This window comes from Thermodesulfobacteriota bacterium, assembly GCA_035325995.1.
In the GTDB taxonomy this organism is placed as follows: Bacteria; Desulfobacterota_D; UBA1144; order Nemesobacterales; family UBA2774; genus JADLGH01.
In genome coordinates this window covers 230,687-288,357 of record DAOKYU010000004.1, presented here as the reverse complement: position 1 = coordinate 288,357, position 57,671 = coordinate 230,687, and the positions used below count along the sequence as shown (strand labels likewise).

The 57,671-nt window shown below is 55.3% G+C and carries 45 protein-coding genes (2 of these 45 running past the window's edge); 28 read left to right on the top strand and 17 right to left on the bottom strand.

Annotation, left to right across the window (positions count from 1 at the left end; all coding sequences use genetic code 11):
• Window positions 1-1,257, top strand: the 3' portion of a protein-coding gene (locus PKC29_07800; protein HML95320.1) for a tetratricopeptide repeat protein. 684 nt of this gene lie to the left of the window's left edge; the window shows 1,257 of its 1,941 coding nt (coding positions 685-1,941); the start codon falls outside the window, past its left edge; its stop codon occupies window positions 1,255-1,257.
• A gap of 5 nt (window positions 1,258-1,262) precedes the next feature.
• On the opposite strand, the gene PKC29_07795 is transcribed toward PKC29_07800, so the two are convergent.
• The 4 genes from PKC29_07795 to PKC29_07780 all read right to left on the bottom strand — a co-directional run bounded on the left by PKC29_07795 (window position 1,263) and on the right by PKC29_07780 (window position 6,798).
• Window positions 1,263-2,021, bottom strand: coding sequence for a fumarylacetoacetate hydrolase family protein (locus PKC29_07795; GenBank protein ID HML95319.1), 759 nt, complete (start codon window positions 2,019-2,021; stop codon window positions 1,263-1,265).
• A gap of 124 nt (window positions 2,022-2,145) precedes the next feature.
• Window positions 2,146-2,907, bottom strand: a complete 762-nt coding sequence (gene truA, locus PKC29_07790) for a tRNA pseudouridine(38-40) synthase TruA (protein HML95318.1) — start codon at window positions 2,905-2,907, stop codon at window positions 2,146-2,148.
• Entirely contained in the window at window positions 2,904-3,842 is a 939-nt protein-coding gene (locus PKC29_07785) for an ABC transporter permease (GenBank protein HML95317.1), read from the bottom strand. The genes truA and PKC29_07785 overlap by 4 nt, the downstream gene beginning before the upstream one ends.
• A gap of 4 nt (window positions 3,843-3,846) precedes the next feature.
• Complete coding sequence (locus PKC29_07780) at window positions 3,847-6,798, bottom strand: MXAN_5808 family serine peptidase (protein HML95316.1); 2,952 nt, start codon at window positions 6,796-6,798, stop codon at window positions 3,847-3,849.
• 825 nt (window positions 6,799-7,623) lie between these two features.
• On the opposite strand from PKC29_07780, the gene PKC29_07775 reads away from it, so the two are divergent.
• The 3 genes from PKC29_07775 (at window position 7,624) to thiI (ending at window position 11,993) form a co-directional block, all read left to right on the top strand.
• Window positions 7,624-8,583, top strand: a complete 960-nt coding sequence (locus tag PKC29_07775) for a hypothetical protein (protein ID HML95315.1) — start codon at window positions 7,624-7,626, stop codon at window positions 8,581-8,583.
• Window positions 8,584-8,650: 67 nt separating this feature from the next.
• Window positions 8,651-10,684: a hypothetical protein gene (locus tag PKC29_07770; GenBank protein HML95314.1), complete on the top strand. Its 2,034-nt coding sequence runs from the start codon at window positions 8,651-8,653 to the stop codon at window positions 10,682-10,684.
• 178 nt (window positions 10,685-10,862) lie between these two features.
• Window positions 10,863-11,993, top strand: a complete 1,131-nt coding sequence (thiI, locus tag PKC29_07765; GenBank protein ID HML95313.1) for a tRNA uracil 4-sulfurtransferase ThiI — start codon at window positions 10,863-10,865, stop codon at window positions 11,991-11,993.
• Between the two features lie 87 nt (window positions 11,994-12,080).
• Here the strand turns inward: thiI and PKC29_07760 are convergent, their stop codons facing one another.
• Window positions 12,081-12,617 (bottom strand): twin-arginine translocation signal domain-containing protein, encoded by a 537-nt coding sequence (locus PKC29_07760; GenBank protein ID HML95312.1) that lies wholly within the window; start codon window positions 12,615-12,617, stop codon window positions 12,081-12,083.
• A 20-nt stretch (window positions 12,618-12,637) separates the two neighbouring features.
• Window positions 12,638-13,453 carry a peptidylprolyl isomerase gene (locus tag PKC29_07755; protein ID HML95311.1) on the bottom strand — a complete coding sequence of 272 codons (816 nt, stop codon included), beginning with the start codon at window positions 13,451-13,453 and terminating at the stop codon, window positions 12,638-12,640.
• Between the two features lie 97 nt (window positions 13,454-13,550).
• Between PKC29_07755 and PKC29_07750 the strand changes: the two genes are divergently transcribed.
• From PKC29_07750 to PKC29_07725, 6 genes are all read left to right on the top strand, one after another.
• Window positions 13,551-15,200, top strand: coding sequence for a GMC family oxidoreductase (locus PKC29_07750; GenBank protein HML95310.1), 1,650 nt, complete (start codon window positions 13,551-13,553; stop codon window positions 15,198-15,200).
• Between the two features lie 130 nt (window positions 15,201-15,330).
• Window positions 15,331-16,788 (top strand): VCBS repeat-containing protein, encoded by a 1,458-nt coding sequence (locus tag PKC29_07745; GenBank protein ID HML95309.1) that lies wholly within the window; start codon window positions 15,331-15,333, stop codon window positions 16,786-16,788.
• Window positions 16,789-16,832: 44 nt separating this feature from the next.
• Window positions 16,833-17,534, top strand: a complete 702-nt coding sequence (locus PKC29_07740) for a glycosyltransferase family 2 protein (protein HML95308.1) — start codon at window positions 16,833-16,835, stop codon at window positions 17,532-17,534.
• Window positions 17,515-18,858 carry a glycosyltransferase 87 family protein gene (locus PKC29_07735; protein HML95307.1) on the top strand — a complete coding sequence of 448 codons (1,344 nt, stop codon included), beginning with the start codon at window positions 17,515-17,517 and terminating at the stop codon, window positions 18,856-18,858. Before PKC29_07740 ends, PKC29_07735 begins: the two co-directional genes overlap by 20 nt.
• 12 nt (window positions 18,859-18,870) lie before the next feature.
• Window positions 18,871-20,181 carry a phospholipid carrier-dependent glycosyltransferase gene (locus PKC29_07730; protein HML95306.1) on the top strand — a complete coding sequence of 437 codons (1,311 nt, stop codon included), beginning with the start codon at window positions 18,871-18,873 and terminating at the stop codon, window positions 20,179-20,181.
• Between the two features lie 82 nt (window positions 20,182-20,263).
• On the top strand, window positions 20,264-20,881 hold the full coding sequence (locus PKC29_07725; protein HML95305.1) for a GtrA family protein: 618 nt from the start codon (window positions 20,264-20,266) through the stop codon (window positions 20,879-20,881).
• Window positions 20,882-20,886: 5 nt separating this feature from the next.
• On the opposite strand, the gene PKC29_07720 is transcribed toward PKC29_07725, so the two are convergent.
• Both PKC29_07720 and PKC29_07715 read right to left on the bottom strand, forming a co-directional pair.
• The gene (locus tag PKC29_07720) at window positions 20,887-22,098 is read right to left on the bottom strand and encodes a hypothetical protein (GenBank protein HML95304.1); all 1,212 of its coding nucleotides are present in this window, start codon (window positions 22,096-22,098) and stop codon (window positions 20,887-20,889) included.
• A gap of 67 nt (window positions 22,099-22,165) precedes the next feature.
• Window positions 22,166-22,861, bottom strand: a complete 696-nt coding sequence (locus tag PKC29_07715) for a polyprenol monophosphomannose synthase (protein ID HML95303.1) — start codon at window positions 22,859-22,861, stop codon at window positions 22,166-22,168.
• A gap of 360 nt (window positions 22,862-23,221) precedes the next feature.
• On the opposite strand from PKC29_07715, the gene PKC29_07710 reads away from it, so the two are divergent.
• Window positions 23,222-24,733, top strand: coding sequence for a glycosyltransferase family 39 protein (locus PKC29_07710; protein ID HML95302.1), 1,512 nt, complete (start codon window positions 23,222-23,224; stop codon window positions 24,731-24,733).
• A 124-nt stretch (window positions 24,734-24,857) separates the two neighbouring features.
• On the opposite strand, the gene PKC29_07705 is transcribed toward PKC29_07710, so the two are convergent.
• Window positions 24,858-25,958, bottom strand: coding sequence for a mannosyltransferase family protein (locus PKC29_07705; GenBank protein HML95301.1), 1,101 nt, complete (start codon window positions 25,956-25,958; stop codon window positions 24,858-24,860).
• A gap of 101 nt (window positions 25,959-26,059) precedes the next feature.
• Between PKC29_07705 and PKC29_07700 the strand changes: the two genes are divergently transcribed.
• The 5 genes from PKC29_07700 (at window position 26,060) to PKC29_07680 (ending at window position 36,180) form a co-directional block, all read left to right on the top strand.
• Window positions 26,060-27,310, top strand: coding sequence for a hypothetical protein (locus PKC29_07700; GenBank protein ID HML95300.1), 1,251 nt, complete (start codon window positions 26,060-26,062; stop codon window positions 27,308-27,310).
• Between the two features lie 16 nt (window positions 27,311-27,326).
• Window positions 27,327-27,959 (top strand): type II CAAX endopeptidase family protein, encoded by a 633-nt coding sequence (locus PKC29_07695; protein ID HML95299.1) that lies wholly within the window; start codon window positions 27,327-27,329, stop codon window positions 27,957-27,959.
• Between the two features lie 132 nt (window positions 27,960-28,091).
• Window positions 28,092-29,822, top strand: a complete 1,731-nt coding sequence (locus PKC29_07690; GenBank protein ID HML95298.1) for an NAD+ synthase — start codon at window positions 28,092-28,094, stop codon at window positions 29,820-29,822.
• A 195-nt stretch (window positions 29,823-30,017) separates the two neighbouring features.
• Entirely contained in the window at window positions 30,018-34,619 is a 4,602-nt protein-coding gene (gene gltB / locus PKC29_07685; protein ID HML95297.1) for a glutamate synthase large subunit, read from the top strand.
• Window positions 34,620-34,695: 76 nt separating this feature from the next.
• Window positions 34,696-36,180, top strand: a complete 1,485-nt coding sequence (locus PKC29_07680) for a glutamate synthase subunit beta (GenBank protein HML95296.1) — start codon at window positions 34,696-34,698, stop codon at window positions 36,178-36,180.
• Window positions 36,181-36,334: 154 nt separating this feature from the next.
• On the opposite strand, the gene PKC29_07675 is transcribed toward PKC29_07680, so the two are convergent.
• Window positions 36,335-37,801 (bottom strand): aldehyde dehydrogenase family protein, encoded by a 1,467-nt coding sequence (locus tag PKC29_07675; protein HML95295.1) that lies wholly within the window; start codon window positions 37,799-37,801, stop codon window positions 36,335-36,337.
• Window positions 37,802-37,959: 158 nt separating this feature from the next.
• Window positions 37,960-38,532, bottom strand: a complete 573-nt coding sequence (locus PKC29_07670) for a response regulator (protein ID HML95294.1) — start codon at window positions 38,530-38,532, stop codon at window positions 37,960-37,962.
• A 318-nt stretch (window positions 38,533-38,850) separates the two neighbouring features.
• Between PKC29_07670 and bioB the strand changes: the two genes are divergently transcribed.
• The 3 genes from bioB to bioF all read left to right on the top strand — a co-directional run bounded on the left by bioB (window position 38,851) and on the right by bioF (window position 42,464).
• Complete coding sequence (gene bioB / locus PKC29_07665; GenBank protein HML95293.1) at window positions 38,851-39,831, top strand: biotin synthase BioB; 981 nt, start codon at window positions 38,851-38,853, stop codon at window positions 39,829-39,831.
• A 63-nt stretch (window positions 39,832-39,894) separates the two neighbouring features.
• A complete protein-coding gene (gene bioA, locus PKC29_07660) occupies window positions 39,895-41,271 on the top strand; it encodes an adenosylmethionine--8-amino-7-oxononanoate transaminase (protein ID HML95292.1) in 1,377 nt (458 codons plus the stop codon).
• Between the two features lie 8 nt (window positions 41,272-41,279).
• Window positions 41,280-42,464, top strand: coding sequence for an 8-amino-7-oxononanoate synthase (gene bioF / locus PKC29_07655; GenBank protein HML95291.1), 1,185 nt, complete (start codon window positions 41,280-41,282; stop codon window positions 42,462-42,464).
• A 17-nt stretch (window positions 42,465-42,481) separates the two neighbouring features.
• Here the strand turns inward: bioF and PKC29_07650 are convergent, their stop codons facing one another.
• Together PKC29_07650 and PKC29_07645 are read right to left on the bottom strand one after the other, a co-directional pair.
• The gene (locus PKC29_07650; GenBank protein ID HML95290.1) at window positions 42,482-43,462 is read right to left on the bottom strand and encodes an alpha/beta hydrolase; all 981 of its coding nucleotides are present in this window, start codon (window positions 43,460-43,462) and stop codon (window positions 42,482-42,484) included.
• Window positions 43,459-43,899, bottom strand: a complete 441-nt coding sequence (locus PKC29_07645) for a carboxymuconolactone decarboxylase family protein (protein HML95289.1) — start codon at window positions 43,897-43,899, stop codon at window positions 43,459-43,461. The genes PKC29_07650 and PKC29_07645 overlap by 4 nt, the downstream gene beginning before the upstream one ends.
• Before the next feature lie 292 nt (window positions 43,900-44,191).
• Between PKC29_07645 and lsrF the strand changes: the two genes are divergently transcribed.
• Both lsrF and PKC29_07635 read left to right on the top strand, forming a co-directional pair.
• Window positions 44,192-45,007, top strand: a complete 816-nt coding sequence (gene lsrF / locus PKC29_07640) for a 3-hydroxy-5-phosphonooxypentane-2,4-dione thiolase (protein HML95288.1) — start codon at window positions 44,192-44,194, stop codon at window positions 45,005-45,007.
• Between the two features lie 58 nt (window positions 45,008-45,065).
• On the top strand, window positions 45,066-46,091 hold the full coding sequence (locus PKC29_07635) for a zinc-dependent dehydrogenase (GenBank protein ID HML95287.1): 1,026 nt from the start codon (window positions 45,066-45,068) through the stop codon (window positions 46,089-46,091).
• Between the two features lie 4 nt (window positions 46,092-46,095).
• Here the strand turns inward: PKC29_07635 and PKC29_07630 are convergent, their stop codons facing one another.
• The gene (locus tag PKC29_07630; GenBank protein ID HML95286.1) at window positions 46,096-46,440 is read right to left on the bottom strand and encodes a phage holin family protein; all 345 of its coding nucleotides are present in this window, start codon (window positions 46,438-46,440) and stop codon (window positions 46,096-46,098) included.
• A 175-nt stretch (window positions 46,441-46,615) separates the two neighbouring features.
• On the opposite strand from PKC29_07630, the gene polA reads away from it, so the two are divergent.
• Window positions 46,616-49,330: a DNA polymerase I gene (gene polA, locus PKC29_07625; protein ID HML95285.1), complete on the top strand. Its 2,715-nt coding sequence runs from the start codon at window positions 46,616-46,618 to the stop codon at window positions 49,328-49,330.
• A gap of 37 nt (window positions 49,331-49,367) precedes the next feature.
• Here the strand turns inward: polA and PKC29_07620 are convergent, their stop codons facing one another.
• Window positions 49,368-50,189 (bottom strand): hypothetical protein, encoded by an 822-nt coding sequence (locus PKC29_07620; GenBank protein HML95284.1) that lies wholly within the window; start codon window positions 50,187-50,189, stop codon window positions 49,368-49,370.
• 363 nt (window positions 50,190-50,552) lie between these two features.
• Between PKC29_07620 and argC the strand changes: the two genes are divergently transcribed.
• The 3 genes from argC to PKC29_07605 are packed head-to-tail and all read left to right on the top strand — an operon-like array spanning window position 50,553 to window position 53,363.
• Window positions 50,553-51,596: an N-acetyl-gamma-glutamyl-phosphate reductase gene (gene argC / locus PKC29_07615; protein HML95283.1), complete on the top strand. Its 1,044-nt coding sequence runs from the start codon at window positions 50,553-50,555 to the stop codon at window positions 51,594-51,596.
• Between the two features lie 12 nt (window positions 51,597-51,608).
• Window positions 51,609-53,081 (top strand): AMP-binding protein, encoded by a 1,473-nt coding sequence (locus PKC29_07610; GenBank protein ID HML95282.1) that lies wholly within the window; start codon window positions 51,609-51,611, stop codon window positions 53,079-53,081.
• 18 nt (window positions 53,082-53,099) lie between these two features.
• The gene (locus tag PKC29_07605; protein HML95281.1) at window positions 53,100-53,363 is read left to right on the top strand and encodes an acyl carrier protein; all 264 of its coding nucleotides are present in this window, start codon (window positions 53,100-53,102) and stop codon (window positions 53,361-53,363) included.
• Between the two features lie 8 nt (window positions 53,364-53,371).
• On the opposite strand, the gene PKC29_07600 is transcribed toward PKC29_07605, so the two are convergent.
• Window positions 53,372-54,088 (bottom strand): hypothetical protein, encoded by a 717-nt coding sequence (locus PKC29_07600; protein ID HML95280.1) that lies wholly within the window; start codon window positions 54,086-54,088, stop codon window positions 53,372-53,374.
• Between the two features lie 209 nt (window positions 54,089-54,297).
• On the opposite strand from PKC29_07600, the gene PKC29_07595 reads away from it, so the two are divergent.
• Window positions 54,298-55,065, top strand: coding sequence for a hypothetical protein (locus tag PKC29_07595; protein HML95279.1), 768 nt, complete (start codon window positions 54,298-54,300; stop codon window positions 55,063-55,065).
• 150 nt (window positions 55,066-55,215) lie between these two features.
• Here PKC29_07595 and PKC29_07590 read toward each other — a convergent pair whose 3' ends face one another.
• On the bottom strand, window positions 55,216-56,748 hold the full coding sequence (locus PKC29_07590; protein ID HML95278.1) for an acyl-CoA synthetase: 1,533 nt from the start codon (window positions 56,746-56,748) through the stop codon (window positions 55,216-55,218).
• Window positions 56,749-56,873: 125 nt separating this feature from the next.
• Here PKC29_07590 and def point away from each other — a divergent pair, with 125 nt between their 5' ends.
• Window positions 56,874-57,434, top strand: a complete 561-nt coding sequence (gene def / locus PKC29_07585; GenBank protein ID HML95277.1) for a peptide deformylase — start codon at window positions 56,874-56,876, stop codon at window positions 57,432-57,434.
• Window positions 57,431-57,671, top strand: the beginning of a protein-coding gene (gene budA / locus PKC29_07580; protein ID HML95276.1) for an acetolactate decarboxylase. Its footprint extends 518 nt past the window's final position; 241 of the gene's 759 nt are visible here — the first part of the coding sequence; it begins with the start codon at window positions 57,431-57,433; the stop codon falls past the right edge of the window. The genes def and budA overlap by 4 nt, the downstream gene beginning before the upstream one ends.

Here is a 57,671-nt window from a genome sequence, read left to right as displayed (position 1 = left end):
CTTCTCGGCTTCGACCTGATCAGCCGAAGGTTTTTCAGCCGCGTAAACATAGCCAAGTACGCCATAATACTGCTTCTCGTATCCGTTTACGTCGTCGTGAGGTCGGGCTCCTTCCTCTCGGGTTCTGATCTTATGAAGCAAAGCATGATCAGGGGCCTCTCCGGCATGGAGATGGTAACCGAATTCCTCGTCGGGTTTCTCGGCTCGTATCTTTACTACGGGTGGAGATTCGTCTATCCCTACGAGCTCGATCACTTCATCGCCTCCATACCCGGCGGAAGCGCGTTTTACATAACCCTCTCCGTAATCTTCGTGCTCGCCGTAGTGGCGGCATTCATCGTCTCTATAAAAAAGAAGGAGGACTACACCGCTTTTTCCCTTCTTCTCCTCTTCGCGACGCTCGGCCCCGCGGTAATGATCGCGATATTCCCCACCGCCATAACACGCTTCGCCGAAAGGTTCATGTACATCCCCTCGGCCGGCTTCTGCATGCTCGCGGCCTACGTAATCGTCCTCGCCGGTTCGCGTTCCGGGATCAGGTGGCTCGGCTGGGCGCTCGCCGGCGCTCTCACGCTTTCTTATGCGATCGTAACCGTAAACGGACAGGCCGAGTGGCAGAACAACCTTACCTTCTGGAAAGCGGCCGTCGACAGAGCCCCCGACGCCCTCACCCCCAGGGTGAATTACGGGGAGGCCCTAAGGAACGTCGGCAGGACGGAGGAGGCGCTCGAACAATTCAGGCTCGCGAGACAGCGCACGAGCAAGGTCGAAGTAAGGGGAAGGACAATCTCCACCATACCGCTGGCCATGAGCTACATAAACCGCGGCAACTACGGCATGGCCGAAAAGGTACTTGAAGAGGCTCTAAGGGACGACCCCGGAGTGGCCGCCGATTACAATCACCTCATGGGCTACATATGCATACAGCGTAAGGATTTCGCCGCGGCAAAGGACTATCTCCGGGAGTCGCTGAAAATAAGATGGTGGAACGCCAACGTCCACTATCTGCTCGGGTCGATTTATTACACCGAAGCCGGGGAAAGTAAGTCCATCGAAGATTATAAAAAAGCCGAAACCGAGCTGAGGGCCGCTGTCAGGATAAACGGCAAGCTTGCCGAGGCGCGCGTGGCTCTCGCGAAAACACTCCTCGCGACGGGAAGGAAGGACGAAGCCGTCTCACAAGCGAAAGAAGCCCTCAAGACGGCGAGGATTCCCACGACGGTCGCCGAGGCCAAGGCGATAATCGGAAAGGAATAACCCCCTCAGCCGACGCTGTTCGTCAGCCGCCCTATCCCCTCTATCTCCACCTCCACCATGTCGCCTATCTTCATGGGGCTTATGCCCGACGGAGTCCCAGTGGATATTATGTCCCCGGGGAGGAGCGTCATCACGCGAGACACGAAGCTCACGAGCTCCGGCACGCCGAATATAAGCTCGGACGTCCTCGAGTGCTGCTTTCTCTCCCCGTTAATATAGGTCGAGATTTCGAGGTCCGACGGGTCTATCTCCGTCTCTATCACGGGCCCCGCCGGTGCGAACGTATCGAATCCCTTGGCCCTCGTGAACTGTATGTCCTTTGCCTGGAGGTCCCTCGCCGTAACGTCGTTAAGGCAGGTGTAGCCCAGTATGTACTCGCCGGCGTTTTCCGGGCTCACGTCCCTGGCCGCCTTCCTTATAATAAGGGCGAGCTCGCCCTCGTAATCGACGCGTGAAGACATGTGAGAGGGATATTTTATAATCCCCCCGTGTCCGATGATGGCGGTGGACGGCTTAATGAAGAGCCTCGGCTCCTCCGGGAGCTCCTTCCCCATTTCCGCGGCGTGGTCCCTGTAATTGAGCCCTACGCCTATTATCTTCGTCGGGGCGGAAGGCGGCAGGATATTTATCGCGTGCGGGTCGTGGGCCCGGGACGAAACACCGAATTCCCCGTAAACCTCCCCGTCTGTCTCGTACACCTCGCCTTTATCGTAAACCCCGTATCTCGCCCTGCCGTCGTTCGTGTCGAACCTTACAATCTTCATATCGGCGTTTCCTCTTTGGTGGTTTTGTGTCCCGTATTCCGCCCGTGAGTACGGAATTATACACGATTCGGCCTGAGCGTAAGCATGGGCCGGGCGGGGCGCTCGATGTATGGACGACAGGGGCCTAGTACAGAACCTCTTTCAGGTACAGCCCGCGTGCGGGGGCTGCGTGGACGTGCTTCGTTTTTTCGCCCCGGTCGAGTATGTCCGAAAAGTCCCCGGGCGTGATCTTTCCCTTTCCCACCTCCACCAGCGTCCCCACGATCAGCCTCACCATCCTCTTCAAAAACCCGTCGGCCTCGATCGTGAACGTTATAAAGTCCCCCTTCTTCACAGCCTCCGCCCGGAAGACTGTCCTGACCGTAGACCTCACCGTTATCCCCGCGTGTGCAAAGGCCCTGAAGTCGTGCTCCCCGACGAGCGCGAGCGCGGCCTCTTTCATGGCGTCGGGATCGAGCTCGGGATATACGTGCCACGCTCTCTCCCTCAGCATCGCCGACCTCTCCGGGCGGTTCAGTATCTCGTAGACGTACGTCTTTCTCTTCGCCGAGTGCTGTGCGTGAAAGGCGGGGTCCATCTCTTCCGCCCGGAGTATCGCTATGTCCGGGGGCAGGAGCGAATTGAGCCCCTTGTGAATCCGGGCGAGGCTGAGCGAGCTTTCCGTCCTGAAGCTCGCCGTCTGCCCGAGGGCGTGGACGCCGGAATCGGTCCTGCCCGATCCGTTCACGACGGTCCTCTGGCCGGTCATGGATTCGAGCGCCCGCTCTATCTCGGCCTGCACCGTCCTTCCCGACGGCTGGCGCTGCCACCCGACGTATTCCGTGCCGTCGTATTCTATGGTGAGTTTTATATTCCGCAACCCCTCGGTGAGCTTTATGTTCCTCAACCCCTCGCGCTCCCCTCGTCGAGCTTTATGCGCGGGTCGAGGCGCGCGTAGCAAATGTCTACGATAAGGTTCGCCAGGACGAGGACGATTGTATATACAATCGTTATTCCCATGACGAGCGGGTAATCCCTGTTCGATACGGCGAGGACGAAGAACCTCCCGATCCCGGGTATGGCGAAAATGTATTCGACTACGAAAGAGCCCGTCACGAGAAACGCCGTTATCGGCCCCAGCACGGTGACGACCGGGATGAGGGCGTTCCTTAATATATGCCTCGTAGTTATCGTGAAGCGTCCGAGCCCCTTCGCCCGCGCCGTCCTCACGTACAGCGACCTCGACGTGTCGAGCATGCTCGCCCTCATAAGCCGCGCGAGATAAGCGGCGGGCGCCGCTGCGAGCGTCAGCGCGGGAAGGACGAAGTTCTCGGGCTTTCCCCACAACGCGGGCGGGAGCCATCCGAGCTTTATCGAAAAGAAATATATCAGCACTGCGCCCACGACGAAGCTAGGCACCGACACCAGCGCCGTCGATACGGAAACGGAAGCGAAATCGAAAACCCCTCCCTGCTTCGACGCGGCCGCGATGCCAGCCGCGCTTCCGATGACTACGGCGAGGACGAGGCTTATAAGCCCGAGCTGCGCCGATACGGGAAGGGTCTCCCGTATGATCTCGTTTACGGATCTGTCTATGTATTTATAAGAAGGTCCGAAGTCCCCCCGGGCGAGGTCCTTCATGTATTCCAGGTACTGCACCGAGAGCGGCTTGTCGAGCCTGTACTTGGCCTCTATGTTCTCTTTTATCCGGGGCGGCAGCTTCTTCTCGGTGTCGAACGGCCCGCCGGGCAGCGTTCTTAACATAAAGAACGTAATCGTCGCTACGGCAAAGACGACAAAGATTCCTGTAAGGGTGCGGGCGAGTAAGAATTTGCCGGTCAACCCGCTACCCTTGCTGCGCCTCTTTCCTTACGACAAACGACTGCTTGGATAAAAGCCCCTTCGTATCCTTGGCTATAACCGTGATCAGGTTTACGTCTTCATCGAGATTGATCTCGACGGACACCGGAAGCTCCTTCTTCGCCGACGGAATGAGCGCTACCTTGTTGTCCCCTATGAAGACCGACACGAGCTCGACGCCGTCGTTGCTCGTCACCTTCCCGTCGAGCGTGATCGTGGACGCGGATGTCGTGGCGGGCGGAGGCGTGAAGCTCATTATGGGCGGCGCCTCGAACGTCTTCCTGAACTGCGGCGCCCCCTGCCCGGACGTCCCCGACTGCGATTCCGAAACTATGACCTTGTCCTTGTTCGCCCACCCGATGAAGTCGTTGTCGAGCTTTATCTTCACCCAGTTGCTGTTCTGTCCGAGCGCGCTGAACGTGGCTCCCTTCTCGGCCGTCGCCACTATCGGCGCGTCCTTGAAGCTTCCGCCGCGTATCGGTGCGCCCTCGCCGGGCACTGTGACGAAGAGCTCTTTCTGAACGAAACCCTCGCCCTCGCCGACTCCGGGTATTTTCGACTTGCTGATGAGTCCTTCCTTGAATACGTCGTCCACTATCTGGAGCTCCAGATCTATCGTGGGCTCCGTGCTGTTGACGGCGAACGTGAACGCCGCGTCCCTCACGTCTCCGGGCGGGAGGTTCTCTATTTCTGCCCGTCCCTTTTCGAGGAATATCTTGTCTCCCGAATTATTCTTCAGCGTAAGAACGGTCTTCTCGGATGTCCCCTGCCCGATGTTCTTCACCCTTACCAGAAGCACTATCTCCTCGCCGGCCTCGGGAACTCCGTTTCCGTTGCCGCTCGAGCCCAGCCGCCCGTCGTCGACTATCTCGTAATTATATGAATAGAGAGGCCTTTCGAGTCCCGTCGTCCTGGCGTCGAGCTTATAATCCGGAATGGGCGACTTGGCCGCATCCACGAATTCGAGGCTCACTATGTCGTCCCTCGTGAGCGTCCACTTCGGCACCTCGAACGTCGTGGTCCAGGACCTCTTCTCGCCGGGTTCCAGCTTTCCGAATATGAGCTCCTTGCCTTCGAAGACGGGGTTCTCCGACCTCGTGGTGGCCATGAGCCTGTACACCGGCTCCTGCCCCTTGTTCTCGACTTCCACCTTGAGCTCCAGCTTCTCCCCGGCCTTGACCTCGGGCCTCGCCGGGGTTACAACCGTCGATATGGAAGGCTTTTCGATCTTCCCGTTTCCGTTCGACCAGTCGACGCCGAGGGCGTGCCACTTATCCTCGATCTTGTATTCCTCGGACTTCGAGATCTTGTCGACGTCCGGCTTGATCTCCCCGAGCGATTCCGCTCTCGACTGCATCTTCGAATTTTCTATAATGTCCTTCGCGAGCGATACGTAAAAATCTTCGTCTAGGGCTTTACGCCTCTCATCCTTGGTCAGCGCCTCTTCGGGTATCGGCTCTGCGTCGTCCTCCGAGGGCTCTATCTTTTCGTCGAGATACGATATGTTGTAAACGGGCTTCTCGAATACCTCGTGTTTCTTCCTTGCATTTTTCTTCTGCGGCTGGTTCAGGCGGTTGTCGGAATCCGGATGGAAGACCGAAGATTCCCCCGTGAATATCGTCGGGTGGAGCATGATGTCCGGCGTGACGCCCACGTCCTGTATCGACTTGTCCCCCGGCGTCAGGTACTGCGCGATGGTCAGCTTGAGCGCCGAGCCGTCGTTAAGGTCGAATATCTGCTGCACCGAGCCCTTGCCGAACGTCCTCTCGCCTATGACTATAGCCCGCTCGTTGTTCTTGAGCGCTCCCGCCACGATCTCGGACGCGCTCGCGCTCCCGGCGTCGACTAGAACCACCACCTTCCCCGTAAACTCCTCGTCCTTGTTGTTCGCGTGATAGGGCTTTGACGAGCTCCCTATCTGAGTCGTCACTATGACGCCGTCCGTAAGGAAGAGGTCCGAGATCCTCTGCGCCTGGTCGAGCAGACCGCCCGGGTTCCCCCTGAGGTCGAGTATTATACCGCTCGGCATTTCGGGGCTCGTGTTAAGGCTGTGGAGTATGCTGTCGAGCGTGTTCTTCTGAAAGTCCCTGATCCTTATGTATTTGATTCCGTCTTCGAGGTCGAACGTTTCGACGCTTTCTATGACGATAGTGTCCCTTACTATCTTGTATTCCTTGGGCTCCGAAAGTCCTTCCCTCATCACGTGTATCGAAACCTCGGTCCCCTTTTGCCCCCTCAGCTTGCCCACCGCCTCTATGAGCGACATGTTTATCGTCGACTCGTTCTCTATCTGCACTATACTGTCGTTGGGCTTTATCCCTATCCTGTAGGCCGGGGTGCCCTCTATCGGTGATATGACCGTGAGGTTTCCGTCCCTGACGCCTATTACTATGCCGAGCCCGCCGAAGCTCCCTTCGGTCTCTATCATGAACTCCTTGTATATCTGGGGGGTGATTATCCCCGAATGCTGGTCGAGTGATGTCAGCATCTGGTCCAGCACGGCGTATTCGATATCGCTGACCTTGGGGTCGTTCCCTTTAAGGTGCGGTGTAATAAATTCGAAGACCTGCTCGAGCCTCGCCGTTACGAGGTCGAGGTCGTTCACCCCGCTCATGTCGAAGGTGGACTTTTCCCCCTCGACCTGAACCACGAACGTCCCCCCGTCCTCTCCCTGGGGGAAGTCGACGAGCACCTCGTCTACTATCTGCTCCAGCCTGTTCAGGCCCTCGACCAGCATGGCTTTGGGTTCGACGGCGGACTTGTCTACGTAATATCTCTTCACGTATTGCATTACGACGTTGGTTATGTTAAGGCTGTCGGCTTCGGCATTTCGATCGAGATTTAAAAGACTTGGAGATATAAAGAAAAGATATGCGGAAAAGACCAGCACCGCGGTGAGTATAAGAAGTTTACTTGCTTTTCTGGAAAGGCTTTTCAAAATTGGTTCTCCTTTCGGTTGTTATATCTTAGATATTATCACACCATATACTTGGGCAATCAAATTAATTAGGTTCGTCCCCCACGCCGCCCGGCCGCCCGAGTGGCCGAAATCGGCGTGCTCCGTTAATTCTAACAGATTATATGCCGGGCTGTATGGCGGATTATGTCGGGCTGTATGGTGGATTATGTCGGATTGTATGGCGGATTATACTGGTTTGTATGTCGGAACGGCCCGTTTTCGCGGGTATTCCAGTGGTCTCCGCGGCCCCATTCCGGACCTGTTTGTTCGCGGTTGCGTAGGCGGTCGCTTCCGGGGCCCTCTCGGGCCGCTTTCGGGCCCCCTGTCCGGTTTCACGGCCGGGACGAGCGTGCGGTGATTACAGGACCTCTGCTCGGGGCTTTCCGGTCCCCGTTTTCGGGCTCTCCGTACTCATTATTTATTAATGCCAAAAAGTCTTGACAGGGGTTATAATATGTGATGTAATTGCTGTAATTCAGAGGAGGAAGGAGTCTGATGCAGACCGTCCGGAAAGTTCGCCTTTGCCCCGGAGAAAAGGACTTGACAACAAACTCATTCTATGTTGTAATTCTGTGCAGTTGTGAAATGCTCGGGTATTTGTATATCGAAAGGATTGGAGGTTGCCTGTAGAGAGCAAACCCGGAGTCTATTTCCCATTTTCGCAGGAAATTCCAGAGGAGGATGTCTATGAATAGAGAAAACTTAATAAACAATACCAAAACAAGGAGGAAAGGTTCAATGCTACAGGATAGTTTATCCAAGTTTAAGTACTTTTTAGTGCTTGCATTACTTGCTGTTATACCTATGCAGGCATTCGCTGGCAGTCCGAACAATTTTTACGATCCGATTGACAACACGGACACCGGCGCTGACAGGCTGATCTACTACTACGATCAGCTCGGCAGGGAAACATTCGTCCAGGTTACCAACACCTCGGACGAGTTCCTTGATATTCACGTGCAGGTCTTCGAGGCCGACGATTTTTGCAACGAGGTTGACTTCAATGACGTCCTCACCCCCGGCGAGACCGTAGTTTACGACATGGCGGCCCTTCCGGGTAACCCCGACCTTACGGACAGCTACGGGTTCGTGTCCATCACTCTCGACACCACGGAATCTTTCGTTTCCGGCGCGCTCATCGGCTCGTTCAGGATAATAGACTCCGAGGGTTACGAGTACAGGACGAACGCTGCTTCTTCCGACTTCGTTCCGCAGGACTTGTTTGTTCCGGGTGAGTTCGAAAACGTTCTCAACTTCAACAACGTGAACGATCCTGCCTTCTCTGACGTAGTCGGCATCACCTATGTCGACCTTCTCGACGGCCGCAACGTATACGCTGCGCCTGGCGTTGGCACACAGTTTGGTGGGGCGGGCTCTAGTGGCCAGAACCTCATTTTCGACCACAGCGAGAATTTCAACTCCTGCAGCCCGGTCGTATTCGCTTGCGACCCTGACTCGATCAACCTTGGTATAGACAACTCTGTACCGAACACCCAGGGCTTTGCGAGGATCTGTAACACGAGCAAGCTCGAAGGCGATGCTCTTCCGGTTGATTCCGGCTGGCTCCTTCTTCCGTTTGTCGGCAACATCTGCATAGACCCGCTGGTTTCCGGTGGCGGCACCGACAGCCTCGAGGGTGAGTGCGGGTTCCCGACCTATTTCGTCGGCTTCCTTGGTCTCAACAACGGTGACGGAACCGGATCCATGGATTCCTGGCTCTCCGACCCGGATTTCATTGAGATAGCTCAAGAGGCTGGCAACTAAGGACGGATGATGGGTGACATCGATGAATAGCGAATGCATAACAAATTTAAAAAAGGAGGATAAATAAATGATAAGCAAGTTAAGGTTTTCTTTGATAGCTGTAATTATGCTTGTCCTCTTTGGCTTCGGGTTCCAGAACGAAGCTAAGGGGCAATTGGGCACTGATAATCAGTTCTGCCCATTCATTCCGAACACTACGGGCTGGCTTGATATAGGCATCTCCGGCTCCGAAAGGGACTTCTCCGCCGGTCTTATCGGTACGGTTGAAGGCTCGGCCGTAGGAGCGGTTGGCGGCATGGATTGGATGCATGTCGACTTTACCAACTTCGACCAGCCGTTCCCGACCAACATGTACGGCGCTCAGGCAGTAAGCTGGTGGACGCAGGCCGAGGGCAGGACGACTGTTCTCCAGGTCACCAACGCGTTCAACGAATTTGCTGTGGTTCACGTACGTATACTCGGCGCTGATTGTCAGGAGCTCACTAACTTCTGTGACTTCTACACCGGCGGCGACACTCACGCATATGATTTCAGCGACCTTATCACCAACGATGGCGTAGAACCCAACGATGGTGTTCTTCAGGGTAAAGAGGGTTTCGTCGTGGTAACAGCCGTTGACGAATGCCCCTCCTCCGACGTCGCTGTAGACTACAATGGCCTCGCGGCTACGACCTATGTCGTGGACTCCGACGGTTATGAATACGGCATGAACGCCTATCACAGGGCGGCAGTCTGCTTCGACTTGGACGAGCCTGCAACGGCTAACCTCATCGACAACGGCTCTTTCGAAACCGGTCCTGGCTCCGTTCCTGAATGGTTCCAGGTTCAGGGTGATTCCTCTGTAGTAGAGGCTTCGGATATATCACCGGCGGTTAATCCTCCGCTTTGCGACGATCCGGAAGACCCTGAGTGCGACGCTCCTAACGCCAACAGGTTTATGGCCTTCGTGGGATCCTCTGCGGCTACGGAAACGAGCTATTATGGGCAGTCGACTAACGTAGGTCTCGGTTCTATAACCTCATTAGTTGCTGCATCGTTTGGAACTCCAGAAGACTTGATCGATACTGGTGTTGTTGAAACTAATGTGTCTGTTCTGGAAAGCAACATCTTCACCCCGGGTGACCTCCAGAACGGTTCCACGAACGGTACAGTCAGCTACCAGCTTTCGCTCTTGACCGACGCTGACGAGTGTGACCAGTACGCGATGGTTTGTACGATCGACGTAACCAACTTCCCGACGAGCGCGGAATTCGAGGATTGCAACTGCTATAGCTTTACTGGTAATGGGACTGCTCCTGTTAGCCTCGAGAGCTGTCAGCAGTTGAGCAATCAGAATACGACCGGCGTAGACGCCCCGGGTCTCCCTGCGTATAACTTCGCGACGAGGTCCGGTTTTGTAACCGGCACGCTTTCTGCTCCTCAGGACGCTCTTCTTGGTCTCTCCTATGTTGTTCAGGTCATCACTGGAGAAAAGGAGGACTGCGTACAGGATGGAGGCACTGTAGGTGCTTTTGCCGACAACTTCAGAATCATTGAGGCGTTCGACCTTACCCTCGATTGCGACTTCATCCTCACTGGCGCCGAGAACTCGTTCCTCACCAGCTTCACTCCGACGGCCATGGCGGGTCAGTTCAACGTTCTTCCCGGCAACGAAGCCGGCGCAGGCGCTGACGTTGTTCTTATCAACTTCGCTGACCAGTACGAACCGTCATACAGGCCGGTTCCCGCTTTCGTAGCGGTAACGGCCGGTATCTGGGATGAATTCGAGGTATTCAACAGCTGCGGTGATACCCAAGCTTGCTACCTCAGGCTCGGTATTGACGAGAACGTGATCATCAGCGACGACTTCACGCCGAGTGGCCCGACGACGACTCCGACGACTGGTCCGACGACCGGCCCGACGACCCCGCCGACGCTAACCCCGCCGACGACGACCCCGCCGACGACCTCGCCGACGAATCGTCCGGGTGGTGGTGGCGGAAGCTGTGCGATAGCCGGCGCTCCGGTACAGCTTGGTACCGCGATGGCTAACGTACTTATACCGCTGGTTCCGGTAGCCTTTGCCTTCGGTGTAAGAAGACTTAGAAGAAAGAAGAAATAAGAATCGGTAAATAACCCGGTGGTGAGCCTTGGGCTCACCACCACTTATTCTTTCTTCAGTCTTAACACGATAACAATGAATAATAAAACTGCCGGAGAAGCTGATTGACAGCTTCTCCGGCTTTTTTTATACTATCAGCCTTACAAAGCACTAACCTTCTCAAACCTTGCATTCCGTTATGAAAGAGAAAACAGTAACGCTTATTCACTATGGAGAACTGTCTCTGAAGGGCAGAAACAGAAGCCTCTTCGAAATAAAGCTGCAGGAAAATATCCAGATAATGACGGGCGGAAAGGTCCTTAGGCAAAGGGGCCGATTCGTCATGGAAGGCGGAAACCCGGAGGCTCTTTCACGGGTATTCGGGATTTCGTGGTACGCATCTGCATGTGTTGTCGACAAGGACTACGAATCGATACTGAAAGCCGTACTTAAAAGGGTGGAGCAAGCAATCGAAGGCAAAGCGGATTTCGGCGTACACGCAAACAGGTCCGACAAGAGCTTTCCCATACCATCGATGGAGCTGGCTTCCAGGATTGGCGGTGAGGTGGCTGCCAGATTCGGTCTCCCCGTGAACCTCAAAAGCCCCTCGCTCAGGATCAATATCGAGATAGCGGACAGGGTCTACATATACTTCGACAGAATAGAAGGGCTCAGGGGCTTCCCTACCGGTGTTAGCGGCAAGGTGCTCTCCCTCTTGTCAGGCGGCATAGATTCGCCTGTCTCCTCGTTTCTCATGATGAAGCGCGGATGCAGGGTCGATTTTATCCATTTCCACGTTTTTAGTGACAATAATAAGGTTTTCGGGTCGAAAATGGAGGAGCTGGCGAGAACGCTCGATTCGTATCAGGGGGAATCGCGCCTTCACCTCGTTCCATACTACCCGTTCGAAATGGCGCTTCTCTGCGCGGGGGACGTAAAAGGCCACGAGTTGATACTCTTCAGGAGATTCATGGCGCGCGTGGCGTGCAGGGTCGCTGCGGCAGAGGGGTGCCAGGCTCTGGTTACAGGGGACAGCCTGGGGCAGGTCGCGTCGCAGACAATGGAAAACATCGTGCTATTCCGTGAAGCCGCTTCCCTGCCTGTATTTCAGCCGCTCATCGCGTTCGATAAACAGGAAATAGTCGATTACGCCAAGAAAATCGGCACCTACGGTGTTTCCATAGCCGATTACAAGGACTGCTGCTCTATTGTTTCGTCCGGGCCGCGCACCAGGGCGAATCGCCGGCGCGTCGAAGAGCTTGAGAGTGCCATGAATATTGAAAGTGTGCTGGATCAAACAATGGAGCTCATTACCATACATGAGCTCTGAGGCGCTGCAGGAACTATGTAGGGAAGTTTAATCTCCACTTATGGATGTGAAGGAATACGAAGAATAAAGAAGCGGGTATATAAAGATCTACTTTTTCTTGCTGCTTTTGGGTGGCTCGCTATAATCCATAAACCCTCTGGGCTGGGGTGGGCCGTCATAAGAGAGCTTCTTCCATACGGCCGGGTCTCCGTAGTAAAACTTTACCACTAATGTCCTGAATTGATTGAAAAATTGCCTGTTCCTGAAGCTGACGTGCTTCAGTACTTTCTCGATCTCTTCCTTGTTGTCGAGGTCGTAAAATGACTTCTGGAAGGCAGCCTTGCTTACCGATTCGAGGTTCCAAAAACCGGCGTCGAAGAAAGTGGCCGCGCCCTTGTCCCTCCTGAAGTAATTCATCAGTTTTTCCTTCATGCCTATACTGCCGGCTCCGGGTACAAGCTCTTCGGCCATCCTCTCCATGTTTTTTTGGGTCCTTTCGTTGAATATTACGTAACCCTTCTGTATCTCGATCCCCGTTTCGGGGGATTTCTGCTTTGCGAAGGCGCCGGGAACACCTGCCAGCACCTCGCCCCCGATTGCGCCTATCGCTACCGTTTTCAGGAATTTTCTGCGTGAATTTTCCATGAGATGTTACCGCCTGCTCTTTATCTTACGATTTCTATTTCCATATTGTTTTCCCGGGCGATTTCGCGGGACTTATTCTCTATCGAATTAGCTTCTTTTCTGGCTTCCAGATTATTCCTGATGGAGAACTTCAGGTTCGCAAGGGGGGTTTCCTTGACTTCGACTATTTTCAGTATGCTGAAAGTGCCGTCCGTCTTCTTTACGACTTCGGAAAGCGAGCCGACTTCCTTGTCGTCGAAGTACTGAACGAACTCACGTCTCGTGCCGAGATCGTTAAAGATAATCTTGGGATCTTTCCCGGCGAGGCTGCTTGCTATGTCCCTGAGCTCCTCCCCCTCTCCCGCGAGCTTCAATATCTCGGGGCCGAGGTTCTGGTCTGAAAAGTTGATTTCCACAATATGATACGCTGAATACCTGTCTTTGTTCTTGTTGTAATACTCTTCTATATCTGCATCTGTTATTTCCTTTACGGGAGGGAGGTTCTCCATGATATCCATTCTCACGTCCCTGACGACGAGACTGGTCTTGAAGTCGTCCACTTTCTGCTCGTACTTTTTGTCTACGCCGCGCCTGAGCCCTTCCTGGTAGAGTATCTCGTTCGTTATCGCCATGTCTACGGTCCCGCCCCTGAGCTCGTCCTCGTATACGGGTACGCCGTTCACATACGCTACCACCTTGGAATCCCTCTTCGGCTTATACCTTTCGACCTTGGCTGTTTGGGAGTCCTGCTGTACTGTTTCACCCGCATTCCCGGCTTTTCCGTTGTCCGATCCGGATTGATTGCACCCCAGTAATAAAACGGCTGTGATCAGGATTAACGGTGCGCTTTTTTTCATCAAAATCTCCTTTGAACACCCATAAAGTAAAACCTATGGTATAACTTACAAATTGACTTTGTGCAATAGTTTATTTATATTATGAGCCTCTCGTATAATGCCTGCAAAAAAGCAAAAATATGACTGTATCGTTATAGGTTCCGGCCCCGGCGGGGCGCCGTTTGCGTGGCAATTGGCTGCAAACGGAATGGACGTTCTCATGCTCGAAGCCGGCCCCAGGTACGATCCGTACACTGCCTACGCGCTCGACGAGACCGACTGGGAAACAAAGGGCTTTCCGGAAATAAAGCGTATCCGCAACACGTTCGGGAAGCAGCAGCCGCTCGACCTCAAGTACGAGAACCTGAGGTCCTGGAACAAGGCCGTCGGCAAACTGAACCGAACCAAGGAAAGGAAATACCTGAAATACCAGCACGTGGCCGGCATCGGTGGAACGACCCTTCACTTTCAGGGCGAGGCCCACAGGCTCAACGAAAACGCTTTCCGTATGAAGAGCCGTTACGACGTGGCCGTCGACTGGCCCATAGGATATGACGACCTCGAGCCGTACTACTCCAGGGCCGAGACGGTGCTCGGCGTCGCCGGGCCGGAAAAGGTCCCCTACAGGCCGAGAAAAAAACCTTTCCCTTTAAAACCTCACAAGCTCAGCTATGCAAGCCGGATAATCGAAAAGGGGTGCAAAAAGCACGGTCTCGGGCTCACGCCCAACTCCGTTGCCATACTCTCCGAGGCCTACCGCGACGCACCGCCCTGCAATTATTGTAACGGCTGCGTGTGGGGGTGTCCCAGGAAGGACAAGGGCAGCGTCGACGTCACATTCATGCCGCTCGTTCAGGAAACGGGTAAGTGCGAGATACTTGAAAACGTCTTCGTCACGAGAATAGAGGTCGAAAAGAAGAACGGCTCCCGCAAGGCCAGGGGAGTTGTCTATCACGACAAGGGCGGCAAGGAGCACTTCGTAAGCGGTGATTACATTGCCGTTGCCTGCGGAGCCGTCGAAACACCGAGGCTTTTGATTAATTCCGAAATCAACAACAACGATCTCGTAGGGAAGAATTTCATGGAAACGACTTTCTACGAGGCCGTGGCATTTCATCCCGAAAGGCTCGACTCTTACCGCGGCATCCCGATGGACAGCATCATCTGGGAATGGAATACCCCCGATCCGAAAAGAGGTTTCCCGGGCGGTCTCAGGATGTTCCCGACAGCCGGGAGCGCTCTCGGGCCGATAAGCTACGCTCTAAGGTATAGCCCGGGGTGGGGGGAAAGCTTCGTAAAGGATGTCGAGAAGTGGTTCGGCCATGCGGTTGCCGTGGGCGGAATAGCCGAATTCTTGCCAAACGATGACACTTTTGTCTCTGTAAACCCCGATGTAAAAGACGAATACGGGGCACCGGTTGCCGTGATACAGTCTTTTCTTGGGGAACCCGAGCTTAAGTGTATCGAATTCATGGCGTCGAAGTCTAAAGAAATTCTCGATGCAAGCGGCGCCGGCGAAGTCGTCGAGGAAGTATCGTCCTATGACTTTTTCTCCGCTACACACGTTTACGGAACGTGCAGGATGGGTAAGAACAGGGAAAACTCTGTTGTAGATCCTTCAGGGAGGTTCCACGGCATCCCGAACCTTCTCGTAACGGACGCGAGCGTTTTTCCGACATCCGGCGGCGGCGAGGCTCCGTCGCTTACAATCGAGGCGCTAAGCCTGAGAGCCGCCGATTTGCTATTGAAAGAACTTAAAAAAGGTTGACCCTCTTTTGAGTCTATTGTCATACAAAACACTTCCGGTACTACTCTTTATTTCTATACTCCTTGCCGGTGCCGATGCCCGGTCCGAAGATCGAGTCCCGCGGTTCACCGACGTCAAAAGCAAGGCGGGGGTGAAAACTCCCCAGGCGCTTGGGCAGACGTCGGCATGGGGTGATTATAATAACGACGGATGGCTCGATCTGTTGATTTCTGATATATCGAGGCGCACTCCGGGACGGGGCTCGCGCGCACGTTCATACGGCTCGCGCACAGGATATCAGAAAAAGGCCCCGGAACAAGAGGCTGCGGAGAGCAAGCCCCCACAGCTCTTTTTCCTGTATTCGAGCCGGGGCGGCAAAACCTTCGCCGAGGTATCCGGGTCCGCCGGTCTTCCCGATATCGGGATAAACTCGTCTGCGTGGGCGGATTATAACAACGACGGCTACCTGGACCTCGTCCTCACTTCCATCGAAGCCGGCGCGCCCCCTCTGCTCTATAAAAACTCCGCCGGGTTTAAATTCGAAGACGTTTCCGGCGCCGCGGGGCTTACTGAAGAAGGTTCCGTCTCCATGAACGTTACATGGGCGGATTATGACCGCGACGGCTTCCTGGACCTGTTTCAGGCGGGGAGGGGGAAGTCGTTTCTCTACCGCAACAACGGCGACGGCACCTTCAGGAACGCGACCGAAAAGCTGCCCCTCGGTGAAAGAACCTCTGCCTATAGCGCCGTCTGGTTCGACGCCAATGGTGACGGTTATCCCGACCTTTTTTTAGGAAACACCGGTCTTAACGACTTCTATCTCAATAACGGCGACGGCACCTTCAAAAACGCCACCCTAGCCTCGGGGCTTGCCGGGGAAGAAGGCTGGAGGTCCGCGGCGGCGTGCGCCGGGGACTACAACGGCGACGGCTACATCGATCTCTACGTCGCAAATCTCGGCCGGGATGCCAGAAACGCACTTTATAAAAACAATGGCGACGGCACGTTTACGGACGTCACCGAAGAAACGGGGACAGGCGATGTGGGCGATGGAAGGACGTGCGCCTGGGTCGATTTCGATGCCGACGGCAGGCTCGATATATTCACCTCGAACCATACCTATCCGAACAAGTTCTACAAGAACCTTGGCGACGGGAAGTTCACGGATGTCGCGAAGGAAGCGGGTCTCGACCTTCCCAAGGACATTTTCTCCGCCACGTGGGGGGATTATGACCGCGACGGTTTCATCGACGTCTTTCTTAACGGCCATATCGGCACGGCTCTTATGGGAAACGGCGGGAACGGCAACAACTCCATCACTCTTAAGCTCGAAGGGAACGGCAAGACGACGAACACCTCGGCCATAGGCGCCCGCGTCGAGGTAAAGACGCCCGCTGCCGGCCTTCAGGTAAGGGAAGTCTCGGGCGGGAAGGGGTGCTGCGAGCAGGATATGCTCCCCGTATATTTTGGCCTCGGGGGTGAGAAAGCGGTGGATATTGTGGTAAAATGGCCAGGAGGCGAGACATGCAGGTTCGAGAAAACACCGGTCGACAAAAGTAAGCAGTTTATAATCCGCGAGGCAGGCTGCAAGCTCATTCCTTCCGGATAGCTATCCGAGAAGTATAAAGCTCACGCGTTAATTGAAACAAATAAATGGCTAATATATCCCTATCCGTAGTACTTCCGGCACACAACGAAGAAGAAAATATCGCGAATACGGTTTCGGGCTGCCTCTCTTACCTCAGCTCAAATTTCTCCGAATACGAAGTCATAGTGGTCAACGACGGCTCGCGTGACCGTACGCGCGGGATAGTCGAGGAGCTTTCCTCGAAGAACCCGGCCGTCGTGCTCGTAAACCACGAAGTCAACAAAGGCTACGGCTCCGCTCTCAGAAGCGGCTTCGACAAGGCCTCCCTCGATTACGTCTTCTTCATGGACAGCGACGGCCAGTTCGATATAAAGGACCTCGACAGGCTTATTCCCCTCACTGGCGGGAACAATGTCGTCATAGGCTACAGGGAAAACAGGGCGGACTCCTTCATACGCTCGCTCAATGCCTGGATGTACGGCCTCTACATCCGGCTCGTCTTCGGCCTCTCCGTGAAGGATATGGACTGCGCATTCAAGATATTCCCGACGGAAGCGTATCGTAAAGTAAGGCCCATCAAGGCGGGCGGTGCGCTCTTCAGCGCCGAGTTCCTGATAAAGCTAAAGAGGGTAGGGTACGTCTTCAGAGAGGTTCCCGTGAGACACTTTCCACGCAAGTTCGGCACCCAATCGGGCGCAAACCTAAAGGTTATACTCCGGATGTTCAGGGAATCATGGAAGCTAAGAAATGAGCTCAGGAACAGCTGACAGAGCGGGCTTCCTGAAAAATCCCGCAGCCTTTCTTGTTATCATACTTGCGGCGGGATTCGCCCTTCGTATTTTCCTCTCGCTGTTTTTAACGTACGAACCTGACTTCAATACCTGGCGGGTCTGGGGAATGCAGATGTCTGAATCAGGGTTCGGCAAATTCTACGACCGTCACTGGTGCGACTACATGCCCGGCTATCTCTATGTCCTCTGGTCGCTCGACGGCATCTACAAGGCGATACCGTGGTTTCCGGTGGAGATTCTGTTCAAGCTTCCCGCGAACCTGGCCGATCTCGGTATCTCCGCACTTATATTTTTCTGGGTACGGGGAATCGCCCCGGCGAAGACGGCTCTCCTTTGCGCCTCCGCCTATTTTTTCAATCCGGCCGCCCTCTCGAATTCCACATTCTGGGGTCAGGTCGATTCCTTTCACGCCTTTCCCATAATGCTCTCCGTCTTTCTCGGCCTCCGAAGGAGGTTCTTCCTCTCGGGCCTCTTCATAGCGCTCGCTTTCATGATAAAACCCCAAACAATAGTCGTCTTTCCTGTTGTCGGGCTTTTGGCCGCAAGGCCGGCTATCGTTCCCCGTCTTGATTTCAGGCTCGAATCGATCCGTCCGGTAATCCTGTTTCTCGTCGCTGCCGCAATAACGATATTTATAGTCTCGCTGCCATTCATCTGGAACAAGCTCGATTCGGTGACCTCTGCCTTCACGGGCCCACTGGATCTGATAACAAGCAGGTTCCATGCAGCATACGGGGAATATAAATATACCTCCCTTAACGCTTTCAATATCTGGGGCGCCGCCGCGATGTGGATGAACGACGAAATCGTCAAGCTCGGCCTTGCCCTAAGAACCTGGGGCACTATAGCATTCACGACGTTCTACGCTTTCGTAAGCTGCCTTCTCGTGTTCTTCACGGTGGTGAAGTCCGATATAAAAAAAGATTATGCCTACCTTGTCCCGGAAGCCATCACCCTCATACTTTTCGCCCTTTTTCTCATCGTCACCCGGGCCCACGAGAGACATCTCCTCCCGGCAATCGCATTTTTCACGCTGATAGTCTTCCGTTCTTGGATATTTTGGTGCTTATATGCTATTGTGTCGTGTGTTTACGTAATTAATATGGCATATTCCCACTTACAGCTTGTAACAAAGTATGCCGGTGTACAAACAGTTCTCGGGATTTCGGAGAATTTGGCTAGGGTGTACATATGGATCATGGTGCTCTTGTATGTTGCTGCGTTTCTTGTAATATTCCGGGATTATGTCGTAAACGCGATCAATTATAAAAAACCGATATTTCCCCTTCACGGCAATTAAATCCGGAAAACGATGAATTCAGATTCCTTTATACGTAAATACAAAATCGAAATTCTCCTCCTCCTGGTGCTCACGTTCAGCATCGGCATCAGGATGTATAACCTCGAAAGGCCCGAGAGCTACTACTTCGACGAGGTGTACTTTGCCTTCACCGCACAGGAAATGGCTAAGGGGAACCGTGCGGCATGGGAAAGCTGGGCTACGGCGCCTAAAGACCTGGCTTACGAATGGACGCACCCTCCCCTGGGTAAGGAAATAAGCGCAACGGGCATATTGATATTCGGGCCGAACACCCTGGGCTGGCGCTTTTTCCAGGCGCTCTTCGGCGGTATGGGGGCCCTGTTCATGTATCTTCTCGTCAGGAATCTATTCGACAGCGAGACCGCCGGGCTCCTGGCCGCGCTCGTTTACAGCTTCGACGGCTTTTTCTTTGCCCTCAGCCGAATAACAATGGTCGATATATTCATGGCCGATTTCCTTATGCTGGCCTCGCTGTTTATCGTCAAATACGCCCGTACCAGAAAGAATATCTACCTCATGCTGACCGGTTTATTTTGCGGCCTTTCCATGTCCATAAAATGGAGTGGCGTTTACATATGGGAATTTCTGGCCGGGGTCGGACTGTTCCTGGTTTACTACTATGAGATTTACAAGGCCGATACCAGGGACGGGAGCTACCTGCTTTCGCTTCTAAAAATAGTGCCCAGGCTGTTTGTGGCCTTTGTTCTAATACCGATAGTCGTATACATTCTGACTTACCTGCCGTTTTTCTACCACGGGAATTCCTTCATGGATTTCCTCACCATGCAGCAAAATATGTATATATACCACGGCGGCGTTACCGAAACTCACCCCTATCAATCGCCCTGGTGGCAGTGGCCGCTCCTGTTAAGGCCGGTCTTTCTGTTCTACGACGAGCTGGGCGAAGGGCTGAGGGCCTACATCTACCTCGTGGGAAATCCGTTTATATGGTGGACGGGAATTCTCTTTTTCATGCTCGCCGTGTACCAGGTATTCAAAAAGGAATATCCGCCGCTCCTCTTTGCGATCGTGAGCGTATTCGCATACTGGCTGCCGTGGGCCTTTTCGCCGAGGAAGATAGTATTCATTTATCACTTTACGCCGTCGCTCGTCTTCGTATTCGTTATAATCTCCTATTTTCTCTGGAAATTGTGGGAGGACTCCCGTAAGGGCAGGATAATCGCCATAGCCTATTTATTGCTGGCTGCGGGGGTATTCTTTTATTTTTATCCCGTGCTCACCGCGGTACCGATCGGCGAGTCGGAAATCGACCGCTTTATGTGGCTGAGCACATGGAGATAATTCGTTAACGCCAACGCATGAACTGTATCGCGGTACCCTGCTCTGTCCCGGGGATAGACCGCAGGAACTCGATATGACTACAATGAACAGAACAGACCTTATCTGCTCGCTTATAATCGGTTTTATAATCTCGATATTTCTTCTGGCCATATGGGGTTCGCTCAGAAACGACGTGAACATGCCGCACGTATCCTACTACGTCGTCGTCCCGGTTCTGTTCATAATCATTCCCTTTTCGGTCGCCCTCGGGGTTTACGCATCGTCTCATCTCGGAAAGAGATGGCGGATACTTTTTCAGTTCGGGAAGTTCGTTCCGATAGGGGTTTCGAACACAGCCATAGACTTCGGAGTCCTTAACTTCCTGATGTTCATCTTTCACGTCGAGAAGGGTTACTCCTTTTCAGCCTTCAAGGGCATCTCGTTTTTGTGCGCCGTCTCGAACAGCTACCTCTGGAACAAGTTCTGGACGTTCGAAAGCAAGGAAAGGGACGGCATGGGAAAGCAGTTCTTCAAGTTCATATTCGTTTCCTTCGTGGGGCTTCTTATAAACGTCGCCGTCGCATCCTACATAGTCAATGTCGTCGGCCCTCGCTGGGGCATATCGCCCCTACTCTGGGCGAACATAGGGACGCTCGCGTCTATAGTGCTGGTTATAATCTGGGATTTCCTGGGCTACAAATATCTCGTCTTCAAGAAATAAGCCGCCTAATACCCGACCCATCCGAACTTGTTGATCCAGAGGACGCCCCACAGGTTTACGGCTATGCCGAGTGATATAAGCGTAATGTGGTGCCACCTGATCTCGTCGCCTATCCCTTTTATAGTCAGTATGAACAGGAAGGGGTAGAAATCGAGTGCGAATCTATATCCGAACTGCATGAAGCCCCATGTTCCGTGGCAGAAATTTACGAACGCTATGAGCGCTATGGATGCCCAGCAAGCCGCCATGAGCCTGCTCCTGCCCGCAAAAAACGCGTACACGAACGCCGGCGTCGTGATCCATATAGCCATGCCGTGCCATGAAGGGGTTACATACGGGAACTCGTCTATGAACCTCGGCAGCCCGGCGAATATTACTTTAAGATTTCTGGGCATATAGGTAATATCGAATATGCCCTTTTGATACCATACCTCGTCGAGTATTCCGGGAATGAGGTAATACGAAAGGTCGAACGGCGAGCCGAACCTCAGGTAGTTATAACCTGCGTTAAGAAGAACGAAGATCCCGGCACCCAACCCGAGCCAGATCAGGGGGACGAGGTTTATCCTCCCGAGGAGGCTTTTCCCAGGGGCAGGTTTGTACCACCTGTCAATGTACATTATCAAAAAGAAGGGGAAGGAAAGGATAGTGGGGAGCCGCGTCCAGTAAGACACCCCGAGGGCGAGGCCCGATGCGAGAGGCGGCGCGTTTCTGAGCGCTAGCAATACTGCCAGGAATAGAAACGTCAGCGAAACCGTGTGCGAGAACATCCATACCCCTCCCGACGACGCTGTCCACCAGTGAATCGTTCCGAATCCGAACATCGCCGTCGCCCAGAGCCGGATACTTCTTTTGCCGGTCAGCTCCCTCGCGACCAGATATGCCAGGACGACGTTCACGCTGCCAAGGACAATGGATATAAGGGTCTGGTTCGTCGACAGGCCGAATATCGCGACGACGGGCATAATGATTATCGCCGGCACGGGCGGGGGGACGACGTAAAACCTTCCGTCGAGCGGGACGAGCTCGATGTGAGAGACATTACTTAAAAGATAAAGCCTTCCGTGAAGAAACGCGTCCGCGAGCCGGACAAAGTTGTTATACGGGGTGGGCGGCCCTTCCTGCATGAGGTAGTACACCGCGAAAGTCGCGATGAATACCCCGGCACATATAAGTGCCGTCGTCTTTCCCGTTTCGGTGCCTGTTACGCTTTTCATCTGGGAATTCCGATCATACGATGCCGGCGGAGGACTGAATCAGGATTTCCTGCCCGCCGCCCGATATTTACGAGAAGGCTTTATAGGCGTAAAGCCTCGCTACGTGCAGAAGATAGTCGATTATAACCCCGCTCCCCAGCTTGGTTTCTCCATAAAGACGGTCCCGGAATGTAATCGGCACCTCGACCACCTTGTCGTATTTTCCCCTTACGAGTATTTCGAGGGCTATCTTAAAGCCGAGCGGGTTCAGATTTGCATCTTTTATGACTTCCCTTTTCAGGAAGAAGAATCCCGACATCGGGTCTTTTACGCTCGTAAGGCCGCGTACGGCCAGGGTCGCGAGCCTGGAGGATATCTTCCGCCGTATGGGCCAGTCCTCTATGCCGCCTTCGCTGACGTATCGGCTTCCTATGGCGATATCGGCCTCGCCCTCGATTATCGGCGCCACGATATCCGGGATCGATTCGGCCGGATGGCTGAGATCGGCGTCCATGACCCCGAGTATGGCGCTATCGGAATTCCTGAAGCCTTCGAGGACTGCCGATGAAAGCCCCCTCTCGTTCATCCTCCTTATTATTTTAAGGCCCGCGTATTTATCCTTAAGCCCCTCCGCCACCCTCCACGTGCCGTCCGGTGAATTGTCGTCGACTATCGTTACACTCCCGTCGAGCCCGTGCTCGGCGAATATCCTGTACACGTTTTCGAGGAGTATGGGCACATTTTCGGCCTCGTTGTATGTCGGTATGACGAGCGTAATATTCATGAGTCAGGGGGAAATTATATCATTTAAATGTCATACTTCTACTAATGTCCATGATCTGCTGCAACTTGAGGTCCTGGAGAAGGTCTCAAGGCCCGATACCTTCTCCAGGATTAAAAACCATTGATAAATCGATATAATCAAAGGTTGACAATGAAACCAATAAGATGTATTTGACTACAATCTCAGAATCAAAAGTGTGAATTGTATGAGGATAAAACCACCAGTTTTGTCGATTAAAGCTGAATTTGCAGTTAATATGAAGTGATCCGGTAGTAAAAATAAACGCTACAACACTGTGTAATTTCAATATCCCACAGCCTAAATCAAATGTACGCAAATAAGGTTAAATCACTATGTGGATTGAGTTCAAATTTCATAAAAACCTATTTGTTTCTTATTCTGATCCTATTATTGGCCCTCTTCTTGAGGAGCTATGATTTATCAAATAATCCACCTGAATTATTTTCGGATGAGCTGATCAATTTTGTTTCAGCAAGGAGCATTGTCGAAACAGGTAAAGATTTACATGGAAACCTCAAGCCCTATTTCTCGGATAATACAGAGCTAAGGCCGCCTGTCTATGGTTACACATCTTACTTCTCCTCTCTTTTGTTGGGAGAAAATGCAATAGGGATAAGGGCACCATCCGTCATATTCGGACTGCTGTCTATACTTGCTCTCTATCTCCTCACTTTAGAAATCTTCAGAGATAGGCGTGCTGCCCTGTCTTCGGCTTTTTTCCTGGCTATCGTACCATGGCACATTCATTATTCCCGGGTAGGTTGGGAGCCTGGTTCCTTTCTCCCATTCCTGCTTTTTTCCTCTTATTTTTTTGTCTACGGAGTAAACCGGAATAAAAAATATCTCGTGGTTTTATCTTTCTGTTTATTTACTTCAACGATCTATACTTATCAAACGGCGCCCCTGTATTCGTTTCTTTTTTTATCGTCGTTATTTCTGCTTCACTGGAAATATTTTCTGCGCGAAAAAAAATTACTTTTGTCCTGTGTTTCTATTTCACTGATCCTGGTAAGCCCATATTTATGGACGGTTTTTAATGAACCGATGCTCTATACCAGGGCTCGGCATATAAGCACGTTTAAAGATGGGTTGAATGCCGGGGCATTATCGACGTTCGCATATAACTATATCAGTCATTTTAATCCTCGATTTTTGTTCATTTCGGGAGATCCGAATTTACGGCACGGAGCCGGTGTTGGGACCATTTACTGGATAATGCTTCCTTTAATATTAGCGGGGCTTGTGTTTATAGTTACTTCTAATATTCCGAAACGGTACAAAATTTTCATAGCTTTCTGGATCGCGATTTTTCCTTTGGGAGGCTCACTCACAAACGACGGGGTGCCGCATGCAACGAGAACGCTCCCGGGCGCGCCTCTTCTATGTCTGCTGAGCGGCCTGGGTTTCAGCGTAATTTACCAATTCCTGAAAGACAAATCGCACAAGGTTGCATTTTCTTACTCGTTTGTCGTTATTGTAGTTCTCGTTTCTCTTCTTCACCTGGGTTTCTTTTCCAGGAATTACTATTTTGAATATCCCAAGAAATCCGAAATGGTTTGGGGGTATGGACAGAAAAAGATCTTTGCGATTATAAACAAGATTCAGGGAGACTATGATCGTGCATGTTTGGATAACCTGAATTATACAAACGAGCTTCAGCTTGCCGATTATTATCTAGAGTCTACACCCCTTGAAATCATTTCAGGTGTCAACGATTTCAAGTGCCGTAAACAGGGAAGTATCATCGTCCAATGGGCAGGTAACCGAAATAAAAGAAGACACATGCGTTTAATTGATACCGTAACTAATCTTGAAGGTGAAATTATTTATAATGTCTATATTGTCGATTAAGGCAAATGGGTTGATTTCACTTTGCATTGACATGACAGAACCATGTTGTTCTAACGTTCTGCGTTAGGCAGAAGTGGAAGGCAATCTTGATCGTCATTTGTTTAGAGTTAAGAATTATTGTTTGTTAAAACGCCCACTTGAATCTTACGAGCTGAATCAGGAGCAGTGCATAGAGCAGAATCGAGGAAAAGGTGATAATAAAATTCACTGCTCTTCGCCGTCCCAGAACGGACATCGACAGGAATATAGGAAATACGACGAGCAGGTATCTAGGAATGCTCTGCCACCACCACGTTGACGTCATGACGAGCCAGCTCAAGAGGGCTAATACACCGTAGGAAACGCGCACCCTGAGAAATGCGTATATAGATAGCGCGAGCCCGAGGAACACGAAGAATATCTCGAACCACCCGGTCAACGTCGCAATCTCGGGTTCCCTCGACACCATTGTGTTATAGGTCAGTAAGAATCCGTTCCACGGCAAGTCGAGCCTCTTTCCCCAGTGCTCCCTCTGAATCTCCAAAAATTTAAACGGGTCTCCGAACGTCATATAATTTATTCCCAGATAAAACAAAAACCCGACAACCGTAAGCCCTATCCAGAGGACGTCCTTCTTCACTTCCCGGATTTTGTAATTTCTCTGTGCCAGGTATTCGACGATGAGGGCGGGGATGAGCACTATTCCGGTTATCCTTGTTGCCGAAGCCAGCAGCCCGAACGCACCGGAAAGCGCCCAGCTCCCTCTCCGGGCGTAATAAAAGCTCGCTATCGCCAGGAACAGGAAAAGGCTTTCCGTGTAAATGGCGTGGAGGAAGTAAGCCGTCGGGAAAATGACCATATATACCAATGCCCTCCACGAATCTCCCTCGTCGTAATCCAGCCTTGCCAGCTTGTACATGTATACGGCAGCCCCGGCGAATGCCAGATTGGATACCCAGAGCCCGGCCGCTATATGGCTTCCCACGAAAAAGGCTGCGATCTTTATCAGCAGAGGATAGAGCGGGAAGAAAACGATCTGGAGGTTCCGCTCGTCCACCGCCGAGCTCGTATACCAGTCCCTGGCGATCTCGACGTAATGCTGCGCGTCCCACGTGTACCATAGTGGGAAAAAAGCCGGGTATTCGTTTTGGAAAATTACGTATGCTATATACGAGAAGAAGAACGTGGCTGCGGTGGAGAATATAATAACCAGACTTATGTCTACGAAGGGGCCTCTATTCTTCACTTTTTTTATATTACCACCCGTATGCGTTATTCTATAGCAGTTTTTATGACATCCGGGTAGTTTTTCTGAACCGTCCGAATATCGATTCTGGGGATCCGGAAATGGAAGACCGGCACGATACTCAGATTGCCAATGCGAATACCAATGCGGACGAAAGCTCCGGCCGCCTGTCTCCGGCCCTGACCGCTGCGCTCCTCTTCCTGACGGGTGCGGTCGTCTACTACTGGAGCCAGCCGAAAACAGTAAACCCCTTTAATTACTTCGAATACCTGGCTGACGCAATCTTGCATGGAAGGCTGGATATAAAAGGCGCCCCGTTTTACTTCGAGGAGCTCGTCCGGAGCGGGGACAAGTCCTATATTATATACCCTCCCATCCCGGCCGTGCTTCTTCTGCCCGTTGTCGCTATAACAGGCATATGGGCGAACCAGCTCTTCCTGTCGTTTCTGCTCGGGGGGCTCAACGTCTCCCTCGTCTATCTCACATTCAGAAGGCTCACGGACGACGTCGAGCTCCCCGTTTGGATGGCCGTGCTCCTCGGCTTCGGCACGATTCACTGGTACACGGCCTCTATAGGCTCCGCGTGGTACCTCGCCCAGATAACCTCGTTTTTCTTTCTGATGCTGGCCGTTTATTTCGCCGCCGCGCGCCCTGTGCCGCTCGCGTCGGGCCTCGCCCTCGGGGCCTCTTATCTTTCGAGGCTGACGACGATACTCTGCTTTCCGTTCTTCGCCGTCATGCTGTACGGCCAATCCGGCCGCACCGGGCTCTTCGAGCGGCTGAGGCCGGTGCTCCCGTTCTCGGCAGGGGCGGCCATTTTCGTTCTGGTAAATTTCGTCTATAACTACGTACGATTCGGCTCGCCTTTCGACGTCGCTTACACGCTCCATACCATATCCGCCGCCAAGGAGAAGGTATCCCCGTGGTTCGACCAGGGACTCTTCAGCCTCTCGTACGTGAAGTACCATCTCTACACTTTTCTGCTGGAGCCGCCTTATTTTATGGATAAATGGCCGTATGTCGTCCCTTCCATGACCGGCCTTTCCGTGTTCATAACGACCCCCGCGTTCCTCCTCGTTCCCTTCGCCGGGGTGAAGCGTCGGCTCGCGCTCGCTTCCTGGGCGGCCATAATCCCGACAGCGTTTCTCATATTCATAAAGAGCGGGACCGGATGGACGCAGTTCGGCTACAGGTACGCCCTCGATTTTTACCCCTTCCTCCTCATGCTTACCTTTCTCGGAACCGGCGGCAGACTCAGGTGGTATCACAAGGCCCTCATAATTTTGAGCGTGCTCGTGAATCTCTGGGGCGTCCTCTTCATCAATAAATTCGAGTGGTATAAGCTATATTGACCCTGCGAAGGGGGTTATGTATTTTTACGCCCTGACCGATATGAACAGCCGCACAATGCCCGGATACGCAGTCCCCTTGGTAGTCTACGCGCTTGTTATAGCGGCCATATTCGTAATGAGGCTCTTTCTGCCGTGGCCGTACGTCGTGTCCGTATCGGCGCTCATTATGCTGGCCGTCCCCTTCTTCCTGAAACCCGAATCGCGCGACCTCAAATGGCACCCGAGGGGGATTCTTCTCGGGCTCCTCGTATCCGCCGTGCTCCTCGCGGCGTACGTCGCCGTAATATGGGGTTACGGGCACTATTCGGGGCAATCGCTCACCATAAACAAGCTTTCCTATTCGTTCATATTGATACAGCTCCTTCTCGTAGCGCTCCCCGAGGAGGCGTTTTTCCGGGGTTACCTCCAGCACAAATTCGGAAACAGCATAAAAAGCGTCGTTATCGTAAGCGCCCTCTTCGCGGTGGGCCATTTCGTGACAATCTGCCTCGGGGGCGGGCACGGCGCCGGGCTCTGCGCTCAGGCCATACTCACGTTCTTCCCCTCGCTCGTGATGGGATACCTCTATCTTGCCACTGGTACGCTGTGGGCCGGAATTATCTTTCATTTCCTCGCGAACGTGGTGCATATCGCCGTCGGGCTTTCCTGATTCCTCTCCCGCGTTTTCCCGTCTTTTTACGCCGGGCTTTCCCCGTGAGCCAGAGTTGCGTTAAAATACTGTAATAATTACAATCGTCTTATCACGGTAATGTTACGTACCGAGCGGACGTGCCGGAGTAGCATGAGAATAGGGCTTGCACAGATAAATTTGAGCGTCGGAGATATCGGCGGTAACCTCGGTAAGATCCTTTCATACATGGAATCCGCGAGGGCCGAAGGGGTGGATATACTCTGCTTCCCCGAGCTCGCCGTGACGGGCTATCCGCCCGAAGACCTTCTTTTAAAGCCGAGCTTTATAGGCGACAACCTCAAAGCCGTCGACGAGGTCAGGAAGGCGTCGACAGGCGTTACGGTCATACTCGGCTTTGCCGACAGGGACGGCGACATCTACAACGCCGCCGCTATACTCCACGACGGGAAGCTCGTGGACGTCTACAGGAAGCACTACCTCCCCAACTACGGCGTCTTCGACGAGAACCGCTACTTCCAGTCGGGCACGAGGACGCCCGTTTACAGGCTCGGGGATACGATATTCGGCGTCAACATTTGCGAGGATATCTGGTATCCTGGCGACCCGACGAGAAAGCAGTCGGTCCTGGGCGGCGCGCAGTTGATCATAAACATCTCCTCCTCGCCTTACTACCTGTCGAAGGTGAAGGCCCGCGAGCAGATGCTCGTCACGAGGGCCAAGGACTATTCCGCCATGATAGCCTACTGTAACCTCGTGGGCGGCCAGGACGAGCTCGTTTTCGACGGGCACAGCGTCGTCATAGGCGAGCGCGGCGAGATTCTTGCGCGGGGGAAGGGTTTCGAGGAAGATTTCATCGTCGCTGACATAAACGCGTCCCGCGTATTCAGATCGCGCATACACGACCCCCGGCGGAGAAAGGAGCAGCTTCTCCTGAGCGCCCACTCCGGGGACGTCGAGCTCATAGACATCGAGGGCGGAAAATCCGGCAAGGGGGGCAAGCCCGAAGTAGTCCGGGTCGTAAACGGCTTCCAGCCGGTCGAGGAAGAGGTCTTCAGTGCGCTTATTCTCGGCACGAGGGACTACGTGCGGAAGAACGGCTTCACGAAGACCGTCATAGGCATGAGCGGGGGTATAGACTCTGCCCTCGTGGCCGTTATAGCGTCCGAAGCTCTCGGCAGGGAAAACGTGACCGGCGTCACGATGCCGTCCCGCTACAGCTCGGAGGGGAGCGTAGCCGATTCCGAGGAGCTCGCCCGGAACATCGGCATCGAGCTTCTCGAAATTCCTATAGAAAAGGCCTTCGGAGCATTTAACGACATGCTGTCGGACGTATTCTCCGGGCTCGGGCCCGACATGACCGAGGAGAATCTCCAGGCGAGGGTGAGGGGCAACATCCTGATGGCCCTTTCCAACAAGTTCGGATGGCTCGTCTTGACGACGGGCAACAAGAGCGAAATGAGCGTCGGCTACTGCACGCTATACGGCGACATGGCGGGCGGCTTCGCCGTCATAAAGGACGTGCCCAAGACGCTGGTCTACAGGCTCTCGGAGTACTACAACAAATGGAAGGGGCGGGATATAATCCCGGGGTCTGTCCTGACCAAGCCCCCTTCGGCCGAGCTCCGTCCGGGCCAGCTCGATACGGACTCCCTCCCGCCGTACGAGGTGTTAGACCCTATCCTAAAAGCCTACGTCGAGGACGACCTCAGCGTCGGCGAAATCGTGTCCCTGGGCTTTCCGGTGCGGACGGTGAAGGATATTATAAAGATGGTCGACCGGAACGAATACAAACGCCGGCAGGCCCCGCCCGGGATAAAGATAACCGCAAGAGCGTTCGGAAAAGACCGCCGTTTCCCCATTACGAATCTCTACAGGGAATAGAAATCTCGCCCCGGACTTAGCGTAAAATCGCGTTTTATGATATAATAAATTCCGGGGTTCTCGAAAGTTTTTCCCGTGTTGACTTGTGCCTGTTTTCATCTAATCTTAATTTTGGGTTAATCGGCTTATACCGCGGGTCAATCCTTCGAATTTATACGTTTTTTGAGAAAACTGGGACCTCAGGAAGGTGTTACTATGAAGCCCTTTGGCTACCCGAAAAAGCAGGGTTTATACGACCCCCGATTTGAACACGATTCGTGCGGTATAGGGTTTGTTGTAAACGTAAAGGGAAGAAAATCGCACGGCATAGTGGCCGACGCACTCACGGTGCTGAGAAATCTTCAGCACAGGGGAGCGTGCGGTTGCGAAACAAATACCGGCGACGGCGCGGGCATCCTGATGCAGATGCCCCACAGGTTCCTCGAGAAGGTTGCGAAGGAATCCGGTGTCAGCCTTCCCGCGGAAGGCGAGTACGCCGTAGGCATGGTCTTCCTCCCTCCGGACGAGGGGGAAAGGGCGGACGCCGTATCGGTTCTCGAAAGGATAATAAAAGAAGAAGGGCTCCAGGTCCTCGGCTGGCGTAAAGTGCCGACGGACAATTCCTCGCTCGGCGAAACGGCCAGGAAGGGCGAGCCCGGCGTCATGCAGGTCTTCGTATCCCGGAGCCCCGGGCTCGGGGACGGCATGACCTACGAAAGAAAGCTCTACGTCATAAGAAAGAGAGCGGAAAACGAGGTAAGGTTTTCAGGGATGCAGGGAGGGGAATTCTTCTACGTCCCCAGCCTCTCTCACAGGACGCTCGTCTACAAGGGGATGCTCACGACCTGGCAGGTCGAGCTTTACTACCCCGACCTCAGCGACCCGGACATGCAGTCGGCCATAGCGCTCGTCCACTCGCGCTTCAGCACGAACACGTTCCCTAGCTGGGACAGGTCGCATCCGTACCGCTATATAATCCACAACGGAGAAATAAACACGCTCAGGGGCAACATCAACTGGATGCACGCCAGGGAGGCTATGCTCGAAACGGATCTCTTCGGCCCCGATCTCGAAAAGATATTCCCGATAATACAGCCCGACGGCAGCGACTCGGCCAACTTCGACAATTGCGTCGAATTCCTGACGCTCGCGGGGCGGCCGATAGAACACACCGTCATGATGATGATCCCCGAGCCCTGGTCCAACCACGAGACCATGAGCGAGGAGAAAAAGGCCTTTTACGAGTACCACAGCTGCCTCATGGAGCCGTGGGACGGTCCCGCTTCCATAGCGTTTACGGACGGGTTCAAGGTCGGCGCGGTTCTCGACAGGAACGGCCTCAGGCCCTCGCGCTACTACCTTACAAAAGACGACGTCGTGATAATGGGCTCCGAAGTCGGGGTACTCGAAGTCCCCGCGGACCAGATCGTCCACAAGGGGCGGCTCCAGCCGGGGAAGATGTTCCTCATCGACACCATAGAGGGCCGCATCGTCGAGGACGACGAGATAAAGGGTAAGTTGGCCGGCGAGAAGCCATACAGAAAGTGGCTCGACGATAATCTCGTCAACCTCTCCGACCTCCCGGAATCGAACGGCGAAGCCGCCGGCGGGGTCTCGCACGAAGATATACTCCAGAGGCAAAAGGTCTTCGGATACACGTTCGAAGAGCTAAGGGTCATTCTGGCCCCGATGGCTACGAACGGCGTTGAGCCCATAGGCTCTATGGGCAAGGACACACCCGTGGCCGTCCTTTCGAACAAGCCGAGGCTTCTTTACGAGTACTTCAAGCAGCTCTTCGCGCAGGTTACGAACCCCCCGATCGACGCCATCAGGGAAGAGCTCATCACGGCTACCGAGGTCACGATAGGGCCCGAGAGAAACATCCTCGACCCCCGGCCCGAAAGCTGCCGCATGATAAAGCTCGACAGCCCGATACTGAGCAACCAGCAGCTCGAACGCATAAGGGCGCTCGACAACAATACGTTCAAGTCGGAAACCCTTCCCATGCTCTTTCCGGTTGCCGGGGGCAGCGGCGGCCTCGAAGACGCCCTGAAAGACCTTTTCACCAAGGCCGACAAGGCGATAGAAGACGGAGCAAACCTCCTCATACTCTCCGACAGGGGGTTTGACGAGGAGAACGCGCCGATACCGGCGCTCCTTGCCGCATCCGGGCTTCACCACCACCTTATCCGTAACGGCAACAGGCTCAAGGTGGCGCTCATCATAGAATCCGGCGAGCCGAGAGAGGTGCATCATTTCTCCCTTCTCATCGGCTACGGCGTAAGCGCCATAAACCCCTACCTCGCCTACGAGACCCTGGGCGACATGGTAAACGAAGGGCTTCTCAAGAACATAGACAAGAAAGCAGCGGTCAAAAACTACATAAAGAGCCTCGTAAAGGGCGTCGTCAAGACGATGTCCAAGATAGGAATATCGGCCGTCCAGAGCTACCACGGCGCGCAGATATTCGAGGCGATAGGGCTTAACCACGAATTCGTTGACAAGTACTTCACCTGGACCCCTACCAGAATCAAGGGGGTCGGAATAGAGGTCATAACGAAGGAAATAATCATGCGGCACGAATCCGCATACCCGGAAAGGGGCACACATCCCCTCACGCTCGACGCGGGAGGCATGTACCAGTGGCGCTCCGGCGGGGAGCATCACGCCTTTAACCCGAAGACCGTGCACATGCTCCAGAACGCCTGCCGCTCCGGGAGCTACGAGGCGTTCAAGAGATTTTCCACGCTCGTCGACGACCAGTCGAGAGACCTCCACACGCTAAGAGGATTATTCGAGCTGAAATTCGAATCCGATCCGATTCCGATAGACGAGGTCGAGTCCGTCGAATCCATATGCAGGCGGTTCAAGACGGGGGCCATGTCCTACGGCGCCATAAGCCAGGAGGCCCACGAAAGCCTCGCCATAGCCATGAACCGGATCGGCGGCAAGAGCAACACGGGCGAGGGCGGCGAAGACCCGGCCCGTAACATCCCCGATGCGAACGGCGATTCAAAGAGGAGCGCCATCAAGCAGGTCGCTTCCGGAAGGTTCGGCGTCACGGGCGAATACCTCGTCAACAGCGATGAGATACAGATAAAGATCGCGCAGGGGGCCAAGCCCGGCGAGGGCGGCCAGCTTCCCGGCAAGAAGGTCTATCCGTGGATCGCCAAGGTCAGGCTCTCGACGCCGGGAGTGGGACTGATTTCACCGCCGCCTCACCACGACATCTATTCCATCGAGGACCTTGCCGAGCTGATACACGACTTAAAGAACGCGAACAGGCACGCGAGGATCAACGTAAAGCTCGTCTCCGAGGTTGGGGTGGGCACCATAGCCGCCGGAGTGGCCAAGGGGCACGCCGACGTCATACTCGTAAGCGGCTACGACGGGGGCACCGGCGCATCGCCGCAGTCGAGCATTCAGCACGCGGGCCTCCCGTGGGAGCTCGGCCTGGCCGAGACGCATCAGACGCTTCTCGTCAACAACCTCCGGAGCAGGGTCATCCTCGAAACGGACGGCCAGATGAAGACCGGGAGGGACGTCGTCATAGCCGCGCTGCTGGGCGCCGAAGAGTTCGGCTTCGCCACCGCGCCGCTCATCGTCCTCGGATGCATAATGATGCGCGTCTGTCATCTCGACACCTGCCCCGTCGGCGTCGCCACGCAAAACCCTGAGCTCAGGAAGAAGTTCACGGGCGATCCGGGGCACGTCGTAAACTTTATGCGCTTTATCGCGGAAGAAGTGCGCGAGCTCATGGCCCAGCTCGGATTCAGGACTATAAACGAAATGGTCGGGCGCACAGACAAGCTCGAAATGAAAAATGTCATCGACCACTGGAAAGCCAGGGGCATAGACCTCTCGGACATACTCTACGAGCCGGACGTCCCCCAGGACTGGGGCAGATACAACCAGGTGGAGCAGGACCACGGGCTCGAGTCGTCGCTCGACATGACGACGCTCCTCGACATATGCAAGCCGACCCTCGAAAAGGGCGAGCCTGTCGAGGCCATACTGCCTATCAAGAACGTGAACAGAACGGTCGGCACGATTCTCGGGAGCGAGCTCACCCGCAAGTACGGGAGCACGGGCCTTCCGGAAGACACCGTGCGGCTTCACTTCATGGGCTCCGCGGGACAGAGCTTCGGCGCGTTCGCACCGCGGTTCATGACGATGATACTCGAAGGAGATTCCAACGACTACATAGGCAAGGGGCTCTCGGGCGGGAGACTGATCGTCTATCCCCCCAAAGGGTCTATGTTCAAGGCCGAGGATAACGTCATAACCGGCAACGTCGCCTTTTACGGTGCTACGGGCGGCGAAGCGTACATACGCGGCATGGCCGGCGAGCGGTTCTGCGTCAGGAACAGCGGCGTTCATACGGTAGTCGAAGGAGTCGGCGACCACGCCTGTGAATACATGACCGGCGGACGGGTCGTAGTTATCGGTCCCACAGGAAGAAATTTCGCCGCCGGTATGTCGGGGGGAATAGCATACGTCCTCGACGAAGAGGGCAATTTCCCGATTCACTGCAACACGGATATGGCGGCGCTCGAAACACCCACTGAAGAAGACCTGGAAGAGATAAGGAACATGATAAAGCGGCACGTCGAGTACACGCATAGCGAAAGGGGCAAGGATGTTCTCTCGCGCTGGACCACTCTCTCGGAAAGGTTCGTGAAAGTGATGCCCAAGGACTACAAGCGAATGCTCGAAGCCATCAAAAAAGTCGAGCAGGCCGGGCTCAGCGGTGACGAGGCTCTGATGGCGGCGTTTGAAGAGAACAAAAACGCCCTGGCCCGTGTGAGCGGTAATTAGCTCCCCCTCAACCACACAATCGGCGGTAAACGAAGTCCGGCTTTTCCGGACGGCAGAATAGACTGGAGGAAGTTTAATGGGTGACCCTACTGGTTTTATGGAATACAAGAGAGAGCTGGAGCCCGACCGCTCCCCTTCGGAGCGCCTGAAGGACTGGAAGGAGTTTCACAAGCACCTTCCGGACGAGAAGCTCAAAATTCAGGGGGCGCGCTGCATGGACTGCGGCATCCCTTTCTGCCAGACAGGGACAATGATAAACGGCATGACCTCGGGCTGCCCGGTGAATAACCTCATCCCGGAGTGGAACGACCTCGTATACAGGGGGCTCTGGCGCGAGGCGCTCGAGCGTCTTCACAAGACGAATAACTTTCCGGAGTTTACGGGGAGGGTGTGCCCGGCTCCGTGCGAGGGGTCGTGCGTGCTCGGGATAAGTGAGCCCCCGGTCACGATAAAGAACATCGAATGCACGATAATAGATAAAGGTTTCGAGGAAGGATGGGTCCTCCCCGAGATCCCGGAATCGAGGACGGGGAAGAAGGTCGCCGTCGTGGGCTCGGGCCCCGCGGGGCTTGCCTGCGCCGCCCAGCTCAACAAGGCCGGGCACCTCGTCACCGTTTTCGAGAGGGACGACAGGATAGGCGGGCTCCTCATGTACGGCATCCCGAACCCTCACCTCGATAAGTACGTAGTCGAACGGAGGGTCAATCTCATCCGCGAGAGCGGCGTCGAGTTTATCACCAACACCGAGGTGGGGAAGGACTATCCCGCCGACAGGCTCTTAAAGGAATACGACGCCGTCGTTATATGCACGGGGTCTACAAAGCCGCGCGATCTGCCGGTTGCGGGGAGGGAGCTAAAGGGCGTTCACTTCGCCATGGAGTTTCTGAAGGCCAACACCAAGAGTCTTTTGGACAGCGGCCACCGCGACGGCAACTACATATCCGCCAGGGACAAGGACGTCATAGTCCTCGGCGGCGGCGACACGGGTACCGACTGCGTCGCCACGGCCATGCGCCACGGTTGCAGGAGCCTCCTTCAGTTCGAGATTCTGCCGCAGCCTCCTCTCAGGAGGGCGCCCGACAACCCCTGGCCGCAGTGGCCGAGGGTGTATACGCTCAGCTACGGTCAGGAAGAGGCCATGGCCGTTTTCGGCGAAGACCCGAGGAAGTACCAGGTGCTTACGACAAAGTTCTCGGGCGACGCCGAGGGCAACGTAAAGGAGCTTCACACGATCCGCATCGAGTGGGTAACGAGCGAGAACGGAAGGCCTTCTTTCAGGGAGGTTCCCGGGACCGAAAAAGTTTGGTCCGCAGATCTCGTATTCCTCGCGCTCGGATTCCTCGGCCCCGAGGACGATCTCCTTCAGCAATTGAATATAGAGCGTGACGATAGGACCAACGCCAAGGCCGAGTACGGAAAATACAGGACCAACATCGAAGGGGTGTTCGCCGCCGGCGACGCCCGCCGCGGTCAGAGCCTCATCGTCTGGGCCATCAACGAAGGGCGTGAAGCCGCGAGGGAATGCGACCGCTATCTCATGGGCACAACGGTTCTGCCCTGAACCCTGTCTATTGTTATATGCATGTGGGCGGGGGGTTTTAGGGATGAAACGCCACGGCGCTCCTGTTTTCCCCGAATAGGTTCGAGGGCTCTATGTATTAATCCGGGAGTCCGTTTTCCACGGCCGTAATCCCGGGGCCGGATAAAGGAGGGGATTATCCCCCGTACCACGACGGAATTTTATCGCCCGTGAAGATGTTTATGGCCTTGGTTTCGAGGTACATGTCGAGGCCGTCCGGGCCGAGCTCTTTCCCTACACCGCTCTGTTTGAATCCACCGTAGGGCACCTCGGGGATTATGCCTCCGTAAGTGTTGACCCATACGTACCCGGCCTTTACGGCTTTTGCGACCCTGAGAGCCCTCTTTATGTCCCGCGTCCACACCCCGCCCGCAAGCCCGTAGACGGTATTGTTGGCTATCTTTACGGCTTCCTCTTCGGTCTTGAACGGTATGACGGCCACTATAGGGCCGAATATCTCCTCGCACGCGATCGTTGCGTCGGGCTCGACGTCGGCGATTACCGTGGGCTCGAAGAAGTATCCTTTCTTGAGGTGTGCGGGTCTTCCCCCTCCGTGGAGAACCTGGCCGCCTTCCTCGACTCCCTTCTCGAAATAAGAGCCCACCCTCTCGAAATGCTCCTTCGATATTACGGCGCCGAGCTCGGTCTTGTCGTCGAGCGGGTCGCCCACGCGTATTTTCTTTACCCTGTCGATGAAGGACGGCAGGAATTTGTCGTATATGTCCTCGTGGAGTAGGAGCTTCGTTATGGCCGTGCAGTTCTCGCCCTGGTTGAAAAAGCCCCCTCTGAGCCCTGCCTCTATCATGTTGTCTATCTCGGCGTCGTCGAAGACAATGCAGGGCGCCTTCCCGCCGAGCTCCAGAGTGACGCGCTTTACGGTTTCAGAGCCCGCCTTCATCACCTCTCTTCCCACCTCGGTCGAGCCCGTAAAGGCGACCTTGGCCACACCGGGATGGGAAACGAGCGCCCGTCCGGTGACTGCGCCTTCCCCCGGAACGACGTTGAGCACTCCGTCGGGGAGCCCGGCCTCGCTGCATATCCTGGCGGCCTCGAGTATGCCGCACGGGGTGTGCTCGGCAGGTTTCAGAACTATGGTGCATCCGGCGGCCAGCGCAGCGGATATCTTCCAGAACGAAAGCAGGAGGGGGAAGTTCCAGGGGATTATCTGCGCCGCTACTCCGAGCGGCTCCTTGACGGTCACGGTCATCTGACTGTCCGATACCATGATGCTCTCGCCGTTAAGGAGTGTGCCCGCTCCGGCATAGTATTCGAGCGTCCTGATCGCGCCGGCGGTCTCGACGAGTCTGCTCTCGCGTATAGGCTTTCCGGTTTCGAGCGTGTTAGTGAGGGCGAGCTTCTCCCTCTCCTTTTCGAGTCCGTCGGCCACACTGCGGATTATCTTGAGACGCTCGGCTACGGGCACCTTCGACCACTTTTCGAATGCGGCCTGTGCGGAGGCGACGGCCTTGTCCACGTCCTCCTTCCCGGCTTCGGCGATCTCGGCCAGGGGCTCTTCCGTGGCCGGATTCTCCCTGACGTATGTCTTCCCCGAAACGGCGTCAGTTTCCTTTCCGTTTATAAAGAGGCCGTATTTTCTGAGCATGGCTGTCACTGTGGCATACCTCCGTATGTTCCTTTCGAAAATACTATCCAATTTTCATGGAATTGGCCATAAAGGGTCTGCAGCAGCGCACGGTCGGGATAACGGCGCCGTTCCGGCTCACACGCCCGGTCAGAAATATAACGCGCCGGCCGCTCCGCTCAGTCCGCGGCTGCGGCCTGCTTCTTGCCCCTGCCCGGGCCCCGCGGCGGGGCGGCGAGAATGGATAACAGATCAACCAGATGCTTCCTGCCGACGGGCTTCTTCAGAACGGATATCGGCCCGAGATCTAGGGCCTGGTTCAGGAGCTCGCTGTCGGGATATCCGGTCATTATGACTACGGGCAGATCGCTCCTCAGCTTCTTTATTTCCCGCAGCAGCTCGAGGCCGCCCGGGTCGGGGAGCGTAAGGTCGAGAAGAACGATATCGAAAGCCGTATCGTCCAGGAGTCCGTCTATCTCCCGGCTGCCGGTGAACGTTACGATGTCGTGCCCTTCCGAGCCTATAACCCTTTTAAGCTCTGTCGGAACCAGCTCGTCGTCGTTCAGCATTAATATTTTCTTCTTTTTTGGCAATTGATCCCAGAGCCATTTATCGATAAGCTCCTTCGTGAACCGCCACTGATTCCCGACCTTGAACGCCGGTATCTTCCCGTCTTCGAGCAGTCTGTAAAGCGTCGGCTTGGCTACCTTAAGATACTGCGCCGCCTCTTCCAGAGTCAGAACTTGTTCCATTTATTTCCCCTTCTGAGTGGTATTATCTTGAGCTTCGGAGTCCGAGGGCTGTAGCGATTTAAATAAAAAAGGATAGAGAATGCCGGAGGCGACGTGCAGGTTATGGCAATCGTATACTTTTCAGCAACTCAGAGAACCCCTCTCTATACATAATTTTATCAGACGTCCAGGCAAATGTCTTTACCGTCACGAAAATTATATAACCCTGTATCCCGGCTGCTGCGGAGGCTCTCGTCCGCCCGGACTTGTTGTTGACAACAAACGCCGTTCCTGTAATCTAAAAACCAGAATTGTTCCAAAGGGGGAGAGACAATTTCCATCCTAGGCGTTGTATCCGAAAAACTCCTTGTAAGGGAAGAGCCTATTACGTTCGAAGAGGCGCTCCGGTTGCATGAGCTGCCCGGCTCGGATCTTGCCGACCTCATTTCCCTTGCCAGGAAAGTTACGCTTAAATACAAGGGCGACGGGGTATTTTTGCGCTCCATCATAAGCGGCCAGACGGGTAATTGCCCGGAGGATTGCTCCTTTTGCTCACAGTCGGCGCATTACGACACCGAGGTAAACGCCCATCCCCTCATGGCCGCTGAAAAGATACTCCTTGCGGCAAAGCAGTCCGAAAAAATGGGTGCCATGGATTTCTGCATAGTCATAAGCGCCAAGGGGCCGACCCCGAGGATTTTCAAGAAGGTGCTCGAAGCTGTGGACCTTCTCCGCGAGAACACCGGCCTCAAGATCGGCTGCTCGCTCGGCGACCTCAAGGAAGAACAGGCCTACGAGCTTAAAGAGCACGGGGTATGGCGTTACAACCACAACCTCGAAACCTGCAGGAGCTACTTTCCCAATATTTGCACGACGCACACCTACGACGACAGACTCCAAACCGCTTATCTCGTAAAGAAGGTCGGTATGAATCTCTGCTGCGGCGGGATACTGGGCCTCGGAGAATCCACCACGCAGAGGTTCGAGCTCGCGTTCGAGCTGCGGGATCTCGGGCCGAGCTGGGTGCCGATTAACTTCTTGAATCCGCGTCCGGGCACTCCGTTCGAGAATCTTCCCACGGTGCCCGCGCTCGAGGCGGTGAAGACCATCGCGATCTTCAGGCTGATACTCCCCGACAAAATACTCATGACGGCGGGCGGCAGGGAAGTCACCCTCCGGGACATGCAGGCCATGGGCATACTCGCCGGGGCCAACGCGATGATTCTCGGGAACTATCTCACCACGCCGGGACGCTCGCCGGAAGAAGACCTCAGAATGCTCGACGACCTCGAAATGCCGGTCAGAAGAGACGTAAACTGACGGCTTCCGGGCTTGTTTCATTCCGGGTCTCGTAACCGGCCCTCGATTTCAGCGAAGTCTACTATGCCGGATAAAACGAAACAGATAGGGGCTTACGACAGGGAATTCGTATGGCACCCCTTTACCCAGATGAAGCAGTACGAAGAGAAGGACCCCGTCGTTATAGTCGGCGGCGAGGGGGCGTATCTCTTCGATTCCGAGGGCCGGAAATATATAGACGGGGTTTCGTCTCTCTGGGTCAATATTCACGGCCACAAGGTCCCCGAAATAGATAACGCCATAAAAGAGCAGGTCGACACTCTCGGGCACAGCACGCTTCTCGGCGTGACGAACGCCCCAGCGGCGCTCCTCGCAAAAGAGCTCGTCGACATCTGCCCGCCCGGGCTCAAGAAGGTCTTTTACTCCGGCGACGGCGCCAGCGCCGTAGAGGCCGGGCTCAAGATGGCGTTTCAGTACTGGCGGAGAAAGGGCAGGCCCGGGAAAACGAAGTTCCTGTCCCTCGATAACGGTTACCACGGCGATACGCTAGGCGCTGTGTCCGTGGGCGGCATCGACCTTTTCCACGGCGAATTCAAGCCGCTCCTTTTCGACACGCTCAGGGCTCCTTCGTATTACTGCTACAGGTGCCCGCTCGGGAAAGAATATCCCTCCTGCGCCGTCGCGTGCGCCGACGAGCTCGGGAAGATTCTCCAAAGCCGCGGCGGCGAAATAGCCGCCGTGATAATGGAGCCCTACGTCCAGGCGGCGGGCGGTATGATAGTCGCGCCCGAGGGGTATCTTGCGCGAGTCCGTAAGTACTGCGACGAGTACGACGTACTCCTTATACTCGACGAGGTCGCGACAGGGTTCGGCAGGACGGGCAGGATGTTCGCCTGCGAGCACGAGGACGTGACGCCCGACATACTCGTCCTCGGCAAGGGGATGACGGGCGGTTATCTGCCGCTTTCTGCGACGATAACGACCGAGGAGGTATACGATGCTTTCCTCGGGGAGTACGAAGAGTTTAAAACCTTTTATCACGGTCACAGCTACGCCGGGAACCCCATAGCCTGCGCTGCGGCTCGTGGGAGCCTCGAGGCGTTCAGGAATAACCACACCCTCCAGGCCCTTAAGGAGAAGGTCGCCTGCTTCGAGGAGGAGCTTAAAGAGTTCGAGGGGCTGCCGCACGTCGGCAACGTCAGGAGCAAGGGACTCATGGCCGGCATAGAGCTCGTCGTGGACAAGGAGTCGAAGGACTCTTACGACCCCGGGGCGGCGATAGGCTGGAGAGTCGCCGAGCATGCCATGGAGCACGAAGTCCTTCTCCGCCCTCTAGGTAACGTCGTCGTTCTCATGCCGCCGCTTGGAATCCCGATGGACGACCTTAAAAAGCTGGTACGCGTCACGTACGAATCCATAAGGCGCGCGACGGAAGGCGGGCCTGATCACGAGGGCCCCTGAATCCTCCGATGAAAAACCCACTCGACTGGATTGAAAGCGACCTGGAGCGGATAAAAGAAAAGGACCTCTTCCGCATTTTAACCGAGCTCGAAACCGGGCAGTCCCCGGATATCGTTATAGACGGGAAGAGCTATATACTCCTCGGCTCTAACGGATACCTCGGCCTTTCGGTGGACCCGGCGGTGAAAGAGGCCGCCCGCGAGGCGCTCGAAAAATACGGCACGGGCTCGGGGGGATCGCGACTCGTGAGCGGAAGCACCGACCTTCACCGCGAGCTCGAAGACCGCGTCGCCCGCTTTAAAAAAACCGAGGCCGCCATACTCTTCAGCTCGGGATATCTCGCCAACGTCGGGACAATATCGTCACTCGTCGGCGAGGGAGACATGGTTTATAGCGACGAGCTCAACCACGCGTCCATAATCGACGGATGCAGGCTCTCGAAGGCCGGAATAAAAATCTATCCCCACCTCGATACCGGCAGGCTCGAATCGCTCCTTCGCGAAGACAGCAGCCGGAGGTGTAGGAAGCTCGTAGTCACCGACACCGTCTTCAGCATGGACGGCGACGTGGCGCCGCTCAAGGAGATTACGGAGCTCTCGGAGAAATACGGCGCGGCGCTCATGGTGGACGAGGCGCACGCGACGGGCGTCCTCGGCAAGCGCGGGAGCGGGGCAACGGAGCACTTCGGTGTCGAGGAGCGCGTGCCTGTCGTCATGGGCACGCTCTCGAAGGCCGTGGGCTCCCTCGGGGGTTACGTTGCCGGGAGCCAAAAGCTCGTCGACTTTATAAGGAACCGCGTCAGGAGCTACATATTCGATACGTCCCTTCCCGCCCCCTCGCTCGCGGCGTCCATAGCCGCCATACGCATCATAGAAAACGAGCCTGAAAGGAGGGAGCGCCTCTGGTCGCTCATACGTCGCTTCAAAAATGGAATAGAGAGCATGGGGCTCAAGGTCATGCCGTCCGATTCGGCAATAGTCCCGGTCCTCGTGGGCGAAGCCGCCCCGGCCCTCAGATTCGCGGCCGTGCTCAGGGAGCACGGCGTGTATACGCCGGCCGTCAGGCCGCCTTCGGTGCCGCCCGGTATGTGCAGGATAAGGGTGACACTCATGGCGACCCACACCGAAGAGCAGATCGATGCGGCCCTGGGTGCGTTTCAGGTGGCGAGGGATGCTGTTTCGGATGTGAAGTGACGGGGGTACTGCCCGGATCAGTTTTCAGTGCCGGGACTCTTTCTCTTGCCGTTTGTCGGAAGGAGCGCCTTCACCTTTGTCCATATAGCGCTCGGCTTTCTATCCAAACTTTCGGCCTTGCCGGCCTTGGTCTCGGGATCGCCGAGGAAGCCCGTAACATGCGCATTGAATTCTTCCGGCCGCTCTATGAACGGCAGATGCCCCGTACCCTCCAGAATCACGAGCGTAGAGTCGGCTATCCTCTTCGATAGATCGAGCGCGCTCTCGGGCGAGACTATCCTGTCCTGTGCCCCGTTTACAAGAAGCGTCCGCGATTTTATCTCGCCCGAGCGAGGCCTTGAATCATAGCCTATTCCGGCCATGAGCTGCCTCCTCCACGCATATTCGGGCTGCGGGTTTTCGAGCCTCCATTCGATTATACGGTCGATTTCCTCGGAGTGATTTTTGAAGTACTCTTCCGAAAAGGCGAGCGAGAGGCCGTAACGCAATCGCTCCTCTTCATTCATGGCGTACTCCAGCCGGACGGGCCTCCGTGCGCCATCGAATGCCGCCGGAAGAAACCCCCACAGCCTGAGGAATCCGTTAAGAAAGGGAGACTTCCCTGTAATCGGCTTACCCGGCCCGGAGTTCGTCGAAACGAGGACGAGGTTCCTCACCATTTCGGGCCTCGTTATGGCAAGCTCCTGGGCAATGTAGCCCCCGAGCGAGACACCGAGCACGTGGGCCGATTCTACTCCCAGCTCTCCCAGAAGCCCGGCCGCGTCTTCGGCCATTAGCTCTACCGTGTACTCCGAATCGGGCTTGTCCGTATTCCCCGCTCCCCTGTTGTCGAATATGATGACCTTGTGGCTCTTCGAGAGGACGGGTACCTGTTTGTACCACATCCAGCTCGAATACCCCAGGCCCTCTATCAGGAGAAGCGGCTCACCCGAGCCGTGCACTTCGTAGTAAATGTTTACGCCGTTTGTATAAACGGTCCCTGACGAAGGCTCTCTCATGCTGATATGGCTTTCTTTCTATGAATATCGATTCCGTCGTTTGCAGATTTTATGGACTCCGGGTTCTGTTTGTCGAATTCGTCGAACGCCTCGTTGACGGCCTGCATGGCGTTTATGGCCGCCGGAAAACCGGCGTAGAGCGCCATCTGGAGGATTATTTCCGTTATCTCCTCCTTTGTAACGCCGGCGTTCAGGGCGCATATGGTGTGCACCTTAAGCTGCTGAGGGGCGGTCCCGAGCGCCGCAAGGGCCGCTATGGTAGCTATCTCCCTCGACCGCAGGTCAAGCCCCGGCCTTCTGTAGATATCGTTGAAGGCAAATTCCATTATGTACCGGGTAAGGTCCGGGCTCAGCGACTTCAGACGCTCGAGAGATTTCTCGGCACCTTCACCCTTGATTTCCCTGAATTTCTCAATACCCTGTTTGTATCTGGTCATCGCTTTCTCCTATGATTATAATGTAAGGTCGAAAACCTCCGAGTCAAGCGAAATCTTCGCATTTGCTTACAATAGAGTCACATCAAAATTCTGTAATTATGCCATATTGCAAGATATTCAGATGCTATTTTGTGCAATTGCTAATTTGGTGTTAATATGCTCTTCGCACTCTTCGCAGAGCTTTCAGACGGGTTTTCGCGGCCCTATCCGCCCTCCCTGATCGATTGACAATCACCCCGCCGTCCTATAAATTCATGAAAGAAATTTCATTCATAAATGGAGGTGCCGCGATATGGACTGGGGTATGAAAAACAGGATGGCGAGGATAATAAACCCCAAAACGGGAAGGGCAGTTATGCTTGCTTTCGACCACGGGTATTTTCTCGGGCCGACGCACGGGCTCGAAGTGCCGAAGGATACGATCGCCCCGTTAGCGCCATACGCGGACACGATAATGCTGACCCGCGGAGTGCTCCGCACGTCCGTCGACCCTGATTCCGGGGCCAACGTAGTGCTCAGGGTTTCAGGAGGGACGAGCATCGTGGGCGCGGACCTCTCCAACGAAGGCCTCACGACGTCTTTTAAGGATGCGATAAAGCTCAACGTAGCCGGCGTCGGCATATCCGTATTCGTCGGGAGCGACCACGAGCGTCAGACCCTTCTCAACCTCGCCGAGCTCGTTAACCTGGGCGAGGAATACGGCATCCCTGTCCTCGGCATCACGGCCGTCGGAAAGGAGCTCGAAAAGAGGGACGCCAGGTATCTTTCTCTCAGCTGCCGCATATGCGCCGAGCTAGGGACCCACATCGTAAAGACGTATTATTGTGAAGAATTCGAAAAGGTCACGGGCAGCTGCCCCGCGCCTATCGTGATAGCCGGCGGGCCCAAGCTCGAAACCGAAATGGACGTATTCGATATAACGTACGGCGCGATTCAGCAGGGCGCGGTCGGCGTGGACATGGGAAGAAACATCTGGCAGAACAGCCACCCCGTCGCCATGCTCCGGGCCGTGCGCTCGATAGTCCACGAAAACAACAATCCGAAGCAGGCGCACGACCTCTACCTTTCCCTCAAGAACGACGAGTCGAGAAAGATAGCGAGCGCGTAAAGCCGGCCCGAGTCCCCGCCGGGTCGTTTTAAAATTCTCCGGAGCGTGTACTGAAGACATGCGTGTAGCTATGTACTACAGCAACAGCGACGTGAGGCTCGAAGAAATGCCGGTTCCTAAGATCGGACCGGGCGAGATACTCATGAAGGTGCATGCAAGCGGCATATGCGGGAGCGACCTCATGGAATGGTACCGTCTCCCGAAGGCGCCGCTCGTTCTCGGACACGAGGTTGCGGGCGAGGTCGCCGAGGTCGGCGACGGGGTTAAAAATTTCGCTCCGGGCGACCGCATAATAGCGACCCATCACGTGCCCTGTAACACGTGCCGTTCCTGCCTCAGGGGAAATCATTCATCCTGCCAGACCCTTAGAACGACTCATTTCGATCCGGGCGGATTTGCGGAATATATTCGCCTGCCCGCGATCAACGTCGACAGGGGAGTGCTCAAGCTCCCGGACGGTGTCACTTATGACGAGGCGTCTTTCATCGAGCCCCTCGGATGCGTCGTAAGGGGGCAGCGTCTCGCGGGATTCGGCATGACCGACAGCGTGCTCGTAATGGGGAGCGGCATCACCGGCCTCCTCCAGATACAGCTCGCACGCGCCCAGGGCGCGGGCCGAATCATGGCTACGGACGTGAACGATTACAGGCTCCGGGCGGCGCTGTATTTCGGCGCCGACTCCGCAATCGATGCAAGGGACGACGTGGCTTCGAAGGTGAGGGAAGCAAACGAGGGCAGGCTCCCCGACATGGTCATAGTCTGCACGGGGGCCGTTTCGGCCATACAAAGCGCCTTTAAGCTTACGGACAGCGGCGGGACGATTCTCTTTTTCGCCCCTTCGGGGTCCGACGCTAAAATGTCCGTTCCCTTCAACGATTACTGGTGGTCGGGAATAAAGACCGTAAGCTCCTACGCGGCGGCCCCGGGGGATTTGGCGCTGGCTCTCGAGCTCATAGGGGCGCGGAGGGTGAACGTTGGGGACATGGTGACGCACAGGATTCCTCTGGCCGAAACGGGGCGCGGCTTCAAAATGGTCGAAGAAGCCCGCGATTCCATAAAAGTCATAGTGCAGCCTTTTCTCTAGGCGTTTATTTCACCCCGAGGAGCGACCTCAGGATCGTGCTTACGATGGCGAGGATGAGGGCCGCGAAGAATGCCGTCCAGAAACCGGCGACGTGGAATCCCGACACGAGAGAGCTCGCCAGCATCAGCATGAGCCCGTTTATCACGAGCAGAAATATACCGAACGTGAGTATCGATATGGGGAAGGTGATGATCTTGAGGAAAAGGCCGATAGTCGCGTTTATAAGGCCTATTATGATTGCCGCGAAGAGGGCGGTCCCTATGCTTTCCACTTGAAAACCCGGAAGTATATGGGCGACAATCAGAAGGCTCGCCGCGCTTATGATCCACTGAATCAGAATCGATTTCATTTTTTCCTCCTCTCCTCTCCGTAATACGATCGATTATCCATATTATTATATTCGAGGGAAAATATAAAGGGGAAGCGATCATCCTTTTAAATGTATTTCCGCGGCTATTCGTCTCCCATAGCCTGCACTTTCCTGTCTTTGACACCCTCTCAATAAACTCCTAAACTTTACCGTTATGGAAAAACCGGTTTTATACCTCATCGACGGCAGCTCGTACATATTCAGGGCGTACTATGCAATACGGTATCTCAGCACCTCTTCGGGCTTCCCGACAAACGCCGTATACGGGTTCAGCTCGATGCTTTTCAAATTCATAAAGGACTACAACCCCGCGCTACTCGGAATGGTATTCGACGCCAAGGGCGACACCTTCAGAAACGAGATGTACAGCCTGTACAAGGCCAACAGGTCCGCCCCGCCCGACGATCTCGTGCCCCAGTTTCAGAAGATATTCGACGTCGTGGATGCTTTTAAAATGCCGCAGTTCATGATAGAAGGCTACGAGGCCGACGACATTATAGGGACCATCGCCAGGAGGATGGAGGGAGAGGGCTACGACATCGTCATAGTCACGGGAGACAAGGATTTCAGCCAGCTGGTCTCGGAGAGGATCACGCTCCTCGACACGATGAAGAATAAAACCACCGGCATCGCCGACGTCGTCGAGAAGTACGGCGTCCCGCCCGGGAAAGTCCTGGATATCTTCGCCCTCATGGGGGACGCCATAGATAACATCCCCGGTATAAAGGGCATAGGCGAGAAGACTGCTATCAGCCTGATAAAGACTTACGGCTCGCTGGAGGCGCTCCTCGCCATACCCGCGGGGCTGCCCGAGAGATGGGCTAAGCTCATACGTGAGAAAAAAGAGGACGCCCTCATGAGCCGGGAGCTGGCGACTATCAAGACCGACATGGAAATGGACGTTAACGTGGCCATGTTCAGGTACGAAGGCTTCGACAAGGAGAAGCTCGGGAGCCTGTTCCGCGAGCTCGAATTCAAGAACCTCATGCGCGAGCTGGGCGAGCTGGAAGAGACGCATCCGGCCGATAAGGCGAATGATGAGACGGCAGGGGTCGTTTCCTACGACTGCTATAAAGTGGCGCTCAATGAAGAGGAGCTCGAAAACGTAATAAAAAGGATAGGGGAAACGGGCGAGGTGTCGCTCGACCTCGAAACGACGTCGCAAGACCCGATGCTTGCAGAAATAGTGGGAATCTCGCTCTCTCCAGCGCCGCAGGAATCGTACTACGTACCCGTTGCCCACAGGGCGCTCGCCGACGCGGCGGCCAGGCAGCTGCCGCTTTCCCACGTGCTCTCGAACCTGAAGCCCGTCTTCGAGGACCCGCACATCCGCAAAATCGGCCAGAATCTCAAGTACGAGATCGTCGTCCTCGAAAGGAAAGGAATTACGCTCAAGGGCATATTTTTCGATACGATGATCGCCGCGCACATGCTGGATTCCTCCCGGCTTAGCTATAGCCTCGACGAGCTTTCGAGGGTCTTCCTCGGCCACCTGATGATATCGTACAAGGATGTTACGGGCTCGGGAAAGGCCAGGATCCCATTCGACGAGGTAGAGATCGAGAAGGCCAAGGTGTACTCGTGTGAGGATTCGGACGTCGCCATGCTGCTTTACAAAAAGCTCGAGCCCGAGCTCGAAAAATCCGGGCTCCTCGATGTTTACAGAGAGACGGAGCTTAAATTCATAGAGGTGCTCGCGCGTATAGAGATGAACGGCGTCAGGGTCGATCCTCTCAAGCTGAAAGAGCTTTCGAGGGAGTTCGAGGCCGGCCTCAAGGAGCTCGAAAAGGAAATATACGCGGCAGTCGGATACGAGTTCAACCTCAACTCCCCGATTCAGCTGAGGGAGGTCCTGTTCACTACGCTCGAGCTTCCGAGCAGGAAGACCACGAAGACCGGCGAGGCCTCGACCGACGTCGAGGTGCTGACGGACCTCAGCAAGTTCCATCCCGTCCCCGAAAAGGTGCTCGAGCACAGGACGCTTTCGAAGCTGAAGTCCACTTATCTCGATGCTCTCCCCAGGCTGATTAACCCGGCCACCGGTAGGCTCCACACATCCTTCAGCAGGGTCGGCTCTTCGACCGGACGGCTCAGCTCGAGCGAGCCCAATCTTCAGAATATACCGATTAAAACGGCGCAGGGAAGACGCATCAGGGAGGCGTTCGTTCCGGATGCAGGGAACGTCCTTCTGTCGGCGGACTATTCGCAGATAGAGCTAAGGCTTCTGGCGCACTTTTCGGACGACGAGAGCCTTATAGAGGCGTTCCGCACCGGGAGCGACATTCACAGCAGGACGGCCGCCGAGATATTCGGGGTTACCGAGGACCTCGTAACGCCCGATATGAGAAGGCTCGCCAAGAGCATTAATTTCGGCATCATATACGGCATAAGCGCGTTCGGCCTCGCAAAGCAGCTGGGGACGTCGGTATCTATAGCCAAGAGCTATATCGACGAGTATTTCAAGCGCTATGGAAAGGTGAGGGAATACATAGACAAGACCATAGCGGACGCCGCCCGGAAGGGCTATGCGGAGACGATACTCGGAAGGCGGCGGCCTATCCCCGAGCTAACGTCGGGGGACAGGAACAGGAAAGGCTTCGGCGAGCGCGCGGCCATGAACACCCCTATTCAGGGCTCCGCCGCCGACATCATAAACATCGCCATGATAAGGATCCACGACGAGCTCGCCCGGGGATTCAAGTCGCGCATGATACTCCAGGTGCACGACGAGCTTCTCTTCGACGTCCCGGAGAACGAGATCGAGGCTCTTTCTAAAATGGTAAAACTGGAAATGGAAGGGGCGTGGGAGCTTAAGGTCCCCGTTATCGTTGAAATGGGGACCGGCAAGAACTGGGCCGAAGCCCATTAGCCCTTGCCGGTTCGTGCGCACTTGTGTGTAAAATCCTTTATCCGTCTATGAGCGTACAGGTGCTCGGGTTTACGCTGGACGTTCCGCTCTGAACGACGGCCGATTTCCCGTTCCCGCCGCTTATGGTGCATTGATTCTGCGGGTCGATCTCGACCGCGGAGGACCCGGCTGTCCTTATCCCGTTTTCCCTGAGCGACGCAATGAATATGTTGTTGTCCACCGGCGTTACCGTGCGGGCCAGCCTTACGAACGTGTTGTTGTTCGTCCTTATTCCGTCCCTGTTAGCGCTTATGCTGATGTCCTCGTCGGCTTCGAGAAGGACCAGGCCGAAGTTCTCGGCGTGAATGCCTTCCTTGCAGTCGATGAGCGTGATGTTGCGGGCAGCGATCTCAACCCTGGCGTCGCCCTTGACGTTTATGCAGTTGTTCCCGTTTCCATCAATGTTAAAGTCGGCTTCGAGGGAATCGAATAGTATTTCGTCGAAGCTACTGGCGCGTATACGGTTCTGGAATACTACCCAGTTCTCGACGAGTATCGCGCCGGGAGACGTCTGCAGTATAACGTCGAACTCGACGTCGCTGTCGCGAGTGATCGATATGATTCTCGAAAGCGTGTAATCCGGGCCTTCGAACTCGATTCTGACTGTGTTGAAGTCGGACTGGAACTTGAGGTTGAACTCCCCGAACTGGTTCGTCCGCGTGGACTTTTTTCTCCTGTTGTTTTCGAAGATGCTCACCCTTATGTCCGATACCGGGCCGTCTACGACCTGAAGCACCGTCCCGTTTATCCTGGTTTTCTTGCCGCCGCCGCCCCCGTCGCCGCCGCATCCCCAGAATCCATATGATACGAACGATGTCATTAAAAGCAGAATTAACAGGAATGAATGTTTATTCAGAAATTTCGTCATTATCCTATCCTCCATTTTTAGGGTGCCGCACCCTTCCCTTCAGTGTCGGCACATTATTTCAATATTAACCGGAAACGCCTGATTTTTATATAGGGTTTGTCGAAATCCTGTCGAAAAAATAACGACAAAAGGCCCGGCTTATCGACTACCATAGCTTGGCAATCGTCTATCCCTTTCGCAGCGGCCGAAACCGGCCGCGCTCTTTACTTTCCACACGGTTTGATTTTTCGGCGAGGGTCTATTAACTATAGTATAGGATGTAGGACAGACGGCTTGTAACTCGCCGTCGGGGGATATCTCCTCGCGAGGGGTGGCGTGTTGACTAAAAAAAGCGTCGGCATTCTCGGTGCGACAGGCTATACCGGGGCGGAGCTCCTGAGGATCCTCCTCGGACATCCCGGGGTGTCGGTCGAGTGGCTGACTTCCGAAAAGTTCGCGGGCCGGAAAATCAGCGACGTCTTTCCCGGGCTGAGGGGGTTTTGCGAGCTCGAATGCCGGAGCGTCGCTTCGTTTAAGACCCTGCCCGAAGTGGATCTCGTTTTCTCATGCCTCCCGCACGGGACAGCGATGCATTTTACAGGGAGGCTCCTCGACGAAGGGGCCCGGGTGATAGATTTCAGCGCCGACTTCAGGTTCAAGGACGCCGCCCTTTACGAGCGCCTTTACAAGGCGAAGCACAGGCTGCCGCAGCATATTGACGATGCCGTTTACGGCATCCCCGAAATATTCAGGGACGATATTCGCGGCGCGCGTCTCGTGGCGAATCCCGGGTGCTACGCGACGGGCGTCGTGCTAGGGGTAATGCCCCTTCTCGGGGAAGGCCTAGTAGACGAAACCTCCATAATAGCGGACGCAAAATCGGGCGAGTCCGGGGCGGGCAGGGCGCCTTCGCTCGACCATCACTTTCCCGAATCGAACGAAAACGCGCGGCTTAACCCCGGCGCCGCCTCGCACCAGGGGCCCGAGATGGAGGATGTGCTCTCTTCCGTTACAGGAAGGAAAGCCGGCGTTACTTTCGTCCCGCACAATATCCCCGTAAACCGGGGCATATTGACGACTATATACACGAGGCTGAAATCAGAAGCCGATACGGCGAGTGTCCTGAAAGCATTCGGGGACTTCTACAGGGACGAGCCCTTCGTCCGCATATGCCCCGAAGGGAAGCTCCCCGACATCAAGGACACCAGGTATAGCAACTCGTGCAGTATAGGGGCTACGATAAATGGGGACGTTGCGTTAACGGTCGTGTCTCTCGACAATCTCGTAAAGGGGGCGTCCGGCCAGGCGGTGCAGAATATGAACCTGATGCTCGGATTCCCCGAAACGGAAGCCCTGGGTTTTCAGGGGATGTTTCCATAGGCGGGGCGGATCATGAGGACTATGAACGACATATTTCTCGATAGCGTGGACAGGTTCGGCGAACGGCCCGCGATCATAGACGGCGAGAGGACGCTTACCTACGCCGAATTCGGCGGGTCCGTGAAGTCCCTGGCCTCGTTCCTGGCCGAGCACGGGGTAGGAATGGGGGACAAGGTAGCGATACTCCTTCCTAACTCAATCGAATTCGCCGTCGCCTTTTACGCCTCGGCCTCGCTGGGCGCCGTGTCTGTGCCCATAAACAGTCTCTGCAAGGAAGACGAGATAAGGTTTTACGTGACGGATTCGGGGGCGCTGGTGCTTTTAACGGACGCCGCCTTAAGAGAGACTGCCGGAAGGGCCGTTTCGGAACCGGGGGCCGGCGTTTCGGTTATTCGCGGTGAGGGGGCGGACTGGGTTTCCGGAGCGGCCGAAGCGGGGCGCCGCGCGCCGGCCGAGGTCGAACCCGATGCCGATGCTATATACCTCTACTCCACGGGCTCGACGGGAAAGCCCAAGAGGGTGGCGCGGACGCACCGGAATCTCGCGGCCCTCGCCCAAAACCATTCCGACACCGCCGGTTTCGGGGATAAGGACAGGGTGCTTTTCGTCGTCCCCCTTTCGCACACGTATGCGTTCGGGAATTTCATAAGCTCCGTCCGGGGCGGCGCGGCCTCGATAATGCTGGAGCAGTTCAACAGGAACGGGGCCCTCGACGTGCTGGAAAGCGAGGCCGTGACGATTTTCCCCGCCGTCCCCGTTATGCTGGACGCGTTGGCCGGAACGTTCACGCCCGAGGAGAAGGACCTCTCCTCTCTCAGGCTCGTAATCTCGGCGGGCGCTCCGTTAAGGCACGAGACGTTCAAAAAATTCCACGAGAGATTTGCAATATATCCCCGCCAGCTCTACGGCTCGACGGAGACGGGTGTCATATCCATAAACCTCGCCGAAGACATAGAGAAGAGGGCGGCGTCCGTCGGAAAGCCCGTGAACCGGGTGACTGTAAAGGTCTTCGGTGACGGCGGGGAGGAGCTCGAAACCGGCGACGAGGGGGAGCTCGCCGTAAGGAGCCCTTCCATGACGCGGGGCTACGACGGTCTTCCCGGGGAGACGGAGAAGGTTTTCAGGAACGGGTACTATTTCACCGGGGACCTCGGAAGGATAGACGCCGAGGGATACATTTATATAACCGGGCGCAGAAAATTTTTCATAAACGCCGGCGGGTACAAGGTGGACCCGGCCGAGGTCGAGAACGTTCTTTTGGGTATGCCGGGGATTACCGAGGCGGCCGTTCTCGGGGTCGAGGACAAAAGCGGAAAGGAGCACGTGAAGGCCGTCCTCGTTTCAGATAGGCCCGTTACGGCGGGCGAGGTGGCCGCACACTGCAGGGGGAGGCTCGCGGATTACAAGATTCCTCTCAATATAGAATTCAGGGATGCCCTCCCGAGGAGCCCCGCGGGAAAGGTTCTGAAGGAACAGCTAAAGTAGCTTTAAAAGGTGAAGCGCATGAATGACGTTTCCGGAAGGGTGAGAAAGGTGCTCGAAGCGAGCCTGCCGCAAGGGGTGATCACGGAAAATATAGACGACGATTTTCCGCTTATAGAGCTCGGTGTGGGTATAGATTCGGTCGCGCGCCTTGAGCTCCTGGTCGCGCTCGAGCAGGAGTTCCGCGTGAGGCTCGACGAGGGGGAAATCACGCCCGAGTTTTTCGAATCGGTGGGCGAGATGTCACGGCACATAAGCGGGAAGCTCGGGGACGGTACGGCCTAGCTATCGGGTCAGTTCGTAAGGCCCTTGTCCTTGAGATACTTCTCGAACGAGTTTATGAATTCCTTTCTGACGCGCTCGCTCGCCTTCCCTATGGGCTCTATCACGGTCTTTTCGTAGAACTCGAACGCAGTGGCTTCGAGCTTGGTGTCGCCTGTCGTCCTGGCAAGCCTCAGAACCGCAATCGAATTGTAGAATATCGCCCTGAAAAGCGCACGCCTCGCGTCGTTGAACTTGAATTCCTCGAGGAGCTTCTGGGCCTCGATGAGGGCGTAAAAACCGACCCCGCAGAAGAGGGTCAGGAGCTTCTTGGCCTCGTCCGGCGACATTCCTTCGATGAGATAAACGAGCGGGGCCTCAACTATCGATTCGAGCTCCTTCTCCCTGCTGATGATGTTCGCGAGCTCCTTGACCTTGTCGTCGTCGGCGTTGTTGAGAAGGTCTTTCAGGGCGCCCTGGACGTACTCCAGAGCGAAGCTGTCCCTTATCTCCTCGGGGCTGAGCCCTTCGGACTTGAGCGCCTTTATGTGCGCGAGCTTTTCGATGGTTTTTTCGGGAAACAGCAGGATAGTCTTCGACGCGCCGCCCGATGTGACTCTCTTTCTTCTCGGTTTGGGGATGAGCCCGAGCCTGGAGCAGACTTTTATTGTCTTTTCCGGGTCGCTTCCGAGATCTATCTTTCTTTTCCGCGCTTCCTTTATAATGTCGTCCATGGATACATCAGCCATGACAAGATATTACGCAGGTTAGAGAGCCTTTGTCAATCCATATTTCTCCTGTATTCAGGGGATGATCCGGCATTTCAGGTAACTGAATTATGCGAAATCACGGGCACGTGACCGGTACCGTGAACGCGCCCCGCCGGGCCATGTCCGCCTGTGGCATTCGGCGCAGGATCCGGATTGATTTTAAATCCCGGATGGTTTATTACTTTCATATGGCCCAGAGCACGCTGGTCGTCTACGAACCCGTCGATATGACGGACAAGGCTTATTACTGGAAGGAGTACGCGGAATTTTACGAAAAGTACTGGGGAGGCCCCACGTCGCCATTCGGCGTGTGGTTCGGGAACGAATACGAATCCTTCGTCCAGGCCATAGCGGCACATCTCGGCATAGACAAGAACGAGCTTGAGCATTGTTTTTTCACCAGGGACGACGAGGGCAAGTATTACGTCGCCCCATTCCGCTCGAAATCGAATCTTTTCTTCTCGGAGAATTTCATTCCGCTCGAATGGTTTATCCTGTTCGGCGCCGAAGACAGGGAAACCCTTTACACGCACTGGGGGTTCAACGCGCTTTATTACAATGCGCGGATAGGCGTGTCCATGGAGCGGCTGGACGATGCCGCCGAGGTGATAACGAAATCTATCGAAAACGGCGGCGCTACGCTAGGGAAGGAGTACGGGTTCGACATGAAGACGCTGCTCGCGAGCCTTCGCGACCTTAGAAGCTGGCTTTCCGGATACGACGCCACGGGATTCATCGTCCTTAACTACGGCGACCTCTGCGCCGTGATAAACCCGTACTCGCTCGAAAGGGAGCGTTCGGTCGATGAGGCGTGGGCGTTTATAGGGCTGCTGAGGGAAGGCAGGTTCGACGAGGCCGCCTCGTCATTAAAAGCATTTGTGCAGAAGTGGGACGATATAAGAATTACTGCCTCCGCCTCGGCGAGCGGCGGCCCGGACGACTCGACGCTCCAGTGAGCCGGTTTGCCTGCCGTCTCGACGTAGTCCCCGTCTTCCGAGAACGATCCTTCTGTATCGATATGCTCTCTCACCCCGAAGGTTCGACTGCGGCTATGTTGTCGGTCCGGGCGTCCCATGAGTCCTCGTCCATGACGGATACGACCGTGCTCATTGTTTAGCTCCGCCGGATTCAGCGCGGGTTTTCATTTCCCCGGTAAACAGGGCGCAGACGTCGGGCTTTACGACCTTGCCCATCTGGTTTCGCGGGAGCTCCTTCACCGTGAGAAAGCGCGTCGGGACTTTATAGGGCGCGAGCCTCTCCCTGCACCATTCCCTTAGCGTATCGCCAGCCGGTTCGTCCCCGCCCGAGGGCACGAGCGCCGCAGAGACCCGCTCGCCCCACTCCTCGTCCGGGACGCCGACGACGGCGCAGTCAGCGATGGATGGATGCTTCCTCAGCACCTCTTCGATTTCGAGCGCCGATATTTTGTATCCGCCGCTCTTTATTATATCGACGGACTTTCGTCCGAGTATCCTGTAAATCCCTTCCCGGTCCCGCTCGGCTGCATCCCCGGTCCTGAACCATCCGTCCTGGATAAAGGACCCGGAGGTCTCGCCCGGTCTCTGCCAGTATTCGAGAAAAACATTCGGGCCCCTTACTATGATTTCCCCCTCCGCCGGCCCCGAGAGGATTCCGCCCTCTTCGTCGATTAGTGCGACCTCGACCCCTGGAAGCGGTGCTCCGACCTTTCCGGGCATCCGTTTGCCAGCTAGCGGGTTCGAGAGCGCCATGCCTATTTCGGTCATCCCGTACCTTTCGAGGAGGACGTGTCCCGTTATCTCCTCCCATTTGTGGAGCGTCCCCACGGGAAGGGCTGCGGAGCCCGACACCATGAGCCTCATTCTCCGTGCGGCTTCGGACATCTCCTTCCTTTCGCCGGGCGGCGCTTCGTCCCGCGCGCGGATGAGCCTCGTGTATATCGTCGGCACGGCCATGAACACTGTGTAACCGTTCCTCGTGAATTTCTCCCACACTGCCGCGGCGTCGAACTTCGCGAGAAGCTCGCACTTCGCCCCGGACCAGAGGGCGCAGAGAAGGACGTTCAGTATCCCGTGGAGGTGGTGAAGCGGTAGAGGGTTGAGTATGGAGTCGTCCTTCGTCCAGCCCCACGCGCCGACGAGGGATGTGATCTGGTGCCTTATATTCGCATGCGTCGTGACGACTCCCTTGGGCCTGCTCGTCGTCCCGCTCGTGTATATGATCATCGCACGGCGGCTTTCGTCGAGCACCGGCAGAGGCCCGGCGTTACTTTTGATGACATCCCCGGAAAGTAAAAAGTCCGCACCCAGCGCCGCGGAAATCCTTTCGAGCCTGCCGGCGAATTCCTTGCCGGCGATTACGAACCCTGCCCCGCTGTCCTTTATCACGTATTCGAGCTCGGGGTCCGGATGAGACACGCAGAGGGGCACGGCTATGCCGCCGGCCCTCCATATCCCGAGGAGAATCGCCGGATAATCGAACCCCGGACTTACGATAAAGGCGACTCGTTTTTCGCCGAGGTCGTCTGCGCCCCCGGCTTCGAGTAGGCGCGACGCCACCGCCGTCGAAGCCGAGAGCAGCCTCCCGTACGTATACTCGCCGTCCGCGTCTACAATAGCCGTCCGCTCTTCATACCGCGCGAGATTCTCTATAAGTCTTATTCCACCCAATGACGATTCTCCTTCGGATATATTTCACGGAATATCTCCTCTCTTGGCTAATTATAATTTCCGGGGGATATTTGGTAAAATTAAGAATCCTTTTAAAGGGCGGGAAAGAGATTCATATGGAAAACGAGAAAAGAGGAAAGGTGCTCGAAATTACGGAGCTCGGGAATCCCGTCCTCCGGGAAAGGGCGCGCGAGGTCGAGGACGTTACCGACCCCGCCGTGCAGGCTCTCATAGACGACCTCATCGAAACGGCGTATCACGCAAACGGCGTCGGCATCGCCGCGCCGCAGGTCGGAAATACCGGGAGGGTATTTATTATATCGTCCCATCCCAGCGTCAGGTATCCCGACGCGCCCGGGCTCGAGCCGACGGCGATAATAAACCCCGAGATCATCTCGAAGTCGGAAGAGACGGTCAAGGGCTGGGAGGGCTGCCTCAGCATCCCGGGGATAAGGGGGCTCGTCCCGCGCGCGAAGACCGTCCGCGCCAGATACACGACGAGGGACGGAAAAAACGAGGAAAAGGAATTCAGTGACTTTGTCGCCAGGGTGTTCCAGCACGAGCTCGACCACCTGGACGGCATACTGTTTCTCGACCGCGTCGAATCGACCCGGGACATCGTCACCGAAAAGGAATACGCGAAACTGCTGGAATCGATGGAAGGCAAAAATCGATGAAACTCATTAACGCATTCATTCTGGCTGTGCTGTGCTTGCTTCCCGGCGCTTCCCTTCACGCCCGGGATAAAGCCGAGACGGTATTCCAGACATCGACTCTGAGCGCTCTCATGGAAGGGGTGTACGAAGGGAACACGACATTCGCCGAGCTGAAAAGTCAGGGCGACTTCGGGCTCGGCACGCTGAACGGCCTTGACGGCGAGATGGTCGGATTCGGGGGGAAGTTCTACCAGGTTA

Coding starts and splice junctions, on each gene's coding strand:
- PKC29_07690 (HML95298.1), top strand. CDS start 28,092: ATGAGAATAGGGCTTGCACAGATAAATTTGAGCGTCGGAGATATCGGC.
- polA (HML95285.1), top strand. CDS start 46,616: ATGGAAAAACCGGTTTTATACCTCATCGACGGCAGCTCGTACATATTC.
- PKC29_07750 (HML95310.1), top strand. CDS start 13,551: ATGCCTGCAAAAAAGCAAAAATATGACTGTATCGTTATAGGTTCCGGC.
- PKC29_07680 (HML95296.1), top strand. CDS start 34,696: ATGGGTGACCCTACTGGTTTTATGGAATACAAGAGAGAGCTGGAGCCC.
- lsrF (HML95288.1), top strand. CDS start 44,192: ATGGACTGGGGTATGAAAAACAGGATGGCGAGGATAATAAACCCCAAA.
- PKC29_07775 (HML95315.1), top strand. CDS start 7,624: ATGCAGGCATTCGCTGGCAGTCCGAACAATTTTTACGATCCGATTGAC.
- thiI (HML95313.1), top strand. CDS start 10,863: ATGAAAGAGAAAACAGTAACGCTTATTCACTATGGAGAACTGTCTCTG.
- PKC29_07760 (HML95312.1), bottom strand. CDS start 12,617: ATGGAAAATTCACGCAGAAAATTCCTGAAAACGGTAGCGATAGGCGCA.
- PKC29_07795 (HML95319.1), bottom strand. CDS start 2,021: ATGAAGATTGTAAGGTTCGACACGAACGACGGCAGGGCGAGATACGGG.
- gltB (HML95297.1), top strand. CDS start 30,018: ATGAAGCCCTTTGGCTACCCGAAAAAGCAGGGTTTATACGACCCCCGA.
- PKC29_07675 (HML95295.1), bottom strand. CDS start 37,801: ATGCTCAGAAAATACGGCCTCTTTATAAACGGAAAGGAAACTGACGCC.
- PKC29_07715 (HML95303.1), bottom strand. CDS start 22,861: ATGAATATTACGCTCGTCATACCGACATACAACGAGGCCGAAAATGTG.
- PKC29_07595 (HML95279.1), top strand. CDS start 54,298: ATGGCCCAGAGCACGCTGGTCGTCTACGAACCCGTCGATATGACGGAC.
- PKC29_07725 (HML95305.1), top strand. CDS start 20,264: ATGAACAGAACAGACCTTATCTGCTCGCTTATAATCGGTTTTATAATC.
- PKC29_07730 (HML95306.1), top strand. CDS start 18,871: ATGAATTCAGATTCCTTTATACGTAAATACAAAATCGAAATTCTCCTC.
- PKC29_07635 (HML95287.1), top strand. CDS start 45,066: ATGCGTGTAGCTATGTACTACAGCAACAGCGACGTGAGGCTCGAAGAA.
- bioF (HML95291.1), top strand. CDS start 41,280: ATGAAAAACCCACTCGACTGGATTGAAAGCGACCTGGAGCGGATAAAA.
- PKC29_07600 (HML95280.1), bottom strand. CDS start 54,088: ATGGCTGATGTATCCATGGACGACATTATAAAGGAAGCGCGGAAAAGA.
- PKC29_07605 (HML95281.1), top strand. CDS start 53,100: ATGAATGACGTTTCCGGAAGGGTGAGAAAGGTGCTCGAAGCGAGCCTG.
- PKC29_07755 (HML95311.1), bottom strand. CDS start 13,453: ATGAAAAAAAGCGCACCGTTAATCCTGATCACAGCCGTTTTATTACTG.
- PKC29_07630 (HML95286.1), bottom strand. CDS start 46,440: ATGAAATCGATTCTGATTCAGTGGATCATAAGCGCGGCGAGCCTTCTG.
- PKC29_07740 (HML95308.1), top strand. CDS start 16,833: ATGGCTAATATATCCCTATCCGTAGTACTTCCGGCACACAACGAAGAA.
- PKC29_07695 (HML95299.1), top strand. CDS start 27,327: ATGTATTTTTACGCCCTGACCGATATGAACAGCCGCACAATGCCCGGA.
- PKC29_07670 (HML95294.1), bottom strand. CDS start 38,532: ATGGAACAAGTTCTGACTCTGGAAGAGGCGGCGCAGTATCTTAAGGTA.
- PKC29_07650 (HML95290.1), bottom strand. CDS start 43,462: ATGAGAGAGCCTTCGTCAGGGACCGTTTATACAAACGGCGTAAACATT.
- PKC29_07645 (HML95289.1), bottom strand. CDS start 43,899: ATGACCAGATACAAACAGGGTATTGAGAAATTCAGGGAAATCAAGGGT.
- PKC29_07700 (HML95300.1), top strand. CDS start 26,060: ATGGAAGACCGGCACGATACTCAGATTGCCAATGCGAATACCAATGCG.
- PKC29_07770 (HML95314.1), top strand. CDS start 8,651: ATGATAAGCAAGTTAAGGTTTTCTTTGATAGCTGTAATTATGCTTGTC.
- PKC29_07720 (HML95304.1), bottom strand. CDS start 22,098: ATGAAAAGCGTAACAGGCACCGAAACGGGAAAGACGACGGCACTTATA.
- bioA (HML95292.1), top strand. CDS start 39,895: ATGCCGGATAAAACGAAACAGATAGGGGCTTACGACAGGGAATTCGTA.
- PKC29_07620 (HML95284.1), bottom strand. CDS start 50,189: ATGACATCGTTCGTATCATATGGATTCTGGGGATGCGGCGGCGACGGG.
- PKC29_07735 (HML95307.1), top strand. CDS start 17,515: ATGAGCTCAGGAACAGCTGACAGAGCGGGCTTCCTGAAAAATCCCGCA.
- def (HML95277.1), top strand. CDS start 56,874: ATGGAAAACGAGAAAAGAGGAAAGGTGCTCGAAATTACGGAGCTCGGG.
- PKC29_07610 (HML95282.1), top strand. CDS start 51,609: ATGAGGACTATGAACGACATATTTCTCGATAGCGTGGACAGGTTCGGC.